Below are 44,516 nucleotides of genomic sequence, written 5' to 3' on the forward strand. Positions count from 1 at the left end.
GTGCGGGAGCGTCGGTGGTGGTCGCGTCGGAGCCGGGCCGGGCGGCGGGATCGTGCACCGGGCGGGGGCGCGGCGGCATGCTGGCGGCCAGCGCCGCCTGGATGCGCTCGGCCACGTCACCCGGCATCGTCATCGCGGCCAGCCGGGACAGGTCGGCGCGGACCTTGCGAAGCGCGGCGATCGACTCGCGGCACGCCAGGCAGGTCTCAATATGGTCGCGGGTCGAGCGGGCGACTGGCTCGCCGCCGGCGACGGCGTCGAGCAGCTCCACGTCGGGATGCTGGTCGTGCCCGCGGGACCGGCGGCCGAGCGGGAACGCGGAGCGTGGGTCCGTGGGTCGGTGACGTTCGTCTGTCGGGTCAGTCGCCATTGCTGATCACCTCCTCCGGCAGGTCCGGGCACCCTGGGGCCGCTTGGCGGGGACCGCGACCGGCGAACCGACTGCGGGCGTCCGGTGGCCGCCGCGCGGGGGCCACCGCATCGTGGTGTCCTACTTCTGAGACGGTGGGCGGCGCTCAGGGGTTCCCGGGCGGTGGGTGACCGAGAAACAGGGCGAGGTTCGCCCGTCCCCACGAACAGCACCTTTTCGCCGTGCCGGCAGGCATATCGACCAGTCGCGCACCGTCCGCGAGGGGCGGTCCCGGGACGTCGGCCAGCACCACGGCCGTGCGGAACGTCGGGGCGGCCGGCCGAGCACGTCGTCGACCCTGAGCCGCACGTCACGTTCGGTGATGGGGTGCCGGGATCGGTCCGGGGCCCCGTCAGGACCGGAAGGTGATCTCCGCGATCGAGCCCCGGTACTGCCCATCGTCGTCGAGCGGCAGGGAGGTCAGCCACACCACCCAGTACTGGGCCGGGGTCAGGTCGGAGGGCATGGTCAGGGGCACCTCCCCCGCGGCGCTGGGCGTGGGCACAACAACCTTGTAACTGTCGATCGTGCTGGCCGGCGAATCCCCGCTGCGCAGCTCGAAGGAGACCGGACTCTTGCTTCCGATCTGCACGGTCACCGTGGAGGGGGTGATCGGCCGGCCAAAGTTCAGTCGCAGACCCACGCCGGTCTTGAGGCCGCCGAACCTGGCACTGCGGTAACCCTCAGTGGTCCATTCCGTGGTCGGATTGCCGTCTTTTGCCTTGTCGACATCGGCTGGCTTCTCGGTCTTGGCAGGGTTGGTGTCGCCGGGGTCGAAGGAGTCGATACCCGTGGGGTTCAGCACGCTTCCGGACGCGTCGGGCCGGTTGGAGGCCGCCGGCGAGGGGTTGGTGTTGTCGCCGTCGCCCCCGGAGCCGCGCAGCGCGAACACGGCCACGACGGCGACGACGATGACGACCACGACGAGCGCGATCCACGGCAGCACCCGGCCGAGCGACGGGCCGGATCCGCCGCGCCCGCGCTGCGGGGCGTCGCGATAGCGGTCCGCCGGCGGATAGCCGCCTGCACCGGCGGGGTAGCCCCGGTCGTCCCGGCCCTGGTCGTCCCGCCGGTCGTCCCGGCCCTGGTCGTCCCGCCGATCGTCGCGTCTCCGGTTGTCGTACCCGCCGCGCGTGTCGTATCCGCCGCGGCCGTATCCGGTGTCGCCGCCGCGCGGCCCGCTGGCCCGGTCGACGCGGGTGTCGTAGCGGTCGTCGCGGCCGGCGGGAGCGGGGCCGGGATAGCCGGCGGTGTCCGTGTAGTGGCCCTGCGCGGGGTAGTCGGACGCGGCGCGGTAGTCGGAGGAGGCGAAACCGTCCACGTCCATCGCCTCGGTGTTGGGCGGGGCCTCACCGAGGCTCATCAGGCCGGTGTCGAGCACGGCGTCGACGGGATTGATCGACTCCAGCTCCTCGACGAGCTCGGCCGCGGTGGTGATGGGCGCGCCCGCCCGCTCGTCGCCGAGGGTCGCCATGGTGATGGCGTCCAGGTCGCGGGGCACGGACGAAGTGACCTGCCGGGGGCTGCGCAGCCGCCCGCCCGAGGTCGGGGCGGTGGGTAGCCCGCGGTCCCCGCCGAGTGGCCAGTGGCCGGTGAGCCCCGCGTACAGGAGACCGCCGAGGGCCCGTAGGTCGGCGGCGGCGCCGTCGGCCTCGCCCACCACCTGCGTGGCCTCGGCATCCTCGCCCGTCCGAGCGCCGTCGAGTTCCCCTGGTGTCCCCGAGCGCTCCAGCTCGGCGAGCACACCGCCGATCTCCAGATCGATGATCTTTACGGTGCCGTGGCCGGAGACGATGACGTCGCCGGGGTTCAGGTCGCCGTGATGGATGCCCCGCTCGTGGGCCGCGGCGATGACCCGGGCCGCGGCGAGGACCACGGCGCCGGCCTGCTCGGGGCGCAGCGCCCCCTGCGCCGTGAGTTGGCGAAGGGTCTTGCCGTCGACCCACTCGGAGACGACGTAGGAGATGCGCCGCGATCCGGCGGTCGTCGTCGTGGCGTCGTAGGTGGAGGCGGCGCCCGGATGCACGAGCCGGCCGGAGTTGATGGCCGCGGCGAGCAGACGCCGGGCAGCCTGTTCCTGGTTCGGGTCCGCGGCGGGGGCGCCGTTGTCACCAGGGTTCACCGGGCCGTGTTCGACGATGCGTACCGCGACCGGCCGGGCGAGCACCTTGTCGTCGCCGCGCCAGAGGGTGACCGGCCCGCGGCTGGTGAGTGCGGAAAGCAGGCGGTAACGGCGATCGAGGACGGTTTCGGCGAGCACCGCGGTGCCGGCGGGGGTCGACGGGCTCCGGGCTGCGGAGGCGGTCAGTGTCACGTCGTTGTCGACGTCCTCAGCCTGCGGTCGGTTGCTTCCGTCGACCACAGCGCCTCCGTCGTCCACGGGCCCGACGTGGACGATCCGCCGTCGGGCTTGCCTAACCTCACCCGGGCAGGGGTCCGCCCAGTGTGCCGTGACCGTGGGCGGAGACCCCGGAATCCTTCGTCGCCCGGAACTTGTCGCCACGGTGAACAACGTGACGAGCGGAGGCTGCGCCTGGTTCACCGGCGACGTTGGGCGGGGCCCGCGCACAGCGTGTCCAGTGTACGAGGAGGCGCGGAGGATCTCGCGAATGTCTTGGGACAACCCGCCCTTGTGTACCGGCTGTGACGACGCCCGCCTGGTCGTCTCCGACCAACCTCCGAGGCTCCCGGTTCGACCGCCCCCGGCCGAGCCCGGCCGTACCCGGCTGCGCCCGCCGCAAGGCCGAAAAGGGCGTTTCCATCAGTCACGATGGTCCGCTCGGCCGGGCAGCGAAGCAGGTCGTGCGGCCCGCCGAGCTGCGATGAACCTCCGTCGTATCCCCACGCATTAGTAGGGTGATCTTTTCGGTGTTTCTCAACTACACCGGGTTGTAACGACGGATGGCTCGACAGGCCCTCTCGACCTCGCGTACACCGCACATCACGAGAACACGCCTCGTACGGATTTCGGTGGGGGCGGTTCAGCGCCGCCGCGGCGGTCGGCCTGTCCGGCGCGTCCCCGCCGCGGGTCCCGGCCGGTCGTCCGGACCTTCCCGCCGCGGCGGTGTGGCGGCACGGGTCGTCCGCGACGACGGCTCCCGGCGGGTCGTGCGCCCGGTCTGCCGGGTCCGCCCGGTCGGTGCCGGGGGTGAGGCCGGACCGCCGGGCCCACCCCGGCCGCGCCCGCGGCGCAGGCGACCACCGAGGCGGCTGTTGACCACCTCGATCAGAGCGTTGACCTCGTAAATGCTCATCCGTTTGGCAACCGCGACGAACAGCGCGCCGCCCACGACGGTCGCGATCACCACCGCGACCCCGGAGCTGAGCCAGCCCGTCCCGATCACCGACCGGATTCCGCGGGCCAGCAGGGACGCGATGACGGCGCCGAGGCCCGCGGCGACCGCGACCTGAGTGATCACCCGGGCGGTGCGGTTGCCGTCGACGCCGCCCAGCCGCCGGCGCAGCAGGATCGTCGTGGCCGCGAGCCCGACCAGGTAGGCGAAGGCGAAGGCCAGTGCCAGCGCCGGCGCGCGATGCTGCTCGGGCACCAGCACGGTGAGCACCACCGCGCCCAGCACGTTCACCGCGACGACGCCCATGTTGGCCAGCGCCGGCGTCCGGCTGTCCTGGTAGGCGTAGAACGCCCGCAACTGCACCTGGAACAGCGAGAACGGCACCAGGGCCAGCGCGAAGGCACTGAGCGTGTCGCCGATGTCCACCGCGGCGTGGTATCGGACCGCGCCGTGGTAGAACACGGCGACGGCGATCGGCCGTCCCAGGGCGAGGATGAACAGGGCTGCCGGCACGATTGCCGTGACCGCGACGCGGGTCGCGGTCGAGATGTCCGCCCGGACCAGATCCCGCCGGCCCTGGGCGGCGTGCCCGCTCATCCTCGGCAACAGCGCCGTGATCACCGAGACGCCGATGATCGCGTACGGGAGCTGGAAGATCTGGTAGCCGTAGGTGTAGATCGTGTACGCGGTCGTCGCCGTCGACAGGTTGACGATCACCAGGTAGCCGACCTGGCTGACGATGACGAACAGCAGCGTCCAGCCGGCCAGCCGGGCCGCCGAGCGCAGCTCCGGATGGCGCAGGTCCAGCCGCGGACGGTACCGGAAACCGACCTTGCGCAGCGATGGCAGCAGGGCGAGCGTCATGGCCACGACACCCAGCGTCGTCCCGCCGGCGAGCACGGTGATCTGCGCGTTGCTGATGGCCTTCGGCCCGTCCACCCCGGGTGGGTGCGGTCCCGACACGATGTAGACGAAGGCCACGCAGGTGGCGATGACCAGCAGGTTGTTCAGGATCGGCGCGAACATGGGCGCGGCGAAGGACTGTCTGACGTTGAGGATCGCGCCGATCGTCGCGCCCACCCCGTAGAAGATGATCTGCGGGAGGAACCAGCGCAGCATCTCGGTGCCCAGCGCCCGCTCCGCCGGCCCCGAGTGCAGGTAGGCATCGGTGATCCAGGGCGCGACCACCATGCCGACCGCCACGGCCGCGCTGAGCCCGAGGATCATGATGGTCAGCAGGGAGGATGCGAAACTGTCCCCGCCGTCCGGGTCCTCCTTGGCCGCGCGCACCATCACCGGGACGATGACGCTGGTCAGGATCCCGCCGAGAAGCAGGTCGTAGAGGACGTTCGGGGTGGTGTTGGCGACGTTGTAGGCCTGGCTGACCCCGCTGGTGCCGAGTGCGGCGGCGATCGCGACCGTGCGCAGGAAGCCGGAGGCCCGGGAAGCGATCGTGCCGATCGCCATGATCCCGCTGGCCTGCCCGAGGCTCGGCCCGGGCTTCCCCGCGCCTGCCTTCCCCCGGCGGGCGGTCATCGGCGTCGCGGTCGTGGGCGTCGCGGTCGTGGGCGTCGCGGTCGTGGGCTTCGCGGCTGCCGGCTTCGCGAGCGCGGTGGTAGCCGCCGCGTCGGCGGGGCGCGGGGTCCGACGAGTCGCCGAGTCGCGCCGGCCGTTCCGCTCGGCTGTCTCGTGGCGGGGGGGCGGCTGCCGAGGCCTGGCGGCGCGAACGTCCCTGAGATCGCTGCCGTCCCTGAAGTCGCTGCCGCCTCGCAGGCCGCTGCCGTCCCCCGGGCCCCGGCCGTCTCCGACATCGCTGACTGCTCGTGGGTCGGCTTCCGGATCGTCTCGCCAACCGCCGGCGGCGCCGTCGCGGCCAGCGCCGAGGCGGCTGCCACTGCGGCGGGCGTCGCGGGCGTCGGGAGGCAGGTTGGTGTCCCGTCCGCGCGAAGGCTGTCGCGACTCCGGGGGGATGCGCCGGACGTTGCTGCGCGGAAGTGCCACCGTCGGCCGGGACTCGCCGAGAGACGGCCGACGCCGCTCGCCAGCGAAGCGCCGGGAGCGGTCGGTGTTATCCGGCTGCTGGTCCTGCGCCCCATTCCTGTCGGAGTCCGGACCGGTGGTACCCGGACCGGCGGGCCAGCCGGGTCTGTCCTGCGGCCGCGGCCCAGGCGTCGGGTCTACCGGCCGCGGCGGGCTGGGCGGCATGGGCAGCCTGGTGGTGCGTGTCCCGTCGACCAGCGGCGCGGGCTGAGCCCGGCCACGGGCTGCGGAGCCGGGACTGCCCTCGGACGGCGGCGGCACGCTGGGCGGCGGCGGTGGAGTCCGCGACGACGCCGGCAGCTTCCGGGTCGCCTCCGGAGCCGGGCCCCGCGCCGCGCCGGGTGGCGGGATCGAGCGCGGTGCGGTGCCGTCGCGCGGGTCGGCCCATCGGTCGTCGCCGGTCTGGGGCGTGCCGTACGGCCCGGCCGGGTCGTGGTCGGCGAACCGGCGCTCGGGGTAGGCCGCCCGCCGGGCTCGCTCCACATACTGCCCATCCACATCCGCATACGGATCGTCCCGATGGCGGTAACCGTCGTCGCGACCCCCGAACTCATCATCCGGATTCCTGGGCTGACCGCTGGGACCGGGATACCGATCGTCCGGAGGGAAGTACCGCTGGTCGTGGTTCAGGTACCGCTCGTCGAGATGCTGCCCGGCGGGATTCGGATAGGAACGGTCCCCACCCGGATAGGAATGGTCGGGTTCCGCGTACGGCCGGCCGGAATCCCGGTACCGCGGCTGGTCCTGGGCGGGGTACGACCAGTCCGCGTGGGGCTGATCGGAGGCGTGGGGCCGATCGTGATCTGCCCCCGGCCAGTCGGGATCGCCGGGCCACTCGTCGGCCAGGTGGTCCGGGTCGCCGGCGGCGTCTCGCCGCGGATCGCGGCCACGATCGCCGCGGCCGCCTCGGGGACCGGTGCCGCCTCGGCGGTGCCGTGGGCCCGAGCTGCCCTCCCCCTCGACGGGGGTCACGGGCCGCTCCGTCGCCGGCGGGTCGGTACCTGATCGGTGGCGGCCTCCCGCCCCGGGTCGGCGTCCTGCGCCGCGCCCTGGCCGGGGTCCTGCCGCGGGTCCGGGTCCCGGTGCTGGCCGAGGTCCGGGCTGGGCCCGGGGTCCAGGCCGTGGGCGGCGGGCGTGACGCCCTTCCCGCGGCGCGCGGCGTACGAGAGGTCGGCGGTCGGGGCGCCCCTCGACCACCCGGAGGCAACTGCGGCGGGCGCCTGCCAGACGGGCGGCGGGTCGGCGTCGGCCAAGCTCCCCGGGGGACCCGGCAGCGCCGCACCGCCGACCGTGGCTGCACCGCCGCCACTCGGCTCGGGGGCGCCGCCGGCGCCGCCGGCGCCGTTGGCGGCGTTGGCGGCGTTGGCGGCGTTGGCGGCGTTGGCGGCGTTCGGGGCTTTGGCGGTCCGCCGTGCGCCCGGCCGCAGCCGGCGGGCGAGGCGCACCACGACGGCCAGCAGCAGCACGCTGACGGCGCCGATGGTGATGGCGGTGGCGATGGCGCCGTAGACGGTGGACCGCACGAGCACCCGGGTCGGGGGATCGGTCGAGAGTTCCTGGCCGCTGAGGTTGAGCCGGCGGATCTCCAGCGGGAAGGTCCCCGCGCCCTCGGCGTCCACTTCTATCTCGATCTGGGCCTTCTGCCCCGACGGTAGGGCGCGGGTCTGGCGGATCGGCGAGCGCAGGCGGGAGTGGTTGGTCGACGAGAAGGCGAGCACGACGGTGACCTCGAAGTCCGTGTTGTTCTCGAGCGTGATCGGCACCAGCCCGTGCTTGCTCGTCAGGTTGACGCTGTGGGAGGCCACCACCTGGATGCCGTTGCGGATCGCGGACACGGCCCCGTCCACCTGCTGGCTCAACGACACACCGTCGACCATGCCGGCTCCGCGCCAGGCGACGGAGGTTGCTGTGACAAGCGCGTTGTACATCGGGTTGACGTCCTGGCAGGTGACGGCGGCCTTCAGCCGAGGGCAGAGCACCGGTCCCAGCGCCAGCGCCTCGTCGCTGACGCCCGTGACCGCGTCGAGGTAGCTGCCGGGCAGCTCCCGCGCCTGGGCGTCGGCGGGGTAGACGAGCGTGCCGCGCGGGGCGGTGGGCAGGTACTGGCTGGTGAGCCCGCCGAGCGGGGCGGCGGCGGAGTAGTCGCTGTCGACCGCGCCGAGCACCTGCTCGGCCCAGCCGATCGGCGGGTCCCAGTCCCGCGGCAGCGCGAGGACCTGGGCCCGCGGCTGATCGGGCAGTTCCGCGGCGATCATGCCGAGTTCGGCCCGGAAACGCGACAGGACCGTCCCGGCGCCGGGGCCGTCCGCGGCCTGGCGGTAGGAGGTGGCGATCTCGGCGAGGCGGTGGTCGGCCCGCAGGGCCCGGATCGGGCCGGCCGACGTCGGCAGGTCGACGGCCGCCGACGGGGTGTAGGTGACGGCGCGCGACGGGGGGAGCAGCCGGTCGTCGAGCAGCACGGTCTGGACCGTCAGTTGGCGCAGCACGTCCACGGTGGTGGTGTCGGCCAGTCCGTCGGCGGGGTAGGCGACGGAGCCCACCTGCGCGGTGTCTCGAGACAGGAGTCCGGCCAGCACAACCTGGCCAGTGTTGACGGCGTACTTCACCGTGTCCAGCTTCTGGGCGTGGACCAGCGCGGCCAGGTCCGCGTCGCCGTAGGGCAGCGCGATGACCTGACCGCCCGCGGCGGCGAAGTTCGCGAGGCCGGACAGGAAGTGGACCGCACCGGCGTCCGCCGTCGGCTGCCGTACCGCGCCGCCGGGTCTGGCCCAGCTGTAGCCCCCCGACCGTTCCATGATCTTCAACGCCTGCACGAGCGTCGGGTCGACGGCGAGCGTGACCGCATCCGGCTGGGCCGCGTCGAGCAGTCGGGACAGCCGGCCGGTCGGCCCCACCTCGGTGGCGAGGTCGTTGTCGGTGAGCAGGCCGTCCGAGCGCAGGTGGGGCCGGTCGGCGAGGGGGAGGACCACGGCCACCGGGGTCCGCTGCTGCTGGCCGGAGGAACGAACCAGGAAGGTGTACGCGGCGCCGATCGGTTTCGCCGGTTTCCCGCCGACGGAACCGCTGACCCAGACCCGCAGCGGGTAGACGCCGACCGGCCTCGGCAGGGCCGACGCGCCGAGAGCTCCGGTGAGCATGAAGGGGACCGGGTTGGCGCCGCGGACGGGCGGATCGGGCAGCGGCTGGGTGCTTTCGCCGCTGGCGAGGGTGAGCGGCCGGTTGGTCAGGGAGCGAGCGGCGGCGGTGTTGTTCGTCAGCGTCTCGAGCTGTGCGCGGGACATCAGGGGCGCGGAACCGATCTCCAGGCTCATCCGCAGGTCGGTGAGGGGCTGGGTCACCGAGGTGGACAGCGTCCCCTGCACGGACACGACGGACGAGCCGGCCGCCGGCGCCTGCACGCCGGTCAGCGAGACGGCCACCGGGTTACCCGAGACGGTGGACGACGCCACCGTTACCGGTGAAGAAGATAGCGGATTGCCCGATTCGCCTGTGGATGAAGCTGTGGAAGACCGTGGTGTTCCTGTGGATGAATCTGCTCGGGCGATCCGCTCCACCAGACCGCCGCGGATCGTCGCGCCCGCCGCGGAGCCGCCGGCTACCGGGATGACGAGGGCGAGCAGCACCACGGTGGCGAGCCGGACCGGCCAACGGCGGCCGTCGGACACCCCGCGCAGCCGCCCATGCCGGTGCGGTGCGCTCATGCGGTCGCGGCCAGCACGACGGGCACCTCGTCGAGCAGGCGCCGCTCGTCGGCGTAGGCGAGGCGCGCGGCGACCTCGGCCAGCGGAACCCAGGCCACGGCGTCGACCTCGATGTCGGCGTCCGACAGCGAGCCGACGCTGCGCAGCAGCAGGAAGTGGTGCACCGTCTTGTGGATGCGTGCCCCCCCGGCGACGAACCAGAAGTCGATGGTGCCCAACCGGCCGAGGACGGACCCGGTCAGCCCGGTCTCCTCGCCGACCTCGCGCACGGCGGCCTGCTCGGTGGTCTCGCCGGCCTCCACGTGCCCCTTGGGCAGCAGCCACAGCAGCCTCCCATGGCGATCCCGGCGGGCGATGAGCGCGGCGGAGGCATCCGTGGAGCACTGGTCGAGAATGAGGCCGCCCGCCGAGGTCTCCTCCACCCGGGGCAGCAGCGCGCGCCCGGTGGAGGAGGTCGACGGCGGCATGGATTGATCGTACGAGGCTCGGGTCCTCCGGCCGGCCCGCGTGCCTGGAACGCCCCGCTTGTGCCCGTCGATCCCGGTGCCGAGATCCGCACCGCCGCGGCCGCGATGTGATCGCCCCCGGCCCGTCCGGGTGCCGGTTCACCGCGCCGAACCCCGTAACCTGAAGATGTGTCAGTGATCAGTCTGGACAACCCGCGGGACTCGGCCGAACGGGTGGTGAGTGAGCTGCTCAGGGTGCCGCCGGCCGCGGACGAGCTCGGTCGCGTCTTCGCCGCGCACGGTCACCTGCTCCACCTCGTCGGTGGTTCGGTCCGCGACGCCCTGCTCGGCCGGCCCGCCACCGGCGCCACCGGCGCCCCGGCCGACCTCGACTTCGCCACGGACGCCCGGCCCGAGCGGGTCCTGGAGATCACTCGAGGCTGGGCGGAGGCCACCTGGGAGGCGGGGATCGCCTTCGGCACGGTCGGGCTCGCCCGGCGCGGCCTGCGCTTCGAGATCACCACGTACCGTAGCGAGGCGTACGACCGGCAGTCCCGCAACCCCGCGGTCACCTACGGCGACAGCCTGGAGGCGGACCTGTCCCGCCGGGACTTCACCGTCAACGCGATGGCGGTGTCCGTCCCGGGCCACGACTTCGTCGACCTGTTCGGTGGGATGGCCGATCTCGCCCGCGGCGTGCTGCGTACTCCGGCGAGGCCGGAGGCGTCCTTCGACGACGACCCGCTGCGCATCCTGCGCGCCGCCCGGTTCGAGGCGGCCCTGGGGCTGATCCCGGTGCCCGAGCTGGTCGAGGCGATGCGCTCGCGGGCCGAGCGGCTCGCGATCGTCTCCCCCGAGCGCATCCGGGACGAGCTGCGCAAGCTCATCAGCGCCCCCGACCCGGTGGCGGGTCTCGAGCGGCTCGTCGAGATCGGCGTCGCCGAGATGGTGCTGCCCGAGGTGGCGGCGATGCGGATGGAGATCGACGAGCACCACCAGCACAAGGACGTCTACGCGCACACCATGACCGTGCTGCGCCAGGCGATGGCACTGGAGGAGCCGGGCGCGCCCGACGAGGTGCTGCGCTGGGCGGCGCTGCTGCACGACATCGGCAAGCCGCGCACCCGGCGGCACATCCCGGGCGGGCGGGTCTCGTTCCACCACCACGAGGTCGTCGGCCGGGACATGGCGCGGCGCCGGCTGGCCGCGCTGCACTTCCCCAAGGACGTCACGGAAGCCGTCTGCCAGCTCGTCTACCTGCACCTGCGCTTCCACGGCTATGGCGACGGGGAGTGGACGGACGCGGCCGTGCGCCGATACGTGCACGACGCCGGGCCCCAGCTGACCCGGCTCAACAAGCTCGTCCGCTCCGACTGCACCACCCGCAACCGGCGCAAGGCGGCGGCGCTGTCGCGTACCTACGACTCGCTGGAGGAGCGGATCGCCGACCTCGCCGCGCGTGAGGAGATCGCGTCGATCCGGCCGGAGCTGTCCGGCGACGACATCATGGCGCTGCTCGGGCTCGCCCCGTCTCGCCTGGTGGGCCAGGCCCGCGCGCACATGATGGAGCTCCGCTTCGAGCGTGGCATCGTCGGGCGCGAGGCGGCCGAGGCCGAGCTGTTCCGGTGGGCCCGCGAGCACGAGGTGCCGATTCCCGGCGAGTGACCCGGCCGCGGCGGGGTCAGCCGCGGGTCCCGGCCGGCCCCGCCGAGATGATCGGATTGATCCGGCCGGCCGGGTCCGCCGAGCTGCTGGGCGGGGGAATGGTCTCGTGCGGCTGCGGTGGCCCGTCGCCCACGCCGCGGATCACTCGGTCCTCGGGATGGCGGCGGGCGGCCCGGTAGTACCCCAGCCCGGCCAGCGCGTAGCCCACGCCGGCGATGATGACCACCGTGGCCGAGCGGCCGTCGTCGGGGAGGATCAGGGCGGCGATCGCCGCCGCTGCCACGAAAGCGACGTTGAACAGCAGGTCGTAGAGCGAGAAGGCGCGGCCGCGGTAGGCGTCGTCGGTCTGCTCCTGGACGATGGTGTCCACGCAGATCTTGCTGGCCTGGGCGGAGAAGCCCAGCAGCGCGCCGGCGACGATGAACAGGGCAGAGCTGAAGGGCAGCCCCAGCACCACCTCGACGACGCCCCCGAAGACCAGGACCACTGTGATCCAGCTCGACTTCGGCATCCGCCGGGTGACGCGTGGAGTGACGACGGCGGCGGTGATGGTGCCGACCCCGCTGGCGGTCACGACCGCGGCGAGGCCCGTCAGGCCGCCCTCGCTGCCGGTGAAGTAGTTGCGGTACAGCAGCACCGTCATCACGAGGACCAGCCCGTAGGCGGCCCGGGACGTGGTCAGCGCGGCGAGCGCCCGACGGGCCGGGCCGTGGCCGGCGAGGTAACGGGCGCCGTCGACCATGTCGGCGACGACCCCGGTGGCCTGCCGCCAGGCTCCCTGCCAGGGCACGGCGATCACGGGGCCGAAGTCGGCCCGGCCGGAGCGCGTCGCCGTCACCATCGCCAGCAGGTAGGCGAGGGCCGCCAGGCCCGCGACGAGGGCCACCGTACGGTCGCCGCCGCCGACGAGGCCCCGCACGCCGCTGCCGAGACCGGCGCCGAGCAGGGTCGCGATGGTGCCGGAGGTGACCGACAGGGCGTTCGCAGTGACGAGGCGGTCGACGTCGACGACGACGGGCAGCCCGGCGGACAGCGCTGCCAGGACGAAACGGTTCACGCTCACCGACGCGAGCGCCACCGCGTAGAAGTCGACGCCGGTGCGTTCAGCGGCGATGAGGACCACCAGGATGGCCATGAGAACCATCCGCACGAGCGAGCTGACCACCAGCACCCGCTGGCGGGACACGCGGTCGAGCACGATGCCCGCGAACGGGCCGATCACGCTGAACGGCAGCACCACGATCGCCAGCGACGAGGCCAACGCTCCCGCGGACGTCGCGCGCTCGGGGGAGAACAGTACGTAGCTGACGAGGCTCGCCTGGAAGACACCGTCGGCGGCCTGGGAGGTAAGCCGGGCCGCGTACAGCATCCGGAACCCGCGGCCGCTGAGCAGCTCGCGGAGGTTAGCGGACCATGCCACGCCTGCCAGCGTAGGGCCCCCCGGCCCGCCTCGGATCACCGGTGGGCCCATGTGGGCCCCCGCGCCGCGTGGCCGGGGCCTCATCGGGTTCGGTCGCCCCCTTCGGACGACCGAACCCGATGCCCGCATCCCCTACCCGGGGATGCGGGCATCGGCGCGCCGGCCGGGCGCCGGCCGGGCCAGCGGCCTCGTTCAGCCCTCGTTGCGGATGAACGCCTCGACCTTGTCGCGGGCCTCGTTGTCGCGGTACTGCTCCGGCGGGGACTTCATGAAGTACGACGAGGCGGACAGGATCGGCCCGCCGACGCCCCGGTCCAGCGCAATCTTGGCGCAGCGCACCGCGTCGATGACCACGCCGGCGCTGTTGGGGGAGTCCCAGACCTCGAGCTTGTACTCCAGGTTCAGCGGTACGTCGCCGAACGCACGGCCCTCCAGCCGGACGTAGGCCCACTTGCGGTCGTCGAGCCAGGCCACATAGTCCGACGGCCCGATGTGCACGTTGTCCTTGCCGAGGTCGTGGGAGACCTGGGAGGTCACAGCCTGGGTCTTGGAGATCTTCTTCGACTCCAGCCGGTCGCGCTCGAGCATGTTCTTGAAGTCCATGTTGCCGCCGACGTTGAGCTGCATCGTGCGGTCGAGGACCACGCCGCGGTCCTCGAAGAGCTTCGCCATCACCCGGTGGGTGATGGTGGCGCCGACCTGCGACTTGATGTCGTCGCCGACGATCGGCACGCCCGCGGCCCGGAACTTCTCGGCCCACTCGGGGACGCCGGCGATGAACACCGGCAGGCAGTTGATGAAGGCGACCCCGGCGTCGATGGCGCACTCGGCGTAGAACTTCGCGGCGTTCTCGGAGCCCACCGGCAGGTAGCAGACGAGCACGTCGGCCCGGGACTCCCGCAGGGTGGCGACGACGTCGATCGGCTCCTCGTCCGACTCCTCGATGGTCTCCCGGTAGTAGCGGCCGAGGCCGTCGAGGGTGTGGCCGCGGGAGACGGTGACGCCAAGCGGCGGCACGTCGGCGATCTTGATGGTGTTGTTCTCGCTGGCGACGATGGCCTCGGAGAGATCGCGACCGACCTTCTTGGCATCCACGTCGAACGCGGCGACGAAGGTCAGGTCGGAGACGTGGTAATCGCCAAGCGTTACGTGCATCAGCCCGGGGACCTGCGCCGATGGGTCGGCGCCGCGGTAGTACTCGACCCCCTGGACCAGCGAGGCGGCGCAGTTACCTACGCCGACAATGGCGACACGTACCGAACCCATGACGGTCTGCTCCTTAGCTGCGATTTCTATGGAAGTGGAAATTTCGGGCGAACGACTCCGCCACGGTGCCGCCCGCCCAGCCGACCGGCCGGGTGCGGGCGCCGCTGTGCGGGGCCACTCACCGGCCGGCTGAAACCTCGCCGCCGGGGTCGTGGCCAGCCTCGGCCTGTGCGTTCCTGTTCCGGCTGCGCGCGTCGCCGTCGTTGCCGCCGTGCGTGCCGTCGAGGTAGCTGCCGCGTCCGTCCCGCCGGGCTGTCCTGCCCGCACGGCGCCCCGTCCCGCTGCCACGAGCGGGAGAGGGGAGCGTGCCAGGCTCCGATCCTGTGGATGGCTCCGATCCTGTGGATGGAGCTGTGGACAACCCTGTGGATGCTGTGGACAACTGTGGTTCCGTGAGGTTGGCCGGGGCGCTGGCCCGCTCCGTCTCGATCAGCTCGTTGAGCCATCGGACCTCGCGTTCCACCGACTCGAGCCCGTGACGCTGGAGCTCGAGCGTGTAGGAGTCGAACCGTTCGACGGTCCTGGTCAGGGCCGAACGGACCTTCTCCCGGCGCTCCTCGAGCCGGCCGCGGCGTCCCTCCAGGATGCGCAGGCGCACGGCGGCGTCCGTCTTCGCGAAGAAGGCGAACCGCACGCCGAACATCTCGTCCTCCCACGAGGACGGGCCACCCTCGCCGAGCAGGTCAGCGAGCTTCTCCTTGCCCTCGCCGGTCAGCGTGTAGACGACCCGACTGCGCCCACCGAGCCGGGTCGTCGCGCTCACGTCGTCCGCGGTGACGTATCCGCCGTCCGCGAGACGGCGCAGGCAGGGGTAGAGCGAGCCATAGCTGAACCGGTGGAAGGCACCGAGGAGCGCGGCGAGCCGCTTGCGCAGTTCGTAACCGTGCATCGGGCTCTCGGAGAGTAGGGCGAGAACCGCCAGTTCCAGCATGACCCACCCTCCTCGGCCGTGCCCGCGGTGGCGGGCGTGGTCACCCCACGGTCCGTCGCGTCGTGGTGCGGCGCTCTCGGCGGTGTCGAGTGCATATCTGTCGCTCCGACATATCGAAGCGATACATCGAGGATAGACGTCTCGGGACGAGCGCCGCAACCAGGAATGACCATCCGGCGACCAGAAGATGACAGAACGACACTTCCACCTCCGGGTGCGGTCGTGACGCGGCCCCGCCGGGCCGCCATGCCGGATCGGTGCCGATCGGTCGGCGACGATCGTGCCGCAGCCGCTGTCGGCCCTGGAAACTGCCTGCTCACAGGGAAGATCGGGATTCGATCTGGCCGCGGAGCACCCACCCGCGGGATCGGGCCAAGGCCGACGGTGCCCGCCCGGTGACCTGGCTACGGGTAGGGGCGGCATCACAGTGTCATCCGGCTCACAGTGAGCGCGAGGCCCGGTTCCGGGGGATGCGTGGCGGGGCCGTCCGGGCGGAGTCGGTCCGGTGGGCATCCGTCCGGACCATCTGCCTGGAACACCCGCGCGGCGTAACGTTGAGGCATGCGTCCGCGGTCGGTAATCGACTACGCGCTCGCCCGCCGGGCGGCGCTTGCGGATCTCCACGCGGGTCGCGTGTCGCCCCTTGACGTCTGCGACGCGCATCCGTACCTGCTGCGGGCAGCCAAGTACCACGGCGAGCCGACCAGCAAGCGTTGCCCGGTCTGCCGCGGCGCCGATCCGCTCATCCACGTCACGTACACCTACGGTGACGAGCTCGGTGAAAGCTCCGGCCGCGCGCGGGCGACAAAGGACCTTCCGGCGCTCGCGGCGAGGTACGGCGAGCTGCGGGTCTATGTCGTCGAGGTGTGCCGTCCGTGCGGATGGAACCATCTGACCACCTCCTATGTGATCGGCACCGGCGAGCCGAGGGCCAAGCGCCACCACCGCCGTAGCGCAGTCGACACCTGAACTCGTCGGCCCAGCACAGCGCCGCAGTTCGCGAGGTCGCCCGCGGCGCCGGTGACGGTCGGCGGGCGCCCTGCGCGTGCGGGCGGAATCTGGCGTGAGATCCTGGTCTGCCATGTGGGTTTCGCGGCGGGTCCAGGCGTGGCACCAGCCACGGGTGGGGCCATGTCGTGCCCCTTCCAGGGTGAACCCGGTGGGTGGCCCGATCCTGCGTGGTCGGCCGGGTCCCACTCGGGGTCCGCGGCCGCCGGTGTCCACGCCGGCCGGGGTCCAGCGGGGCCGGGGCGGCAGGGATCGGACCTTCGGTAGCGGTTGGGGGTGCCGGCTCGTCCCCTGCGGCGGCCCGGTGACCGGGGAGTCCCAGAGCGACGGATGGAGCGGCTGGTGAGCTCTCCCTACGATCAGGGCGGCTATCGGGGTGGGCCGGGGTCGGACCCGACGAGGTCTGACCCCGGCCCGGTTCAGGGTGCGCCTTCCGATCGGGCTAGGCGCGACCGAACTGACCGAGTCGGCCCACCGGGTCGACCTGTCCCGCCTGCCCCGGCGGGGCGGGGTGGCCCGCCGGGGCAGGACGGTGCTGGCAGCGGGCCCGGCGGCGGGGCTCGTGCCGCCCTGGTGCCCCCGGCCGGTCGGCCGGCCGACCGACCGGCCGATGGGCGGGGCGAACGCGCTGCGCTGGTGCCGCCCGCCGCAGCGGCCGGACCGCCTGCGCGCGCAGCGGTCCCCGTTCCTTCCGCCGGTGCCGCGGGGCCCGCACGGCGGCCGGATGGTGCCGATGCGGCGGCGCTCCCCACCGCCGGCTGGGTGCCGGACCGCGGCTCGATTGATCGGCCCGGTGAGCGCGGCGTGTCGCCCGGTGCCGCCGCGGCCGACGACGGCTGGGGTGGCGCTCTGCCCTCCACCCGCGGCGCCTCCCCCGAGCGGGCCAGAGCCCCCCGGCGGGCGCCGCAGCGCGGGGGATCAGGCCCGGCTGGGGAGAGTCCGCTGCCCGGTGGTGCGTCCGGGGGGTCCGCCGGCCGGGCCGGCGGGCGCGCGGGCGCATTTGACGGCCGCGACCTTGACCCACCGGCGGCCCGATCGGGCGGTGCTGCATCTAGCGTCGCCGGTCCCACCCGTGCGGCCGGCACGCCCCGCGCGGCGGGTGCCGCCGGCGATCCTCGGGCGAGCCGCGATCCGGGCCCGTCCCGGGACCCGGGCGCCACCCGCGCGGTCGCGGGCGGGCCCTTCGTCCCTGTCGCGGATCCGGGCCCCGGTTCCCGAACCGATCAGGCATCCATCGGCGGGGCCGGTACCGATCCGCGCCGTCATGGCGACCGGGCGGCTGCCGAGGAACCCGTCGTCGGCGGCGGGCGGGGCCGAGACCGGGCTGGTGCCGTCGGCGCCAGGCGCGGCTCCGGCCCGGACCATCCGGACCGCCCGCCGCGGCCGACCGGGCCGGATCGGGCCGCGGGCGCAGCCCGGGGCCCGGCGGGGGTCAACACGCTTTATGACACCGTCGACCAGGCGGCGCTGCGGCGCGTCGACGTCCGGGAACGCACCGCCGACGCGACCGTTTACCACAAGGTGGCGCCGGAGTCGGCCGGGCGCGAGGGTGCGGATCGCGCGGGAATGACGGAGGTGACGCCGGTGCGCCGGGTCGCCGGGCGGCGACGTGATCGGCCCACCCAGGCGACCGAGCGGATGGCGCTGCGAGTCGGCGAGCGGGAGGCCGCCGAGGGGCGCAGCGGGCCGAGTCGGCCAGGGGCTCGGCGGCCGGCCCCCGGGCGCACCGCGCCGGGCCGGGCAGGCTCCGAGCGCACCTCGCGGGCGGCGATGGGAGGCCCGGGTGGACCAGACGGCCCCGGTGGGCCGAGCGGGCCGGGCCGTGGCGGGCGGATCCCCCGTCCGGGCCAGGGCCGGCGTGGTCCGATGTGGTGGCGTCGGCGGCCGCGTTGGCTGCGCAGGCTGGTGCTGGCCGGTGTGTTCTCTTCGGTCCTGCTGTTCGTCGCGGGTATCGCGGTCGTCTACGCGGCGACCCAAGTGCCGCTGCCCGGTGAGGTGAAGACCGACCAGACCTCGATCATCTTCTATGGGCCGCCGGCCGGGTCGAACCAGGGAACCGGCGACGAGCTTGCCCGCATCGGGACGGTGAACCGCACCGACGTGCCGCTGGCCCAGGTGTCCAAGGAAATGCAGCACGCGGTGCTCGCAGCCGAGGACAAAAACTTCTATCACGAGCCCGGGATTTCCCCGAAGGGCATCGCGCGGGCAATCTACGTCAACGTGAGCGGCGGGGAGCTCCAGGGTGGTTCGACCATCACGCAGCAATACGCGAAGAACGCCTATCTGACCCAGGAACGGACGTTCACCCGCAAGATGCGGGAGATCGTGCTCGCGGTCAAGCTGGACCAGAAGTACTCCAAGGACCAGATCCTGGGGTTCTATCTGAATACGATCTACTTCGGTCGCGGTGCCTACGGCATCGAGGCCGCGGCGAAGGCGTACTTCAACACGACGGCCGCGGATCTCACGGCGCAACAGGGCGCGGTCATCGCGGGTCTGATTCGATCACCGAACTATCTTGACCCGGCAAAGAATCCCGGGCCGGCGGCCAGCCGCTGGCATGACGTGGTCGCGACGATGGCCGCCGAGGGCTGGGCACCCCCTTCGATCACCAGCGAGCAGCCCCCGCCGGTCATCCCCAAGGCGGACAACGCCACCACCTCCTCCGCTCAGGTCGCGTACATACGCGACGAGGTGAAACGTGAGCTGATGGCGAACGGGATCACCGAGGATCAGATAAATCGCGGTGGCCTGCGCATCACCACCACGATCGACAAGGGTCGCCAGATGGCCGCGTTCAATGCGGTCAGCGGCGTGCTGAGCACGGCGTATGCGGCGGTGCCGGATCTGCGGACCGGCCTGTCAGCGGTGGAACCCGGGACCGGCCGAATACTCGCCTGGTACGGAGGTTCGCTGTATGGCAAGGACGCGCAGGGGCGCGAGCAGTACGAGGACAACGTCTCCAGGGCGCAGGTGCAGTCCGCATCGACCTTCAAGACGATCACGTTGGTGACGGCGCTCCAGAAGAACATCAACCTGAAGTCGACCTTCGCCGCGCCGGCGAAGATCACGCTGCCGGGCAACTACATCGTCAACAACGACGAGAGCGATGCGGGCGACCTCGGCTACAAGGACCTCATCAAGGCCACGGCGGGTTCGATCAACACGGTGTACGTGCCACTAGGCCAGGACATCGGTGTCAAAAACGTCATTGCTACCGCGCGCCTTCTCGGCATTCGGGATTCGACTGCGTTGGAGCAGGTCGCCGGTATCACTCTGGGTAAGGACAACGTCTACCCCATTGACATGACGACCGTCTATTCAGTCCTCGCCAGCAAGGGGGTGCAGGCCAAACCCCACATGGTGGAAAAGGTGCAGGACGGCAGCGGCCAGGTGATCTACTCGGGCGCCGACCAGAACGTCAAGCAGGTCATTCCCGCCTCGGTCGCCCGGGACGCGACCTACGCCTTGCAGAGTGTGATCACCGATCCGACCGGTACCGGGCACCGGGCCGCGCTTGCGGGCGGCCGTGAGGCCGCCGGGAAGACCGGTACCTCGAGCGACTTCCGGTCCGCCTGGTTCTGCGGATACACGAAGGAGATCGCCTCCTGCGTCGACATGTTCCGCGGCAAGGGCGAGAATAAGGACACGCTCAAGGGCATTCCAGGTGCGACGGACGGGGTGTACGGCGGTACCCTCCCGGCGAAGGTCTGGAAGGCCTTCATGGACGCCGCCCTGCAGGGGGTGCCGAAATCCAAGTTCGACCCGCCGGCCTTCGGTGGACTCGTCCAGGACAACGAGCCGGCGCCGACGCCGACGATGACGCCGAGCACCGCGCCTTCCACCGGTGGCGTCGATTTCAACCTGGGTGACCTGCTCGGCGGCGGCAACGGCGGCAACGGCGGCGGCAACGGCAACGGCGACGGACAGCAGCCCCAGCAGCCCGGCGCGAACCGCCCGAACCCGAACAGGTCCCCCCGCCCGGCGGGAATCTTCGTCGACCCTTTCAAGTGACCGGTGGGCCGACCGCGTCGACAGGATCGGGCGGCCGGGGAGTGGTCACGATGCGTTCCCGCAGCCCCGATCCCGCGGCGACGGGTGGCGGTCCGTCCACCGGTCCCACTCCCAGGTGATCGAGCCCGGTCACCGTCCGCCCGCGCGGGCGCCGTTCCGGAAGCAGGTGAGTTGAAGCGTCGGTGCGTTGGGTGAGAATGGCCCGCATGGCCATGACACCGGCGCCTCCCGCCCGCGTCAGCCCGGCCCGGGAGGACCCGGTCGTGGCGGAGGCGAGTCAGCTCATCGGCGGCCCGCCCGGCGAACATGCGGTCGTCCCGGACCGGCGGACCTGGCTGACTCCGCTGCGCGTGCTGATGGCTCTGGTCATCGTGGCCAGCGTCCTCGGCTACACGCAGAAGATCGGCTGCCGCGACACCCGGAGCTGGACGCACGAGCACCAGTACAGCTCGCTGTGCTACTCCGACGTCGTCGCCCTCTACAGTCAGGAGGGTCTGGTCGACAGGAAGATCCCCTACCTGGACTACCCGACGGAGTACCCGCCGCTGATCGGCGCGGCGATGCAGCTCATCTCCTGGCCCGCGGGCCACGCGTCCGGGCCGCGGGCGGTCTACCGCGACGACGGCGGCCGGCGGGTGTTCGACCATTACACGATGGATCGCCGCTCGGCCGTCTTCTACGACCTCACCGCGCTGCTGTTCATGGTCGCGGCGGGCGTGGCAGTGGCCTGTACCGCGCTGACGGCCGGATCCCGGCGGGTCTGGGACGCGGCGCTGTTCGCGTTGGCCCCCGCGCTCATCCTGCATCTGCTGACGAACTGGGACATCCTCGCGGTGGCCTTCGCCGCCGGCGGCCTGCTCGCCTGGTCCAGACGGGCCCCGCGGCTGGCTGGCCTGCTGCTCGGCCTGGGCATTCTCACCAAGCTCTACCCGGTGCTGTTCCTGCTCGGCCTGTTCTTCGTCTGCCTGCGCGCGGGGAAGCTGCGCGAGCTGGCGAAGACCGTCATCACGGCAATCGTGACGGTGGTCGTCGTGGTCGTGCCGCTGTGGCTGGTGGCCGGCTACTTCGACAAGCAGAACAACAAGGTCGGCGACAGCATCTGGGCGACTTTCTGGCACGGCGGGGACTGGCTGCCTCTGCTCGGTGGGGGTCCGGACGGGGCACGCAACGCCCTCGCGCGGTTCGTCGATCTGAACTCCGACCGGGGCGCCGACTGGGATTCGGTGGCCTTCGGCGCGACCTGGCTCGCCGACCGCCACGACCCGGCCTGGTTCGCGCCGATGCACCTGCTGGTCTGTGTCGTGACCGCCGCTGTCGTCCTCGCGGTGGCGGCGGCGCTGATCGTGCACCGCCCCGACACCCGGCGCCTCGTCGTCGCCTCGGCGGCGGCCACCTGGATCACGGTCTCCGTCGCCGTCCCGCTCGTCCTGCAGGGCATCCGGGAGCACGGCCTGCCCGTCGGCACCCTGAACACCATCACCGCCGCGACGCTGGTCGTCGCCGTGATCGCGATCGGGCTGCTCACCTGGTTCGCGCCGCGCCGGCCACGGCTGCCGCAGGTGCTGTTCCTGCTCGTCGTCGCGTTCCTGCTGAGCAACAAGGTCTTCTCCCCCCAGTACACGATCTGGCTGCTGCCTCTCGTGGCGCTCGCGCGGCCGCGGTGGCGGCTGTTTCTGCTCTGGCAGGCCTGCGAGGCGTGGGTGCTGTTCACCCGGTTCATGCACTTCATCTACAACGACACCCAGGGTCGGCGCGGCATCGACCGGGGCTGGTTCGTCGGTGCGGTGGCGCTGCGCGACCTGGTGCTGCTCATCATGGCGGGCTTCGTCATCCGGGAGATCCTGCATCCGTGGGCCGACATCGTCCGTACCGGCGGCTGGGCGCGGCCGGCCGACCGGCTCGCCACGGACCGGCCTGCGGCGCTGGACCTCGGCGCGGTGGATGACCCGGCCGGGGGGGTGCTGGACCATGCGCCCGACGTGCGCGGCGGCTGGCACGGACGGCCGACGAGGTCGCCGCGTGACCGCGCCCGCGAGCTCCCCGCGGCGACCGGCGACGCGGACGGACGCGACGGTGACGCCTCCGCCGAGGCCGGAGTGACCCCCGGCGCCGGGACCACGGCAGACGCCGGGTTGAAGGCCGGCAAGGCCGGCGCCGGGACGGATGCCGGCGCCGCGGGCGAGCCTGCGGTGCGCCCGGAGTTCGAGCCGCTGGAGCCGGGTGCCCTGTTCCGGCCACGGCAGAACCGCGCGGGTGCCGCCCCGGACGCCGACGACGGGGCCGGTCCCCCCGGTGGCTGAGGCGGTCCCCCGGCCTCCGTCCCTCGGCCCGTCGTCCCTGCCGGATGCACCACCGGACCAGGGGGATCTCGCCGGGTCGGGGGAGGCGACCGGGCCGCAGCACGCGGTCGATCAGGGGGAGCTGACCGGACCCGACCGTCGGTCCGACGTGGACGAGCTCGTCAGCGCCCGCGATCTGACCGGCATCGCCCGCTCGGGCTGGGCCCGCCTGCCGGAGTCAGTCCGGGCCGCCGTCCCGCTCTGGCTCGCCAGCCGGGTTGCCGTCGCCCTGCTCTCCCTGGCCGCGGCGCGAGCGCTGAGCTCGGCGCCGGCACGCAACGCCCCCGGCCTACGCACCCTGTGGGATCGCTGGGATGTCGGCCTGTTCACCAAGGTAGCCCGGTACGGCTATTTCTCCTCCGCCTATGTGGACCGGACGGAGGTCGACTTCCCCGGACTCCCCCTCGCCATCCGACTCGTCCACGTGATCGTGCCGGACTGGATCGTCGCCGGCCTCGTCGTCTCCCTGCTGGCCGGCGCGGTCACCGCGGCCGCGCTGTGGCGGCTCGCCGCGGACGAGGTCGCGGCGCCGGCCGCCAGGTTCGCAGTTCTCAGCCTGATCTGCTTCCCCTATGCGGTGTTTCTGTTCGCCGCCTACTCCGAAGGGCTGTTCCTCGCGTTCGCGACGGCGTCGTGGCTCGCCGCCCGCCGCCAGCGCTGGTGGCTCGCGGGGCTGCTCGGCGCCGGCGCGGCGTCGGCGCGCATCAGCGGGGTCGCCTTCGGCGTGGCCCTCGCCGTGCAGTACGTCGTCGGCCGGCGTGCGGCGGGACGGCCGGTGTTCGCCTGGCCCGCGCTGTCACTGGCCCTCCCGCCGGTGCCGGTCCTCGCCTACCTGGGTTATCTGCGCGCGCGCACCGGCGGCTGGGGCTCCTATACCGATGCGATGCGCGACGGCTGGCATCGCGGCCTCGACTGGCCCTGGTCAGGATGGGCGACCACGTGGTCGTCCGCCACCGACGGCAACGGCGCATCGACCTTTGTGTGGTTCTGGCGCGGGGAGCTGCTCGCGGTGGTCGTCGGCGTGCTGCTGACGATCGTGCTGTTGGTAGGCCGGCGGTGGGGGGAGGCGACCTTCGTCGGTGTGATGACCGCGATCATGGCCTGTACGAACTACTACGCCTCCGGAATCCGCGGGATCCTGGTGGCCTTCCCGCTCTACCTCCTGCTCGCGCGGACCGCCGCACGTCACCCGAGGTTCGCAACCGGCTATCTGTGCCTGTGCGCGCCGGTGATGGCGGTGCTGGTCGTCGCCTTCACCCAGGGGCAATGGGTCGACTGATCCCTGGCGCGGCGCGGTGATCCCCGCATGGGTGATGCGCAACGATGGCGCTGACGTGGGTGAGGAACGGAGAGCGATGCAGTGGACACCGGGGACTCCTGGGCAGGTCGAGCTGACGTCGGAGCTGGGGCCGCAGACCGCGGCTCCCGGGCCGGAACGGACGGGGTCGTAGTGAGTGGTGAACCGGCCGGAGGTGTGCGCGGCGGCCCGGCTGGCAGCGCCATGCGCGGCGGCGGCCGTGGGGACCTGCCGGCGCGGATCGAGCCACGCTCCGTCGCCCGGCTGCTGGGTGCCATCGCGGGCCTGGCCGCGTTCGCGGTGCTCGGGCTGGCGCTCGCCGACCCCACGCCGTCGCGTCATCTGCGTGGGCTGCTCATCACGGTCGATCTCGTCTGCCTGGCCGGCGTGGGAACAGCCTGGCTGCGAGTGGTCCTGGCGGTCGGCGCGCCCAGCGTCTCGAAACGGATCGAGTAAGCTCGATGGGACACGCCGTGCGTCGGCGCACGCGTCCGTTTGCTGGTCAGCCTCCGATCCCTCGCCTGGATCGGCTGGTTGCCGGGGGCGGTCGCCGTGCACTGAAGATCGCCCGGATGTGCCGGCGGGCGGTCCCTCCTGGGATGCCGGCGCCGAGCGCGTCCGCGGCGGCGCAGATCCGGAGCACGGCTCCTCCTGCCACGGAGAATCCGTGGCCGCCCGAGTCCACAGGAGGTGGGTTCAACCTTGGCACGTCATTACGAGCTCATGGTGATCCTCGATGCCGATCTCGAGGAACGCACCGTTGCGCCGTCCCTTGACCAGTACCTCGGTGTCGTCCGGCAGGGCGGCGGCGTGGTCGAGAAGGTCGACATCTGGGGCCGGCGCCGGCTCGCCTACGAGATCACGAAGAAGCACGAAGGCATCTACGCGGTCATCGACCTGCACGCGGATCCGGATGTGGTCGCCGAGCTCGACCGCCAGCTCGTGCTGAACGAGTCGGTCATCCGCACGAAGGTCATTCGGCTTCCCGAGCCGAAGAAGCCTCGTCAGAGCCGCCGGGTGGCGGCATGATCCGGTCCGCGACGACGGCTGTCTCGCCGTTGTTGTGGGCCGCCGACATCCGGGAGGGCGCCCATGGCCGGTGAGACGGTCATCACCGTCGTTGGCAACCTGACCAGCGACCCCGAGCTACGGTTCACGTCGAGCGGCGCCGCGGTGGCGAGCTTTACCATCGCCTCCACGCCGCGCACGCTGGACCGCCAGACCAATGAATGGAAAGACGGCGAGGCGCTGTTCCTGCGCTGTTCTATTTGGCGGCAGGCCGCCGAACACGTCGCCGAGTCGCTGCAGAAAGGCGCCCGGGTCATCGTCACCGGTCGGCTCAAGCAGCGCTCGTTTGAGACCCGTGAGGGTGAGAAGCGCACTGTGATTGAGCTCGAGGTCGACGAGGTCGGCCCAAGTCTGCGTTATGCGACCGCAAAGGTCGTCCGCGCCGCCCGTGGTGGCGGCGCCGGCGCCGGTGGTGGCGGCGGCTACAGCGGTGGTGGTGGTGGCGGCGGCTTCGGCGCGCCCGCCAGCGTCCCCTCCGGTGCTCCGGCCGGTGGAGTTCCTAATGATGATCCCTGGTCGCAGCAGCCGGCCGGTGGCTTCTCAGACGAGCCTCCGTTTTGAGCGGGCGTTCGTCGTCCTCGCGGTCGACACAACGGGGTAGGAGCACTTCCATGGCCAAGGCGGCCGTGCGCAAGCCCAAGAAGAAGGTTTGCGTCTTCTGCAAGGACAAGGTCGAGTACATCGACTTCAAGGACACCTCGCTGCTGCGCAAGTACATCTCGGACCGGGGCAAGATTCGCGCCCGCCGGGTGAGCGGGAACTGCAGCCAGCACCAGCGCGACGTGGCGACGGCGGTGAAGAACAGCCGCGAGATGGCGCTGCTGCCCTACACCGCGTCGGCCCGCTAGGGGGTGGCGGGGTGAAGCTCATCCTGACCCAGGAGGTCCCTGGCCTCGGTAGCCCGGGCGACATCGTCGAGGTCGCGAACGGCTACGGGCGCAACTACCTGGTGCCGCGTAAGTACGCGATCATCGCGACGAAGGGTGCGGAGCGCCAGGTCGAGCAGATCAAGCGGGCCCGCTCGGCCCGGGCGGTCCGCGACCTCGGCCACGCCCAGGAGATCGCCGGCCAGCTCGGCGGCCTCAAGGTCGAGCTGATCGGCAGGGCCGGCAAGGAAGGCCGCTTGTTCGGCTCGGTGACAGCGGCAGATGTGGTCGAAGCCGTCACCGCGGCGGGCGGTCCGGAGCTGGACCGGCGGCGCGTCGAGCTGACCACGCCGATCAAGTCCCTCGGGGCGTACACGGTTGCCGTGCATCTCCACCCCGAGGTGACCGCATCGGTGAAGCTCCAGGTCAAGAAGGCCTAGGACCGGCGGCACGCCCCTCGCGAGACGGCATGGCGTCTCGCCGGCGAGGCGCGGTCTTCCCGGACCGACGCGAACTCCCCCGGCCGACCCACCCCAGTGGTGGTCCTCGGTCCGGGGGAGTTTGTCGTTGCGGGACCAGACCCGTGACGAACTTTCTTCCACCCTGTCTTATCCACAGGAGAAGGGCCGGAGGCGCCTGCTGTACCTGCGGTCCCGTGCCCTTGTGGTCCCGGTTTTCCACATGGTGTGCGCCGCTGTCCCGAGCTCATCCCCAGGTTCCGGCAGGTTACCCACAGCTTTTCCACAAGGGCCTGTGGATAACTTTTTGGTGGGGGTGCTCGTCGAACCGTATGGTCGGACCCTTCAGACTGGGTCCGCCGGACTCGCCCGGCCAGCTTGGAGGGCCGTTCATCGGGTGCACGGGGCCGTGTTCCGTCTGCGGCTGGTCGTCGGGTAAGCGCCATGGCGTGGCCGGATCGCCGGGCAGGGACGCCGGTGGGGCAGGAAGTCCGCGCTCGGTCGGCCGATGGCCGGACGGCCGCCGGGCCGGGTGCGGCGTGACGGGGGTCGACGGGTGGCCGAGATCTGTCGGGCGTGGCGACGTGGCCTGTTGACCGCAGCTCTGGTGTGTACGAACATATGTTCGAATCTGGATCTGCGGGAGAGCGGGGAGGGCGCGTCGTGAGCGTCACTGAGATCTCGCGCGGCGGCGCCGGCGGAGGCGCGGAGTTCGAACGGGTCCCGCCGCACGACCTCCCGGCCGAGCAGAGCGTGCTCGGCGGCATGCTGCTGTCGAAGGACGCCATCGCCGACGTCGTCGAGGTCCTGCGGATGGCGGACTTCTACCGCCCGGCCCACGGACTCGTCTACGAGGTCATCGGCGACCTGTACGGCCGCGGCGAGCCCGCCGACGTCATCAGCGTCGCGGCCGAGCTGAGCCGCCGCGACATGCTGGAACGGGTCGGTGGCCCGGGCTACATGCATACCCTGATCTCAAGCGTGCCCACCGCGGCGAACGCCGGGTACTACGCGCGCATCGTCGCCGAGAAGGCGGTCCTGCGCCGCCTCGCCGAGGCCGGCACCCGCATCGTCCAGCTCGCCTTCGGCGCTGCCCCCGACGTCAGCGATGTGGTGGACCGCGCACAGGCCGCCGTGTACGAGGTGACCGAGCAGCGGTCGAACGACGACTACCTGCCGCTGGGAGAGCTGCTCAACCCGGCCCTGGAGGAGATCGAGTCGATCCAGGGGCGCGGGGAAGGCGCGCTGACCGGCGTGCCGACCGGCTTTGTCGACCTCGACGAGCTGACCAACGGCCTGCACGGCGGCCAGCTGTGGATCGTCGCGGCCCGGCCGGCCGTGGGCAAATCCACGCTGGGTCTGGATTTTGCCCGGGCGGCGTCGATCAAGAACGGATTGACCTCGGTCATCTTCTCGCTGGAAATGAGCCGCATGGAGATCACCATGCGGCTGCTGTCGGCCGAGGCGCGGGTGTCGTTGCAGAACATCCGCACCGGCCGGCTCACCGACGACGACTGGGCCAGGTTGGCCCGGCGGATGGGCGAGGTGGCCGAGGCGCCGCTGTTCATCGACGACAGCCCGCACCTGACGATGATGGAGATCCGAGCCAAGGCCCGCCGGCTCAAGCAGCGTAACGACCTGCGCCTGGTCATCCTCGACTACCTGCAGCTGATGTCGTCGCCGAAGAAGGTGGAGAGCCGCCAGCAGGAGGTCAGCGAGATCTCGCGGTCACTGAAGCTGCTGGCCAAGGAGCTCGACGTGCCGGTCGTCGCGATCTCCCAGCTCAACCGCGCCTCCGAGCAGCGGGCCGACAAACGCCCCCAGGTCTCCGACCTGCGTGAGTCCGGCAGCCTCGAACAGGACGCCGACGCGGTCATCCTGCTCTACCGGGAGGACACGGTCGAGAAGGAGTCGGCGCGCGCAGGGGAGGCGGACCTCATCATCGCCAAGCACCGCAACGGGCCGACCGGCACCGTGACCGTCGCCTTCCAGGGGCACTACTCGCGATTCGTCGACATGGCGAACTGAGCTGTCCCGGCCCGGTTCTGGGCACGGGGTCCGACCGGCGCCCACCTACACCGGTCGGCGGACCACGATCTCCGGACGGTGACACACTGGGCGCTATGACCACCGGGATGATGCGGACCACCGGGAAGATACGGACCATGGGCTACATGCAGCATGGCGAGGAGACGTCCGGTGAGTGACGACGGGAACGGCGGGCCCGCGGGGCCGGGCGTCCTGGAGATCGCCCAGTTCGACGTCCAGCCTGGCACCGAGGAGAAGTTCGTGGCCGCCTACCAGGAGGTGCGTCAGGAGCTGGTCGGCACGCCTGGCTTCCGGTCCGTCCGACTGACCCGGGGCATCGAGTCGCCGTCCAGCTTCGTGCTGCTCGTCGAGTGGGCGACGCTGGACAGCCACCTGAAGAACTTCCGGGAGTCCGATCGTTTCGTCCGCTGGCGTGCGGCGCTCGGACCGTACTTCGCCAGTCCGCCGTCCGTGGCCCACGGCGTGGACGTCCCGGCCGGTCCCGATCCGATCTGACCTGCCCCACGATCGCTTGGACCCCTGATCATGGACGACTTCTTCGGGTTCCTGTTCATCGCGCCGATCTCGGCTGTCTTCTTCGGCTTCCTCATCTGGCTGCTCCCGGCGATCCTGCTCCGCGGCAGGATCGAAAGGCTCGAGGTCCGGCCGTTCGCGTTCTTCGTCACCGGCTACGTCTTCACCGTCGTCCTGGTGCTGTTCCTGCTTATCGCCCGGCACCAGGTATGGCCGATCGCCGGAACCCTCGCCTCTCTCGGGCTCGTGTGGGTGGTCCAGGACCAGTGGCGCCGTCGCCGGCCCCTCGCCAGCCGGAAGGTAGCTCGCCGCAGCGGGCCAACGCAGCCCGGACAGCCGGGATCCGCCGGTCCGCAGCAGGTCGGATACCCCGGTCAGCCGATCGGCCAACCCGGCCCACTCGGCTATCCCGGTCAGCCCGGCTATCCCGGTCAGCCCGGCTATCCCGGTCAGCCCGGCTATCCCGGCTATCCCGGTCAGCCCGGTCAGCCCGGTTATCCCGGCTACTCGGGTCAGCCTGGCTATCCCGGCGTCCCGGGCTATCCGGCACAGCCGGTGCAGCCTGGCCATCCAGCTCAACCTCCTCAATCAGGTCAGCCCGGTTACCAGAGTCCCCGGCCCGCTGCCCACCCGGGAGGCGCGCCGCCCGGCTGGCCGGGCGTGCCGGCGGCAGGCGGCCGCGGCGGAACTCCTCCCGCCGCGAAACCCGGGGTCCGTCTGCCGGGGGACGAGGACGGTCCGCCCATCCCCGGCTTCCCGCCGATTCCGGACTACCCGCCGCTGGGCGGGTCTGCGCCGGGCGCCGACCTACCCCCCATCCCGGACTTTCCCCCGATCCCAGATTTTCCGCCGATCCCGCCTATCCCGGACTACCCGCCGGACTTCGACGAGCAGGCGGGTCTCGCGCCCGGTGGGGGCGGCGAGCACGATCCCGCCGATACCGATCGCACGACCGGTCCGACCGGTCCGGCGGGTCCGAGTGAGCCGACCGGTGGGTCGGCAACCGGCGCTGGTGCACCGCCCGACCCGGCGGGTGGCCGGGGCGGCGGGCGGCGGATCGCCGGCTACCCTTGGGCGGTCCCGCCGCCGGGGCGACGTCCGGGTGACTCCTCACGGCCACCTCGAACCGCACCCGGCGAGCCCGACCCGGACTCCTGACCGGCCCAGGCGTCCGACCGACCGGTGACCGGGTCGTCGCGCAGGGCAGCGCCCATGATGTGGCGTACCGTCATGGCATCGCCAGTCCGTTGCCGGCGGTCCCCGTCGGGGCGTAGCCGGCGTGATGTCCGAGGTCGAGATGCCCGCTCTCCGCTCCCGAACCACCACGCATGGCCGGAACATGGCCGGGGCCCGCGCCCTGTGGCGCGCGACCGGCATGACCGATGACGACTTCGGCAAGCCGATCATCGCCATTGCGAACAGCTTCACCCAGTTCGTGCCGGGCCACGTGCACCTGCGTAACCTCGGCGCCCTGGTCGCGGAGGCGATTGCGGAGTCCGGGGGAGTGGGCCGGGAGTTCAACACGATCGCGGTCGACGACGGCATCGCGATGGGGCACGGCGGGATGCTGTACTCGCTGCCGTCGCGGGAGATCATCGCCGACAGCGTCGAGTACATGGTCAACGCCCACTGTGCCGACGCACTGGTCTGCATCTCCAACTGCGACAAGATCACCCCTGGCATGCTGCTCGCGGCGCTGCGGCTCAACATCCCGACCGTGTTCGTCTCCGGTGGGGCGATGGAGTCCGGCAACGCGGTGATCTCCGGCAACACGGCCCGGTCCAAGCTGGACCTCATCACGGCGATGTCCGCGGCGGTGAACCCCGAGGTCTCCGACGACGACCTGTCGACGATCGAGCGGTCGGCCTGCCCGACCTGCGGCTCCTGCTCCGGGATGTTCACCGCGAACTCGATGAACTGCCTGACCGAAGCGATGGGCCTGTCCCTGCCGGGCAACGGCTCGACGCTGGCCACCTCCGCCGCCCGCCGCGAGCTGTTCGTCGAGGCCGGCCGGCTCGTCGTCGACCTGGCCCGGCGCTACTACGAGAAGGACGACGGGGCCGTCCTGCCCCGCTCGATCGCGACGGCCGCGGCGTTCCGCAACGCCTTCGCCGTGGACGTGGCGATGGGCGGCTCGACGAACACCGTGCTGCACCTGCTCGCCGCAGCCGTCGAGGCCGGCGTCGACGTGACGCTCGCCGACATCGACCAGATCTCGCGCACCGTGCCCTGCCTGTGCAAGGTCGCGCCCAGCTCCGCCCACTACTACATGGAGGACGTGCACCGGGCCGGCGGGATCCCGGCGATCCTCGGCGAGCTCGACCGGGCCGGCCTGCTCGACCGGGACACCCACTCGGTGCACGCGGCCAGCCTGCGGGAGTTCCTCGACCGCTGGGACATCCGCGGCGCGGACCCCTCGCCGGACGCGGTCGAGCTGTTCCACGCAGCGCCGGGCGGGGTGCGCACGATCGAGCCGTTCAGCACCACCAACCGCTGGGATTCCCTCGACACCGACGCGGAGAACGGCTGCATCCGCTCCGTCGAGCACGCTTACTCCGCAGAGGGCGGCCTCGCCGTGCTGTTCGGTAACCTCGCCACCGACGGCGCGGTCGTCAAGACCGCCGGGGTGGACGAAAGCCAATGGTCCTTCCGCGGCCCGGCGCTCGTCGTCGAAAGCCAGGAGGACGCGGTCGACGCCATCCTGAACAAGCGGGTCCAGCCCGGAGATGTGATCATCGTCCGGTATGAGGGTCCTCGTGGCGGCCCCGGCATGCAGGAGATGCTCTACCCGACCGCCTTCCTCAAGGGGCGTGGTCTCGGGCCCAAGTGTGCGCTGATCACCGACGGCCGATTCTCCGGGGGGAGCTCGGGCCTGTCGATCGGCCATGTCTCGCCGGAGGCCGCGCACGGCGGCACGATCGCCCTCGTCCGTGACGGCGACATCATCGACATCGACATTCCGACGCGCCGGCTGGAACTGCTCGTCTCCGAGGAGGAGCTGGCGCGGCGGCGGACCGAGCTGGAGGCGGCCGGCGGCTACCGACCGGCGGACCGGGAACGCCCCGTCTCGGCGGCGCTGCGCGCCTACGCGGCGATGGCGACCTCGGCGTCGACCGGGGCTGCCCGCGACGTCGGCCTTCTCGGCGGCTGACGTCGGCGGCTGGCGTCGACGGCAGCTGACGGCCCGCCCCCCCGTGGGGCGTCGGCCAGAGCTCAGACCGACGCCGCCGTGGGCGTGGTCGAGGGCGTCGCGAGGGTCACGGCGAAGTCGCCCTCGGGGTCGGTCCACTGCTGGGCCACCGCCCAGCCGGTGTCCGCCAGCTCCGTGGTGATCCTGTCCCGGGTGAACTTCGCACTGATCTCGGTCAGCAGGTCATCCCCACGCTGGAAATCGACGGCCAGCGCGAGGGAATCGATGGTCACCTGCTGGTCGCGGACCGCGCGCAGCCGCATCTCGATCCAGGCGTCCGCCGCGTTCCAATGGACGACGTGTGCGAAGCCGCGGATGTTGAAGTCCGCACCCAGCTCCCGGTTGATCACGGTCAGCACGTTGCGGTTGAACGCGGCGGTCACCCCGGCCCCGTCGTCGTAGGCGGCGACCAGCCGGTCCGGGTCCTTGACCAGATCCGTGCCGAGCAGCAGGGCGTCGGTGGAACCGCACTGCTCGCGTAGCGCGCGCAGGAACGCGCCCCGCTTCGCGGGCCGCATGTTGCCGATCGTGCCGCCGAGAAAGGCGATCAGACGCCGACCACCGCTGGGCAGGTGCGACAGGTGCCGCTCGAAGTCGCCGACGACAGCATGCACGGCAAGGTCCGGATAGACGGCGATGAGGCTGCGACCAGCCTGCGTCAGGGTGGACTCGTCGACGTCGAACGCGACGAACTTGCGCAGTCCGCCGGTGGCGCGCAGGGCGTCGAGCAGCAACCGGGTCTTCTCGGACGTGCCCGAGCCCAGTTCGACGAGGGTGTCGGCGGGGCAGGCGGCCGCGATATCGCTCGCGTGGTCGTCGAGGATTGCCCGCTCACGCCGGGTGGGGTAGTACTCCGGCAGCCTGGTGATCTCGTCGAACAGCATGCCGCCGGTGGCGTCGTAGAACCACTTCGGCGGTAGTTCCCGGGGGTTCGCGGTGAGCCCGCCGAGCACGTCGCGGGCCAGATTGACGGCGCGATCCGACGCGTGCACGTGCCGGTCCAGGGTCAGTCCCGCAAACGTCGTCGCCCCAGCGACCGTGCCGGTCCCACTCGAGGTGCCGTCGGTGCTGTCCGCGTCGTCCGTGTCGGCGGTGCCTGTGGCACCCGCGGGGGTGGTGACCGGAGTCCTCGGTGTCATCGTGGCGCCCTCCATCGATGTGGTGCAACCCACAGTAATCGATCTAGGAGATCAAACTACGAAGAGTGACTTTGTGTGTGTCGACCACTAGGAGATGATGGTCCGGAACGTCGATCCAGTCGGATTCATCATCGTCCGGCTCGCTCGCGACCAGCACGCCGTCCGGTTCCACCCGGTAGGACAAGCTGTCGCGCCAGGTGGTCGCCACGAGCTGGGTACCGTCCGTCACCAACAGGTTCAGCCGGGCCGCCTCATCGCCGACCGCCGCCGGTTCCAGCGGTTCTGGTGGCGGCTCGGACGCCCAGTCGCCGGCCCACGGCACGACGCCACCCGCCCGCCGGTCCGCCATCCCCGCGTCACTGAGCGACAGCACAACCTCGGCAACGGCGTCGGCCAAGGGTAGCTTGGCGGCCCGCTCCCAGACCAGCGCGGCCAGCAGAGCCGAGTCGCAGGAGGAGTCGGGCGGGGGAGCGTCGAGCCGCTCGCGCAGCAGCGCCCGCACGGCCGCGGGGTCGACGCGCCCGTTGTGGCTGAGCAGCCGGTCTCCATCGCTGAACGGAGCCGTCGAGGACTCCTCCACCGGCATGCCCACGCTGGCGCTGCGCACCGCGGCCAGCACACAGCCGGACGCGAGCGCGCCGGCCATCGACGCGTAGGAGGCGTCCGTCCACATTGGCACCGCGCGACGCAACCGGGCGGGCTGTGGGCGCAACGCCGGGGCGTACCAGCCGACCCCGAAGCCGTCGGCGTTGATCGTGCCGTGCCGCATCCGGCGCGGCGCCCAGGACTGGCGCAGCAGGCTGTGCGGTGCGTCCATGGTCAGCCGGGCCAGGGTACGCGGCGCGCCGAGCCAGGCGAGATGGCGGCACATCGGCTCAGCTGCCGTCGCGGGCCAGCCGAAAGCCCGCGAAGATCTGACGGCGAATCGGGTAGTCCCAGTTGCGGAAGGTGGCGCGCGCGGCTGAGGGATCCGTCGCCCAACTGCCGCCGCGCAGGACCCGGAACGCCGAATCCGCCCCCGGCCTCGGGAAGAAGACCTCGCTGTACTCGCGGTATGGATGGGACCGGAAACCCGGGTACGGAGTGAAACCGCTCGCGGTCCATTCCCAGACGTCCCCGATCATCTGCTCGGCCCCACAGGGACTCGCGCCCGCGGGATAGGCCCCCAGCGGGGCTGGGCCATCCGTGCGATGGCCCAGGTTGGCATGCTCCGGCATCGGATCGGTGTCCCCCCAGGGATAGCGCCGTGAACGTCCGGTGGCCGGGTCGTGGGCGGCGGCCTTCTCCCACTCCGCCTCGGTGGGCAGCCGGCGGCCGGCCCAGCGGGCGTGCGCCTCGGCCTCGTACCAGCAGACGTGCTGGACCGGCTCGTCGAGCGGCACCGGCTCGAGCTGGCCGAAACGCCGACGCAGCCACTGCTCGCCGTCGCGTGACCAGAACGCCGGCGCGGTCAGGTTCTCCTGCTGGCGCCACTGCCAGCCCGCGGCCGACCACAGGCGCTCGTCGTCGTAGCCGCCGGCGTCGATGAAGGCGATGTGCGCCCGGTTGGACACCGGCAGGGTGTCGATCCAGAACGCGGGCAGGTCCACCTGGTGCGCGGGCCGCTCGTTGTCGTAGGCCCAGGGCTCGGTGCTCGTGCCCAGCGTGCATGGCCCGGCCGGCACCAGCACCTCGGCGCGCGGCACGGGCCGTCCGGGCGGCGGCGCCTGCCCCGGGGCGAGCAGCGGCGGTCCGGCGCGCAGCTGATGGGTGGCGAGCATCGTCTCGTCGTGCTGGTGCTCGTGCTGGATGACCATGCCGTAGACGAAGCCGCCGGCAAGCAGTTCCTCGGCGTCGGCGGACAGCGGCGCGAGCCGGTCGAGGGTGTCGAGGGTGTCGAGGGTTCGGCCGCGGACCTCGCGCAGGTAGGCGCGGGCCTCGGCCGGGTCGAGCAGCGTGAGGCGGATTCGGCTGGCCCGGCTGTGCCGGAAGGCGTCGTAGATGTCGTCGAGGCCCGGCCGGGTCTCGACGGCGTCGCCGAGCGTGCGCACCAGCCAGAGATCCTCGTAGTTGCCGATGTGGGCGAGGTCCCAGACCAGCGGCGACATCAGTGGCGAGTGCTGGCGGAGAAGCTCGTCGGCGTCGATGTCGGTGTAGGCCAACGAGCGCTTCCGCGCGAGGTCTAGCGCGCTGGCCACGGCCTGCGCGGTGACCGGCGCTGCCGAGGAGGCCGGGTCCTGGGTCAGGCGACCGAAACGCACAGTTGTGCCTCCTCGCGCAGCAGGCCGGTCGGGCCGATCAGGGTGAACCGCTCGGACAGTTCGTCGGCCGGGCACCGGCCTCGTTGTGGATAACGCTCGGCGAACGTGTCGACCGCCTCGGCGAGGTCGACGCAGCCGGCGCGGCGCAGCGCGGCGGCGGCGAGCTCCAGGCAGCGCACCGCGGCCAGCCGCAGCGGCTCGTCGGCCATGCCCAGCATCGCCGCCGCCGGCCAGCGTCGCGCCACCGGTGCGCACGCCTCGGCCGCCCCCCCGGCGGCGATCGGATCGTCGAGCAGAGCGGTCGCCACCGCCACCGCCACCCGCCAGCCCTCCCCGGGCTGGGCGTCGAGGTAGCGCAGCTCCCACCAGCCCCGCGGGCGGACGGGCGGGAACACCGTCGTCGCGTGATACGACAGATCATCGAGGGTCGGCGCCCGCTCGACCGGGCCCCGCCCGGCGACCCAGTTTCCGAACGTATGCCCGCCGGTCACCGGGACGAAGCGGCGGTCCTCGCCGGGCCCGACGTCCCTCGCCGGGTCGGCGATCATCATCAGCTTCGCGTCCAGCAGGTACCTCGCCCAGCGCTCTACGAGATCGTCGGGCCGTGCCACCGCCGCCGTTGCGGGCAGGTCCAGCACGGAGCGGGTGCGGCTCGCATCGATGCCCGACCAGACCGCCTGGCGGGTCGAGCGCCAGCCGGTACGCCGGCCGGCGAGCGCCGGCGAGGCGGCGAACATCGCGGTCAGCACGGGCCCGATCTCGTGGGCCAGCCGGAACCGCTCGACCGCCTGCGCGGGCGTTGCGCCGAGGTCCAGGTTGACCTGGACGGACGCGGTGGAGCACATCATCACCTCGCCGGAGGTCCCCCCACCGGTCCGGAAGTGTTCCTCCATGGCGGCGTACCGGGACGCGGTGGTCTGGCGCACCCCGGCGCGCAGCGGATCCACCCCCATCCCGACGACGGCGAGGCCGTCCTCGGCCAGCGCCGCCCGCACCAGCCGCAGGTCCGCGGCGGTGGACTGGACAGCGGCCGCCAGTCCGGCCGGCGGGCCCGACAGCTCCAGCTGGCCGCCGGGCTCGAAGGTGAGCCGGCTTCCCCCCGGCAGGACCGGCCCGCCGGCGCCGGTGCCCAGGCCGACGATCCGGTCGAGCGCCCGGCGGGTCCGCGCGGGCGGGACCGGTCGGTGCACCGCCCGGCTGTCCACGACGAACCATTCCGTCTCGATCCCCACCGACGTCCCGATCCCCACCGGCAGCTCGGACGCATCCGCGGGGTTCTCGGCCGGGGTGACGCAGCCGGCGGCGAAGGCCCGCACCGCGTCGAGGCCGACCGGCTGGTCCGGGTGAGCCGACTCCGGGGAACTCGGGGCGCAGGGGTGGCCGATGGACGACTGTCGGCCTGGCGACGGCGCGGCCGACGACCGGTGGGGCGATGGCGGCTCATCGTCCCCGGATCCCCGGAGTGTCACGTGACGTGGCATCCTGCGACTCCTTCTCGGTGCTGCCACCGGTGGGCGTGGCGCCCGGTGGCGGCGTTCCCCGGAGTTCTCCCCTGGGTGGCCCGCTTCCTACCCGACCGCTGCCTGTGGTGTCGCCTCGGCCGGTTCGCCGATGGGTGGTATAGATGTGGGTTCAACGTGGCTCTCTCTCGCATATTCCACGTCCTTGACCCTGTCGCTGTTGTGTATTCGATGGAATGGTGACCGGGATGGACCAGAAAGCCGGTAGCGCGCCGTGACGGACTGGCGCCCGATCCGTTCCTGGACCCGGAGACAGCGCCGAGCGCGACGGCGTCATGACGGCGCCGGGAGGTGGTGACCGCGGCCGTGTCCGATCGACAGTCGGCAGGACGTTCGGCCATGGCCGAGTACCTGCGGCGCAAACAGTTGTATTCCGCCGAACGCGGAGATCACAAAAGTCGGGCGTTGGTCGTTGGCGGTGCCCTCGCGGTGGGCACGGCCCTGGTCATCGCCATGCTGTGCGCCTTCGCCGGGCTGCCCGGCGTCGTGACCGCCCAGCTCGCGGTGCTCGCGGCGCTCGCGGTCGGCGTCGTCGGGGCGGTGCGCTTTCTGCGCACCCCACCGGAGATCGAGGCGTGGCGCGAGGACGCGGAGGCCGAGCGCAGCACCGCCCGCGCGCTCGACCGGCTGGTCCGGGCCGGTTACACCGTCCTGCACGACCGGTCCCTGGCGGACTCGGCCGGCAACATCGACCACCTCGTCATCGGGCCGTCCGGGGCCTGGGTCATCGAGACCGACGCTCATCAGGGGCCCATTCGGCAGAACGCGGCCGGCGTCTGGGCCGGCAAGGTGCCGCTGCGGGCGATGCTCGGCCTGGTGGCGTGGATGGGCGAGGAGGCCACCGCCCAGCTGCTCGGCGAGCTGCCGGGCGGCTGGCAGTTGGAGGTTCAGCCGGTCGTGGCGTTCGCGCGTGCCGAGGTTCCGGCCGGGCTCGCCCTCGTCGAGGGAGTGCTGCTGCTGCCCGCCGCCGGCGTGGCCGAATACGTGCTGTCCGCCGGGGTGGTGCTGCGGCCCATCGACGTCGCGATGCTGGTCGATGTGGCCGAGCGGGCCTTCCCCGCCTACGAGGTGTCCGGGCCGCCGCCGTCCTGGCCCACCCGCTCCCGGCTGCGCGGCCTGCTGCGTCGCTGACCCGGCCTGGCTGCGCCGCCCGGTCTCGGGCTCGAGATCCATTGGCGGGCCCCGCCGCGGACAGGCCGGCCATGGTCGGGATACCGTGGAACAACTGAGCCACCCCCGGCCGAGGACGCCGGCGAAGGAGTCGACATGGCGCGCAAGATGACCGTGCTGGCGCTGCTGGCTGGCGCGGGGGCCGCCTTCTCTGCCGCCCGGCGGCGGTCCCGTGGCAAGGAGGAGATCGACCTCTGGCGGGAGGCGACGTCCACCACCGGGTCCCCGGCCGGCGGGCGCTGACAACTCGCGCGGCGGTGCGCTGATGTGTTGCGCCCGCGGCGGCGCGTCAGCGCGAAACTCGCCTGACGTCGAGCCCGCGGTCGGGCACCATGGGAGCCATGCTGCCCCGTGAGATCCCGGTTCGCCCGGGTCTCGTGCTGCCATCGGCCGACCTGCGCTGGCGGTATTCGCGTTCGTCCGGGCCGGGCGGCCAGTCGGTGAACACCTCCGATTCGCGGGTGGAGCTGTCGTTCGACGTCGCCGGTTCACCGGCGTTGTCGCCGCTGATGCGTCAGCGCGCGCTGACGCGCCTGGGCGACCGGCTCACCGATGGTGTGCTTACCATCGCGGCAAGCGAGCAGCGCTCGCAGCTGCGCAACCGGGAGGCCGCGCTCGACCGGCTGGTTGAAGCCCTTCGGGTCGCGACCGCCCCGCCACCGCGATCGCGGCGGCCGACGCGGCCCTCGCGCGGGGCTGTCGAGCGGCGCCTGCAGGCGAAGAAGCAGCGGTCCGCGACGAAACGGCACCGCCGGCCCCCCGAGGACTGAGCCCGCCGCGGGCTGCCAGGCCGGGCGTGTGGTCAGAGCTCGACGATGCCGACGTCGGCGACGAGCGTGCCGAGCAGGCCCGCGGGTGCGGCGAGGTGCAGCTCGAGGCGGGTCGCGGGGGCCAGATCCTCGACCACACGCAGCGGGACGTGCACGGAGCCGCGGGCGCCGATCGGGAAGAAGCGCATCGGTGCCCCATCGCGCTGCAGGATCAGGCAGATCAGCTCGTCGGTCGAGTTGCCGCCGCGAAAGTACAACGGCTGGGCGGTGACGCCGGCCGGGACCACGTAGCTGAACGCCGGGCCGAGCGGGAACGGTGCGTCCAGGCCCTTGCCCTCGAACGGGACGATTCCCTGCAGGAAGCGAGGCGTGGTGAACATCCGCTCCTCCGCCCGTCGGACATCCACGCGCATGCTGTCGGTGCACCTGGTGTCCTGCGGATTTTTGCTCGACTGTCTTCCATGTTAAGGCCGCTCCGGATAGGCAGGAGAGGGTGCCCAGTCGGGATCAGGCGCGGCGGCGGCGCAGCCCCGATCCCGGCATCTCGGCATCTCGGCATCTCGGGTCGCGGTGTCGCTGGTCGCGGTGTCGCTGGTCGCCGTCACGCCGGGCATCGCTCAGCTCGCCTCCGCCCTCGGCCTCCGCCTGTCGCTCACCCCTGACACCGAAACGACCTGACGGCGTTGTCCAGTCGGGTTCGCCCCTCCCGGCGGCGTTGCGTGGCAGCAGGGGATCGGTCAGTAAAGGATCTATGTCGTTACTGATTCAAGTTGTGATCTTGATGTGTGGCCGGTCTTTCCTGCGATGTTCGGAACTTCGTCACCGGTATGGCGTTTCGCCTGGCGTACCGCCGCCCGCAGGGGGCACGGTGGGAGCATGGCTGCCCCGCCCTCTTCCCGACCATCCGTCCTCGGCGTGCCCGAGGCCGACGCCGACGCGTCCGCCGACCGTGAGTTCGGCGCGGCTTTCGGCGGCCCGGACCCTGGTCCCGCGCAGGAAACCGCCCTCGAGCCGTCGGCGTCGCCCGGGGCCTGGTCCGCCGGCGCCGACTACCGGCCCTCGGTGGTGCCGCACGACCGCATGGCCGGCTGCGCCGCCGCCCACCGGCGACTGCTGGAGCTGGTCGAACGGGTGGACGACGACGTGCTGCGCCGCCCGTCCGGCCTGCCCGGGTGGACGGTCGCCCATCTGCTCACCCACCTGGCCCGCAACGCCGAGAGCCACAGTGGGATGGTCGAGGCCGCGACCGGTGGCGACGTCCGCGACCAGTACCCGGGCGGCCAGGACCAGCGTGACCGCGACATCGCCGCCGGCCGTGACCTGCCCGCCGCCACCGTGCGGGCCGAGGTCGCCGCCGCCGTCACCCGGCTGGAGCGGGCCTGGGACGCCGTGCACGTCGACGTCTGGCGCACCGGCTTCGGCCGGGTCAGCACGTACGGCGTGACGACGCTCGCGGATCTGGTGTTCCTGCGCTGGCGGGAGACCGAGATCCACCTCGTCGATCTCGCCCTCACCGACCTCGGCGGTCCCGGTCTGGCGGACCTGAGCTCCGCCTACGTCGAGGTCGAATGGGCCTGGACCGTGCGCGGCCTGCCCTCGCGGCTGCCGGCGGAGGTCACCGTTCTGCTCGCGCCGGGCGACCGGCCGTCGACCGCGGTGGGGCGGGGGAAGGAGCTGGTCGTCGTCGATGCGCCGACCATCCCCGCGCTGGCCTGGCTGATCGGCCGTGACCCGGGCCGTCCTGACTGGCCCGCGCTCGGCCCCTGGTGGTGATCGGCGCTCCCGCCCACGCCGGTGAATCGGGCAGGCGAGAGAATGCCTGGCGTGTCGGACAACAGGGACAACCGTGGTGAGGCCACCCACGACGGGCGGCGCGACCACGGGCGCGATCGGATCCGCGCATGATCACGATGGCGCTGTTCAACAACAAGGGCGGCGTCGGTAAGACGACGCTGGCCTTCCATCTCGCCCACATGCTCCAGCGGATGGGCCACCGGGTGCTCGCCGTCGACCTCGACCCGCAGGCGAACCTGACCGCGCAGTTCCTCGACGAGGACGAGTTGACCCGACTGTGGGCGGAGCCGGAGGACACCGCGTCGTCGGCGCCGAAGCCCGTCGAGTTCGACGTGCGCCCCACGCGGGTCTTCCCCGGCACGGGAACGATGGCGACCGCCATCGCGCCGATCATGGAAGGTGTCGGGGACGTCGAGCTGCCCGACCCGGTGATGATCGAGGACGGCCTGTGGCTGCTGCCCGGGGACGTCGAACTGAGCGTCTTCGAGGATCGGCTGTCCGCCGCCTGGCCGAACAGCTTCCTCGGCAAGGACATCTCCGCGCTGCGGACGACGACGGCGCTGCACCGGGTCATCGACAACGGTGCCCGCACCGTCGGCGCCGAGATCGTCCTCATCGACGTCGGCCCGAACCTCGGCGCGATCAACCGGGCGTCGCTGCTGTCCGCCGACACGGTGCTCATGCCGCTGGCCGCCGACCTGTTCTCGCTGCGCGGCCTGCGCAACCTCGGCCCGACGCTGCGGGAGTGGCGTTCGACCTGGCAGGGCACCGTGCTGCCGAAGGTGCCCGACCGGATCCCCGCGCCCCGCGGCCTGATGATGCCGATCGGCTACATCGTCATGCAGCCGCCCGCCCGCGCCGACCGCCCGGCGAAGGCCCACGACCGCTGGCTCGACCGCATCCCCGAGGTCTTCGCGACCTCGGTGCTCACCAGCGGCAACCCCGGCCCGCACGATCGTTCCTTCGAGATCGCGACCCTGCGGCACTACGCCAACCTGATCCCGCTGGCCCATGACGCCCGCAAGCCCATGTTCGAGCTGCGCGCCGGCGACGGCGCCCTCGGCGGCACCCAGACCGCCGTCCGTCGCTGCTACTCCGACTTCCGCGACCTCGCCGTCAAGGTCCGCGAACGCCTCGCCTTCATCGACCCCACGCTGCGCCGCCCCTGACCTTCCTCCCGCCGGCCGGCGTCCCCGGCCTTGCGCCGCAGCTCCATGGTGGTCAGCGAGAAGTTATCCACAGGGTCCGCTCGGTAACCTCCGGCGGTCAGCGTAGAAGTTATCCACAGGCCCGGGAGTCGGGTCACCCTGCTCCCGGGCAGGCACCGAATCGGTCGGACGGTGCCCCGGTGGACGGGGTGCTGACGCGCCGGCATCCCACGTGGGAAGGTCCGAGATGGTCCCGATGCCGTAAGCTAGGGGCGCTTCACCGAGCAGCGCCCGTCTCCGGGCGGCGTGGCCCGGCCGAGGCAGGTCCAGGGGGCGTAGCTCAATTGGCAGAGCACTGCCTTTGCAAGGCAGGGGTTCGGGGTTCAAATCCCCGCGTCTCCACGCGCTGAATCCTCGTGGTCGCTGCCCTTCGGGCAGCTTCCCACCAGCCGCGATGCTGGCCGGGGGGGGGGACAACCCCCCGAGCCCCCGGATGTGGCGTGGCAGCTTTCTAAGTCGCGATTACGGCATGTGCGGATTGATCGTCAAGTCGGAAGACCACGATCCCGCTGTGTGACCCGGGCGGATAGGTGCGGATGTTCCCGAAGCCACGGCCAAGGGTGAACACCATGCGGTTCTCCTCGACCGCAGCCGCGAGTACCTCAGGATCGCAGCGGCCTGTCAGGCCCTCGGCGACACGGTGCCAGCGTCGATTCCGTGCTTGGCAAGCCCGTCGCGTGGTGGTTCCGGGGGTGGGGCAGATCAGTCATCCTCGAGTAGCGCCTGGGCGAGGTAGTCGCCGGGACGGGGCATGGGTGGGACCGCGAACAGGGCGCTGGAGGTGTGGCGGATGAAGGCGTTCAGCGCGTCAAAGGCGGCCATCGTCTGCTGGATCGGCACGAAGGCCGTCCGCGGATCGGCCTGGTAGGCCGCGAAGAACAGGCCCGCGTCCCGGGTGCCGGTCGGGTCCAACCCGTCGTCGTAGGAGTAGCTGCGCCGGAACAGGACGGCACCGGCGTTCGCGGGCGGGCTCGACACCCGGACGTGGGCGTCGGCCGCGATGGCGAATCGGCCGTCGGCTCGGCGGATGTTGATGTCCGGCACGGTGAACGCCGTGCCGCCGGGGCCGGCCGACAGCGGGACTCCATCGGACTCCCGCCGGCCGATCACCTCGTCCCGGTCCATCCCGGTGAGTCGGTTCCAGGCGTCGAACAGCATCCGGATGCGACGGAGGACCAGGTAGCTGCCGTCGCGCATCCACGTGGGCTCACCCGAGGCCCAGACGGCCTGATCGAACTGGGGCGTGCCCGGCTGTAGGTTGGACATCCCGTCGAGCTGCCCCATCAGGTTGCGGTGTATGTCCGGGGGGTTCGCGGAGTCGGAGTCGGAGCCGGTGGGCTGGAACCCCCGCTGTTCCCAGCGGGCGGCCGCGAACGGCGCGGCGAGTGCACCCATCCGGGCCGCAGCCGCCAGGGCCGCCGCCGGATCGGTGGCGCACACCTGCACCCCGAGATCCCCGCCGCCGCGGGCCGGGTCGAGCTGGTCGCCGGACTTCGCCGCAGGGGAGAACATCACCGCCGCGCCGCGCCACCCACCTTCCGCCGCGGCGCCGCCCGGACGGCCGGTGCAGGTGCATGGCCGGGAATGCGGCGACGGCCTGCGCTTACCGAGAATCGTCACCCGCAGTTGGCGTGGATGTTGAGGCTGTCGTAGTAGCGCTTCGCCTCGGAGGCGAGTGGGACCAGGCAGTACAGCGAGCTTCTGGGGATGGTCTGCGCGGCGGTCTCGAAGTGCCGGCCGTTCTGGTTCGTTCCCCAGAGGGCCTGCTCGAAGTCGGGCCGATGCTTGAACAGGTCCTGGGCGATGAAGGCCACCAGATCATGGTCGGCGCTCTGGTTCACGACCAGCCCGTTGGGAACCCCGACGGTCTCGGTTTGCCCGATGCCGGGATAATCCTGTGCGTCGATGGTAGCCGGCTCGTACACGCTGCCGGAGACGAACCGGTTGCCGAGCCGCTGGCGATAGGCGGCGTCCCAGTTCGCACCCATGGGAGCCAGATACCGCGCCAGTGGCAGCAGACGGATCCGCAGCCCGTCCTCGGTGACAGCTCGGAGGATCTGCGGCGTCGGCGCGCCACCTGCCCAGAGGACCCCGTCGATCTTCCCGTCGTGCAGGTCCGCCAGGCCGCGGTCGAGGTCCGCGGGATCGGTGGCGGGCTGGCAGTTCAGGACATTGTTGAACAGCACCTGGCCGACCTGCAGGCTCCCCGAGTTGTTCAGGCCGGTCGAGATCTTCCGGTTGCACAACTGGGTCACGTCGTCGATGCCCGAATCCGCGCGTACGATCAAATGAAGGATATCGAGCCATACCGGGCCGACGGTGCGCAGTCCGTCGATCGGGTCGTTGCGGAACTGGTTGACCCCGAAGTGTGCGTCTACGGCTCCGTTCAGCTGGCTGATCGCGATCGCACAGGTTGACCCGCCTGGATCCTGCAGGCGAGCCAGGTTGTCGGCGGTGCCGTTCGTGGCCTCAACGGTTACGTCCGTGTCCGGGTCACTCGCATGGATTCGCCTTTTCAGTGCGAGGCCGTAGTTGTAGTAGGGCGTGTTCTCCTGCCCGGTGTAGACGGAGACGGTGCGACAGACACCGAGCCGCGCCGGGGGCTGCAGGATGTACACAGCACCCGCGGCCAGGGCCGCGACCACCACGGTCGCGGTAGCGATCAGGGCCGCCCGGCGACGCCACCACGGGGGGTCTGGCGG

The 44,516-nt window shown here is 71.9% G+C and carries 34 protein-coding genes, 1 tRNA gene and 1 pseudogene; 20 read left to right on the top strand and 16 right to left on the bottom strand.

Annotated elements, in window-relative coordinates; translation table 11 throughout:
• The 5 genes and pseudogenes from NBZ83_RS06155 to NBZ83_RS06175 all read right to left on the bottom strand — a co-directional run.
• Positions 1-370 (bottom strand): annotated as a pseudogene (locus NBZ83_RS06155) (hypothetical protein); the annotation flags it as partial.
• Between the two features lie 391 nt (positions 371-761).
• Positions 762-2,771, bottom strand: coding sequence for a protein kinase family protein (locus NBZ83_RS06160; RefSeq protein ID WP_261567449.1), 2,010 nt, complete (start codon positions 2,769-2,771; stop codon positions 762-764).
• 619 nt (positions 2,772-3,390) lie between these two features.
• Positions 3,391-6,714, bottom strand: a complete 3,324-nt coding sequence (gene murJ / locus NBZ83_RS06165) for a murein biosynthesis integral membrane protein MurJ (RefSeq protein ID WP_261574514.1) — start codon at positions 6,712-6,714, stop codon at positions 3,391-3,393.
• Positions 6,711-9,443 carry a DUF6049 family protein gene (locus tag NBZ83_RS06170; protein ID WP_261574515.1) on the bottom strand — a complete coding sequence of 911 codons (2,733 nt, stop codon included), beginning with the start codon at positions 9,441-9,443 and terminating at the stop codon, positions 6,711-6,713. Before NBZ83_RS06170 ends, murJ begins: the two co-directional genes overlap by 4 nt.
• Positions 9,440-9,910 (bottom strand): NUDIX hydrolase, encoded by a 471-nt coding sequence (locus NBZ83_RS06175; protein WP_261567452.1) that lies wholly within the window; start codon positions 9,908-9,910, stop codon positions 9,440-9,442. Before NBZ83_RS06175 ends, NBZ83_RS06170 begins: the two co-directional genes overlap by 4 nt.
• 174 nt (positions 9,911-10,084) lie before the next feature.
• Here NBZ83_RS06175 and NBZ83_RS06180 point away from each other — a divergent pair, with 174 nt between their 5' ends.
• Complete coding sequence (locus NBZ83_RS06180) at positions 10,085-11,554, top strand: CCA tRNA nucleotidyltransferase (protein WP_261567453.1); 1,470 nt, start codon at positions 10,085-10,087, stop codon at positions 11,552-11,554.
• Between the two features lie 16 nt (positions 11,555-11,570).
• Here the strand turns inward: NBZ83_RS06180 and NBZ83_RS06185 are convergent, their stop codons facing one another.
• The 3 genes from NBZ83_RS06185 to NBZ83_RS06195 form a co-directional block, all read right to left on the bottom strand.
• Positions 11,571-12,974 (bottom strand): MFS transporter, encoded by a 1,404-nt coding sequence (locus tag NBZ83_RS06185; protein WP_261567454.1) that lies wholly within the window; start codon positions 12,972-12,974, stop codon positions 11,571-11,573.
• Positions 12,975-13,166: 192 nt separating this feature from the next.
• On the bottom strand, positions 13,167-14,240 hold the full coding sequence (locus NBZ83_RS06190) for an inositol-3-phosphate synthase (RefSeq protein ID WP_261567455.1): 1,074 nt from the start codon (positions 14,238-14,240) through the stop codon (positions 13,167-13,169).
• Positions 14,241-14,358: 118 nt separating this feature from the next.
• Complete coding sequence (locus NBZ83_RS06195; RefSeq protein ID WP_261567456.1) at positions 14,359-15,171, bottom strand: PadR family transcriptional regulator; 813 nt, start codon at positions 15,169-15,171, stop codon at positions 14,359-14,361.
• Positions 15,172-15,732: 561 nt separating this feature from the next.
• Between NBZ83_RS06195 and NBZ83_RS06200 the strand changes: the two genes are divergently transcribed.
• The 13 genes from NBZ83_RS06200 to ilvD all read left to right on the top strand — a co-directional run bounded on the left by NBZ83_RS06200 (position 15,733) and on the right by ilvD (position 31,934).
• Complete coding sequence (locus NBZ83_RS06200; protein WP_261567457.1) at positions 15,733-16,140, top strand: DUF5318 family protein; 408 nt, start codon at positions 15,733-15,735, stop codon at positions 16,138-16,140.
• A 1,944-nt stretch (positions 16,141-18,084) separates the two neighbouring features.
• Entirely contained in the window at positions 18,085-20,193 is a 2,109-nt protein-coding gene (locus NBZ83_RS06205; protein ID WP_261574516.1) for a transglycosylase domain-containing protein, read from the top strand.
• 197 nt (positions 20,194-20,390) lie between these two features.
• Positions 20,391-22,493 (top strand): glycosyltransferase family 87 protein, encoded by a 2,103-nt coding sequence (locus tag NBZ83_RS06210; protein ID WP_261567477.1) that lies wholly within the window; start codon positions 20,391-20,393, stop codon positions 22,491-22,493.
• A 148-nt stretch (positions 22,494-22,641) separates the two neighbouring features.
• Positions 22,642-23,811: a putative hexosyltransferase gene (locus NBZ83_RS06215; protein WP_261574522.1), complete on the top strand. Its 1,170-nt coding sequence runs from the start codon at positions 22,642-22,644 to the stop codon at positions 23,809-23,811.
• 171 nt (positions 23,812-23,982) lie between these two features.
• On the top strand, positions 23,983-24,285 hold the full coding sequence (locus tag NBZ83_RS06220; protein ID WP_261574517.1) for a hypothetical protein: 303 nt from the start codon (positions 23,983-23,985) through the stop codon (positions 24,283-24,285).
• Between the two features lie 246 nt (positions 24,286-24,531).
• The gene (gene rpsF, locus NBZ83_RS06225; RefSeq protein WP_261567460.1) at positions 24,532-24,858 is read left to right on the top strand and encodes a 30S ribosomal protein S6; all 327 of its coding nucleotides are present in this window, start codon (positions 24,532-24,534) and stop codon (positions 24,856-24,858) included.
• 63 nt (positions 24,859-24,921) lie between these two features.
• Positions 24,922-25,458, top strand: coding sequence for a single-stranded DNA-binding protein (locus NBZ83_RS06230; protein WP_261567461.1), 537 nt, complete (start codon positions 24,922-24,924; stop codon positions 25,456-25,458).
• Between the two features lie 50 nt (positions 25,459-25,508).
• Positions 25,509-25,745 (top strand): 30S ribosomal protein S18, encoded by a 237-nt coding sequence (gene rpsR, locus NBZ83_RS06235; RefSeq protein WP_009741495.1) that lies wholly within the window; start codon positions 25,509-25,511, stop codon positions 25,743-25,745.
• Between the two features lie 11 nt (positions 25,746-25,756).
• The gene (gene rplI / locus NBZ83_RS06240; protein WP_136446383.1) at positions 25,757-26,203 is read left to right on the top strand and encodes a 50S ribosomal protein L9; all 447 of its coding nucleotides are present in this window, start codon (positions 25,757-25,759) and stop codon (positions 26,201-26,203) included.
• A gap of 681 nt (positions 26,204-26,884) precedes the next feature.
• Positions 26,885-28,249 (top strand): replicative DNA helicase, encoded by a 1,365-nt coding sequence (dnaB, locus tag NBZ83_RS06245; protein ID WP_261560322.1) that lies wholly within the window; start codon positions 26,885-26,887, stop codon positions 28,247-28,249.
• Positions 28,250-28,420: 171 nt separating this feature from the next.
• Positions 28,421-28,765 carry an antibiotic biosynthesis monooxygenase family protein gene (locus tag NBZ83_RS06250; RefSeq protein ID WP_261567462.1) on the top strand — a complete coding sequence of 115 codons (345 nt, stop codon included), beginning with the start codon at positions 28,421-28,423 and terminating at the stop codon, positions 28,763-28,765.
• A gap of 30 nt (positions 28,766-28,795) precedes the next feature.
• Positions 28,796-29,941, top strand: coding sequence for a hypothetical protein (locus NBZ83_RS06255; RefSeq protein WP_261574518.1), 1,146 nt, complete (start codon positions 28,796-28,798; stop codon positions 29,939-29,941).
• Positions 29,942-30,080: 139 nt separating this feature from the next.
• Positions 30,081-31,934 (top strand): dihydroxy-acid dehydratase, encoded by a 1,854-nt coding sequence (gene ilvD / locus NBZ83_RS06260; RefSeq protein ID WP_261567464.1) that lies wholly within the window; start codon positions 30,081-30,083, stop codon positions 31,932-31,934.
• A 62-nt stretch (positions 31,935-31,996) separates the two neighbouring features.
• Here the strand turns inward: ilvD and egtD are convergent, their stop codons facing one another.
• From egtD to egtA, 4 genes are read right to left on the bottom strand one after another with little or no spacing between them, the layout of a single operon-like run.
• Entirely contained in the window at positions 31,997-33,112 is a 1,116-nt protein-coding gene (egtD, locus tag NBZ83_RS06265; protein WP_261567465.1) for an L-histidine N(alpha)-methyltransferase, read from the bottom strand.
• Between the two features lie 43 nt (positions 33,113-33,155).
• A complete protein-coding gene (gene egtC, locus NBZ83_RS06270) occupies positions 33,156-33,983 on the bottom strand; it encodes an ergothioneine biosynthesis protein EgtC (protein ID WP_261567466.1) in 828 nt (275 codons plus the stop codon).
• Positions 33,984-33,987: 4 nt separating this feature from the next.
• Positions 33,988-35,352 (bottom strand): ergothioneine biosynthesis protein EgtB, encoded by a 1,365-nt coding sequence (egtB, locus tag NBZ83_RS06275; RefSeq protein WP_261574519.1) that lies wholly within the window; start codon positions 35,350-35,352, stop codon positions 33,988-33,990.
• The gene (gene egtA, locus NBZ83_RS06280) at positions 35,334-36,833 is read right to left on the bottom strand and encodes an ergothioneine biosynthesis glutamate--cysteine ligase EgtA (RefSeq protein ID WP_261567468.1); all 1,500 of its coding nucleotides are present in this window, start codon (positions 36,831-36,833) and stop codon (positions 35,334-35,336) included. The genes egtB and egtA overlap by 19 nt, the downstream gene beginning before the upstream one ends.
• A gap of 378 nt (positions 36,834-37,211) precedes the next feature.
• Between egtA and NBZ83_RS06285 the strand changes: the two genes are divergently transcribed.
• The 3 genes from NBZ83_RS06285 (at position 37,212) to arfB (ending at position 38,812) form a co-directional block, all read left to right on the top strand.
• Positions 37,212-38,003 carry a nuclease-related domain-containing protein gene (locus NBZ83_RS06285; RefSeq protein WP_261567469.1) on the top strand — a complete coding sequence of 264 codons (792 nt, stop codon included), beginning with the start codon at positions 37,212-37,214 and terminating at the stop codon, positions 38,001-38,003.
• Between the two features lie 135 nt (positions 38,004-38,138).
• Complete coding sequence (locus NBZ83_RS06290; RefSeq protein ID WP_009741505.1) at positions 38,139-38,285, top strand: DLW-39 family protein; 147 nt, start codon at positions 38,139-38,141, stop codon at positions 38,283-38,285.
• Positions 38,286-38,383: 98 nt separating this feature from the next.
• Complete coding sequence (gene arfB, locus NBZ83_RS06295; protein WP_261567470.1) at positions 38,384-38,812, top strand: alternative ribosome rescue aminoacyl-tRNA hydrolase ArfB; 429 nt, start codon at positions 38,384-38,386, stop codon at positions 38,810-38,812.
• Between the two features lie 32 nt (positions 38,813-38,844).
• Here arfB and NBZ83_RS06300 read toward each other — a convergent pair whose 3' ends face one another.
• The gene (locus tag NBZ83_RS06300; protein WP_261574520.1) at positions 38,845-39,192 is read right to left on the bottom strand and encodes a molybdopterin oxidoreductase; all 348 of its coding nucleotides are present in this window, start codon (positions 39,190-39,192) and stop codon (positions 38,845-38,847) included.
• A 496-nt stretch (positions 39,193-39,688) separates the two neighbouring features.
• On the opposite strand from NBZ83_RS06300, the gene NBZ83_RS06305 reads away from it, so the two are divergent.
• The 3 genes from NBZ83_RS06305 (at position 39,689) to NBZ83_RS06315 (ending at position 42,156) form a co-directional block, all read left to right on the top strand.
• A complete protein-coding gene (locus tag NBZ83_RS06305) occupies positions 39,689-40,585 on the top strand; it encodes a maleylpyruvate isomerase family mycothiol-dependent enzyme (RefSeq protein ID WP_261567473.1) in 897 nt (298 codons plus the stop codon).
• 128 nt (positions 40,586-40,713) lie between these two features.
• Positions 40,714-41,775, top strand: a complete 1,062-nt coding sequence (locus NBZ83_RS06310; RefSeq protein ID WP_261567474.1) for a ParA family protein — start codon at positions 40,714-40,716, stop codon at positions 41,773-41,775.
• 308 nt (positions 41,776-42,083) lie between these two features.
• Positions 42,084-42,156: transfer RNA gene (locus NBZ83_RS06315), tRNA-Ala, on the top strand.
• Between the two features lie 109 nt (positions 42,157-42,265).
• Here the strand turns inward: NBZ83_RS06315 and NBZ83_RS33680 are convergent.
• The 3 genes from NBZ83_RS33680 to NBZ83_RS06325 all read right to left on the bottom strand — a co-directional run.
• Positions 42,266-42,520, bottom strand: coding sequence for a DUF5615 family PIN-like protein (locus tag NBZ83_RS33680; protein ID WP_368861807.1), 255 nt, complete (start codon positions 42,518-42,520; stop codon positions 42,266-42,268).
• Positions 42,517-43,326, bottom strand: coding sequence for a Dyp-type peroxidase (locus NBZ83_RS06320; RefSeq protein ID WP_261574523.1), 810 nt, complete (start codon positions 43,324-43,326; stop codon positions 42,517-42,519). The genes NBZ83_RS33680 and NBZ83_RS06320 overlap by 4 nt, the downstream gene beginning before the upstream one ends.
• A gap of 104 nt (positions 43,327-43,430) precedes the next feature.
• Positions 43,431-44,516 (bottom strand): TAXI family TRAP transporter solute-binding subunit (locus NBZ83_RS06325; protein WP_261574521.1); only part of this gene is annotated, 1,086 nt, incomplete at its 5' end.

This window comes from Frankia gtarii (genome assembly GCF_025403375.1).
In the GTDB taxonomy this organism is placed as follows: domain Bacteria; phylum Actinomycetota; class Actinomycetes; order Frankiales; family Frankiaceae; genus Frankia; species Frankia gtarii.

Excerpts from the sequence above, each read along its gene's own strand:
- rpsR (WP_009741495.1), top strand. The coding sequence starts at position 25,509 with ATGGCCAAGGCGGCCGTGCGCAAGCCCAAGAAGAAGGTTTGCGTCTTC.
- NBZ83_RS06195 (WP_261567456.1), bottom strand. The coding sequence starts at position 15,171 with ATGCTGGAACTGGCGGTTCTCGCCCTACTCTCCGAGAGCCCGATGCAC.
- NBZ83_RS06320 (WP_261574523.1), bottom strand. The coding sequence starts at position 43,326 with ATGTTCTCCCCTGCGGCGAAGTCCGGCGACCAGCTCGACCCGGCCCGC.
- arfB (WP_261567470.1), top strand. The coding sequence starts at position 38,384 with ATGCTGCCCCGTGAGATCCCGGTTCGCCCGGGTCTCGTGCTGCCATCG.
- ilvD (WP_261567464.1), top strand. The coding sequence starts at position 30,081 with ATGCCCGCTCTCCGCTCCCGAACCACCACGCATGGCCGGAACATGGCC.
- NBZ83_RS06175 (WP_261567452.1), bottom strand. The coding sequence starts at position 9,910 with ATGCCGCCGTCGACCTCCTCCACCGGGCGCGCGCTGCTGCCCCGGGTG.
- NBZ83_RS06170 (WP_261574515.1), bottom strand. The coding sequence starts at position 9,443 with ATGAGCGCACCGCACCGGCATGGGCGGCTGCGCGGGGTGTCCGACGGC.
- egtC (WP_261567466.1), bottom strand. The coding sequence starts at position 33,983 with ATGTGCCGCCATCTCGCCTGGCTCGGCGCGCCGCGTACCCTGGCCCGG.
- NBZ83_RS06200 (WP_261567457.1), top strand. The coding sequence starts at position 15,733 with ATGCGTCCGCGGTCGGTAATCGACTACGCGCTCGCCCGCCGGGCGGCG.
- NBZ83_RS06300 (WP_261574520.1), bottom strand. The coding sequence starts at position 39,192 with ATGTTCACCACGCCTCGCTTCCTGCAGGGAATCGTCCCGTTCGAGGGC.
- NBZ83_RS06305 (WP_261567473.1), top strand. The coding sequence starts at position 39,689 with ATGGCTGCCCCGCCCTCTTCCCGACCATCCGTCCTCGGCGTGCCCGAG.
- NBZ83_RS06210 (WP_261567477.1), top strand. The coding sequence starts at position 20,391 with ATGGCCCGCATGGCCATGACACCGGCGCCTCCCGCCCGCGTCAGCCCG.
- egtA (WP_261567468.1), bottom strand. The coding sequence starts at position 36,833 with ATGCCACGTCACGTGACACTCCGGGGATCCGGGGACGATGAGCCGCCA.
- NBZ83_RS06290 (WP_009741505.1), top strand. The coding sequence starts at position 38,139 with ATGGCGCGCAAGATGACCGTGCTGGCGCTGCTGGCTGGCGCGGGGGCC.
- NBZ83_RS06255 (WP_261574518.1), top strand. The coding sequence starts at position 28,796 with ATGGACGACTTCTTCGGGTTCCTGTTCATCGCGCCGATCTCGGCTGTC.
- egtD (WP_261567465.1), bottom strand. The coding sequence starts at position 33,112 with ATGACACCGAGGACTCCGGTCACCACCCCCGCGGGTGCCACAGGCACC.
- NBZ83_RS06285 (WP_261567469.1), top strand. The coding sequence starts at position 37,212 with ATGGCCGAGTACCTGCGGCGCAAACAGTTGTATTCCGCCGAACGCGGA.
- NBZ83_RS06310 (WP_261567474.1), top strand. The coding sequence starts at position 40,714 with ATGATCACGATGGCGCTGTTCAACAACAAGGGCGGCGTCGGTAAGACG.
- NBZ83_RS06190 (WP_261567455.1), bottom strand. The coding sequence starts at position 14,240 with ATGGGTTCGGTACGTGTCGCCATTGTCGGCGTAGGTAACTGCGCCGCC.
- NBZ83_RS06230 (WP_261567461.1), top strand. The coding sequence starts at position 24,922 with ATGGCCGGTGAGACGGTCATCACCGTCGTTGGCAACCTGACCAGCGAC.